Genomic DNA, 57,354 nt, shown 5'->3' with positions numbered 1-57,354 from the left:
CGGAAAGAGCACGGCGCTGCTGCAGGCCGCGTTCAACTACGAAGAGCGCGGGCACCGCGTGCTGATCGCGAAGCCGGCGAAAGACACCCGCGGCGACCGGCAGATCGTCTCGCGGCTCGGGGTGACGCGCAACGTCGACTTCCTGGTCGAGGCCGGCGAGTCGCTTCGTGAGGCCTTCGCGCGGCACAGTGCGGCTGTCGGGGGAGTCAGCTGCCTGCTCATCGACGAGGCGCAGTTTCTCACCCGGGCGCAGGTCGATGACGCGCTGCGCATCGCGTTGATCGATGGCGTTCCGGTGCTGGCGTACGGAATCCGCACAGACTTTCTCACCGAGGCCTTCCCGGGCAGCGCCCGGTTGCTCGAGGTGGCGCACAGCCTCGAAGAGCTGAAGACCATCTGCCGCTGCGGCCGAAAGGCCATCTTCAACTCGCGACAGGTCAACGGTCGGTTTGTGTTCGACGGCGCCCAAGTGGCGATCGACGGCGACTCCGTCACGTACGAGTCGCTCTGCGGCGCCTGCTACCTCGAAGAGAGCGGCGGGATGCTCGGCGCCACCACCCTCGTCGGCTGACCCGCGAGTGCGACCTAGTCGCTCCCGGGTGAGACGCGAAAGGCCACCTCGCGGTGGCCTTTCACGTTGTGTCGGGGTAACAGGATTTGAACCTGCGACCTCGTCGTCCCGAACGACGCGCGCTACCAAGCTGCGCCATACCCCGATCGATCTTCGTACTGGCGTGAACCGGCCCGAACAACTTATCTAGAATACCTGATGTTTGGGGTGCTGCGGTACGCCGTGTCTCAGTGCGCCGGTGTGAGGGTCAGCAGCGTCGCCTCGGGCAGGCACGCGAAGCGAACCGGGGCGTAGATGGAGGTTCCGAGGCCGGCCGACACGTTGAGGTAGGCCGCCCGGCGGCCACGCCGCCAGATGCTCAGCCCCTTCACCTGCTTGCGCGGAATGTCGCAGTTCGTGACGAGCGCGCCGAACCCGGGCACGCACACCTGGCCGCCGTGCGTGTGGCCCGAGAAGATGACGTCGGCGCCGTGGTTCACGAACGAGTTGAGCACTCGCTGGTAGGGCGCGTGGGCGACGCCGATGGTGACCGTGCTGCGGTCGAAGACGGTGTTGTTCTGGTTCGCGTTGTCGTCGTCGGATTCCTCTTCGCGCAGGTCGTCGAGGGCGCCCGAGATGAGCTCGAGCTTGTCGTAGTGACGGTGCGGGTCGTCGACGCCGAAGAGCTCGATGTGCGTGCCGCGGATGTCGAGTGCGGCCGCCGTGTTGTTGAGGTCTTTCCAGCCGAGCGAGGCGAAGATGGCGTGTTCGCGCTCGATGTCGAGTGCCTCGGGCTCGGGGTGAGCCTTCGACGGCCCGAGAAAGTAGCGCAGCGGGTTCTTGAAGCCGGGCGCCCAGTAGTCGTTCGAGCCGTTGACGAACGCGCCGGGGATGCCGCGCAGCGGTTCGAGCGCATACTCGAGTGCGTCGTAGCTGTCGGTGTGCCCGAGGTTGTCGCCCGTGTCGATGATGAGGTCGGGCTTGAGGTTCGCGAGCTGGCGAATCCACTGCTGCTTCTGGTGCTGCCAGGGCGCGAGGTGGAAGTCGCTCAGATGCAGCACCCTGATCGGATGCGCACCCTTCGCCAGCACCGGGGCCGAGACGCGGCGCAGCGTGAACAACCGCCGCTCGACGAGCGAGCCCCACGCGAACGCCCCCACGCCCGCGGCAGCAACGGCCCCGAGGGCTGTCGCGGCCACGGCTGCCCCCGATGCGGAGCGGGTGGATGCGGGCGCCACCTCGACGACAGCTGTTCTCGTGCCGGCGGTCGCCGGCGTGGTGCTGGCCGGGCTCACTCGCTGGTTTCTACTTCTTCGGACATATGACAAGGCTAACGCCCGTCGTGGAGGGGTTCACGAGCCCCGCCCCCGGTGTCTGGCTCACAACCGTATTGGCCTTGCAGGTCGGGTCGGGACTGACGCTGGTGCTGACCGAGAATCCCTTCAGCGCGTCGGTTGCATCTGAGATCGAGCTGCCGGTCGTGTCGGGCAGGCTCTTCAGTTTGCCGTTGCTGGTGTAGACCGTGACGTTCGAGCCCTTCGTGATGCTCGAGCCGCCCGGAGGGTCGGTGCGGGCGACCTGTCCGGCTGGCCTGTCGGAATCGACGTCGCCACCGTCGCTCGGCACGAAACCGGCGTTCTCGAGGCGGGACTGTGCGGCATCCATCGACTGGCCCGACACATCGGGCACCGTGATGGAAGTGCCGTTCGTGAGGTTGCGGTCAGGCGTGGAGAAGCTGTCACCGCCGTAGGCGTCGGCCGTGTTCTTGTAGAAGTCTCGCCACATCAGCAGCCGCGACAGGCCGCTGTAGATGTTGCCGCTGCCGGGTCCGTCGATGGCGGTGTGCCTGATCGAGACGTGGCCGGTGACGTTGCCCGTCCACGATGCCGTCACCAGCTTGGTCGTGCCGCCGACCAGCCAGATGCTCTCTTCGTTGTCGGTGGTGCCGGTCTTGCCGGCGTGCGAGGTGCCGTCGTAGGGGTTGGCCGGGGTGGCCGTTCCGCTCTGGATGACGCCCTGCATCGCGTAGGTCGCGGCGACCGCTATCTTCGGGTCGATGGCCTGCGTGCACGTCGACTTCGGAACGTCGACCGGGGCGCCGGTGGCGTCGGTGATGCTGTCGATGGCGACCGGAGTGCAGAACATGCCCTTGTTGATGACGCCGGCGTAGGCCGCGGCCATGGTCAGCGGGGCGATCTCGTTGGTGCCGAGCACCGCGGTGATGTTGGTCTGCAGGGGGGTGTTGTCGGCGCGGTGCACGCCGAGGGCTTTCGCCACGTCACGGATGTCGCAGGCATCGAGCTGCTGCGACATCGCGATGAACGCGTTGTTCACCGACTCTTCGAACTGGGTGAGAACGGATGCCCGGCCACCGGCCTCGCCTGCGTCGTTCTGCGGGGTGTAGGTTCCGCCACCCGTGCCGTCGCAGTTTCTGAAGCTCGACATGTTGAACTTCTGGCCGTTCGCGCCGTTGACGATATCGCCGAGGGAGTGCCCGGTCTGCAGCCAGTTGATCAGGGTGAAGAGCTTGTAGGTCGAGCCGACCTGGAAGCCCGTCGACCCGCCGTAGTCGACGTCGGTCGAGTAGTTGACCGACGTAGAGTCGGCCGGAGCAGCGGGGTCTTCGGAGAAGTTCTTGTTCTGCGCCATGCTTGTGACGCGGCCCGTGCCGGGTTCGACCGTGACGAGTACTGCGCCGAGATCCATCTGCGGGTCGTCGTAGGGAATGTAGTACTTCACGGTGTCGTCTGCAGACTTCTGCAGGTTCATGTCGAGCGTGGTGGTGATGTGGTACCCGCCGGTGTTGAGGGCGTGCTCACGGGCATCCGCCGTCGCACCGAACGTGGGGTCTTGCTCGATGATCTTCTTGACGTAGTCGCAGAAGAAACCGGCACCGTCGATGGCCGTCTGGCAGCCGGTCGACGGCTCGGTGATGTTCGGGGTCACCGGGGTGGCGATGGCGTCGGCGTACTGCTGCTGCGTGATCGTGTGCTCTTTGAGCATCGAGGCGAGCACGTCTTTGTCGCGCCGGGCCTGGTTGGCCGCGATGTTGTCGGGGTCGTCGATGCGCAGGCCCTCAGGCTCGTTGACCGTAGCGATGAGGCTGGCGGCCTGGGGCAGCGTGAGGTCTTTGGCGCTCACGCCGAAGTAGTACTCGGCGGCGGCCTGGATGCCGTACACCCGCCCACCGAACAGCGAGATGTTGAGGTACCCGAGCAGGATGTCGTCTTTGCTGTACTCCTTCTCGAGGCCGATGGCGAGCTTCATCTCTTTGAGCTTGCGATCGAAGGTGGTGGCCGTGGCTTCGGCGTAGGCGGCCTTCTCCTGGTCGGGGTCGGTGATCGCCTCGGCGCGCTGCACCAGGATGTTCTTCACGTACTGCTGCGAGATGGTGGAGGCGCCCGACTGGATGTCGCCGGCCACGAAGTTGCCGATCAGGGCGCGGGTGGTGCTCTGAACATCCACTCCGCCGTGCACGTAGAAACGCGGGTCTTCGGTGGACACCAGGGCGTCTTTGACGTACTGGTTGATGTCGTTCCAGCCGACGGTCTGGCGGTTCTGCTCGAAGAAGGAGGCCAGCAGCACCTCAGAGCCGTCGGGGTTCTTGCCGTACACGCTCGACGTCTGGCTGAGGGCGTCGGGCTTGATGTAGCCGGGCAGGTTCTCGAATACGCTGATGGTGCTGTTGGCACCGAGGCCAGTGACCGCGAGAGCCGGAGTGACCATGGCTGTGACGAGTACGCCGGCGATGGCGCTCATGCCCACAAGCCCGAGGATGGCTCCGACCGCGCCGCTAACCTTACGTTTGGGAGCAGACATAGAGTCGAGCCTAAGTTACAAAGCTGATAAATAGCCAAAGGAGAAGGTCTTGCCAGCAACATCTGCTAAGTGGGAGTACGTGACGACGCCGTTGATGATTCACAACACGGCCGCCATTCTCAACAACTGGGGCTCGGACGGCTGGGAGCTGGTGCAGATCATCGTCGGGCCTGAGGGCGGCATGGTGGCCTACCTGAAGCGGCCGTTGGCCGGCAGCGAGCCGGCAGCGGCCGCGGCTTCGGCGGCTGCTGCGGCGGGGTCGTGGAACGACGGGGCGGCCGGTGCTGGTGGGGGCGCGGGCGGTGCTGGCGGCGGCGCGGCCGGTGTCGGCGGGGCTGTCGCGTGAGCGCCGTGGCTGAGCGCCTGGCCGAGCTCGGCGTCGTCGTTCCGGCCGTGTCGGCGCCCGCCGGCGCCTATGTGCCGGCCATCGTCTCGGGCACGCTGGTGTTCACCGCCGGGCAGCTGCCCTTCGTCGGCGGCCTGCTCGGCCAGACCGGCAAGGTCGGCGAAGGCGTCGGCCTCGTCTCACCGTCGGAGGCGAAAGCGCTCGCCCAGATCGCCGCGCTCAACGCGCTGGCCGCCGTGCAGAGCGTGCTCGGCTCGCTCGACCGCGTGACGCAGATCGTGAAGGTCACGGGGTTCGTCGCCTCAGACCCGTCGTTCACCGGCCAGCCCGGCGTCATCAACGGCGCCTCGGAGTTTCTGGTCGACGTGTTCGGTTCGGCGGGCATCCACGCCCGCTCGGCCGTCGGTGTCGCCGTGCTGCCGCTCGACTCGCCGGTCGAGGTGGAGCTGATCGTCTCGTTCGAGTAGCGCGTACATAGACCGGGCCGTTTCGGGCCCGGTCTCGGTGGCCGCGCGCGGGGTCGAGCGCGTCAGCCGAGAGTGTCAGCCGGGCGCGTCGGCCGTGCACGTCAGTGTTGTCTGCGCGCGTCAGCCGAGAGCGATGGTCGAGCACGTCGGCGTCAGCCGGGCGCGTCAGCCGAGAGTGTCAGCCGACCGTGCCGCTGATGATCGACATGACCTGCGTGTCGGCGAGAGTGGTGGTGTCACCGATCTCTCGGCCCTCCGCCACGTCGCGCAACAGCCGGCGCATGATCTTGCCCGACCGCGTCTTCGGCAGTTCGGCGACGATGAACACCTGCCGGGGCCGGGCGATCGCGCCGATCTGCGACGCCACGTGCCCCCGCAGCTCGGCCGCCAGCGCCGACGTATCTACCGACGGGTCGTCGGCAGTGACCACGACCTCGCCGCCCTCGTCGGCACGCACGATCACGAAGGCGACCACCGCCTGGCCCGTTGTCTCGTCGCTCGCCCCGACGACCGCCGCCTCGGCCACCCGCGGGTGCGAGACGAGCGACGACTCGATCTCGGCGGTCGACAGTCGGTGCCCCGACACGTTCATCACGTCGTCGACCCGGCCGAGCAGCCACACGTCGCCGTCGCGGTCGAGTCGGGCGCCGTCGCCGGCGAAGTACTTTCCGTCGAAGGTGCTCCAGTACGTCTCGATGAAGCGATCGGGATCACCCCAGATTCCGCGCAGCATAGCTGGCCAGGGCTCGGCGACGACCAGCAGCCCACCGGAGTTCTTGCCGACGGGCTCGCCCCGATCGTCCAGAACCTCGATGTGGATGCCCGGCAGCGCCACCTGCGCAGACCCCGGCTTCAGCGTGGTGACGCCCGGAAGTGCAGAGATCATGATGCCGCCGGTCTCGGTCTGCCACCAGGTGTCGACGACAGGTGTCGTGCCGCCGCCGATCACATCGCGATACCAGACCCAGGCCTCTGGGTTGATCGGTTCGCCGACCGAGCCGAGCAGTCGCAGGCTGGTCAGGTCGAACTCGTCGGGGATGTGCCGGCCGAGCTTCATGAACGTTCGGATGGCGGTGGGTGCGGCATACAGGATGGTGACGCCGTACTTCTCGATGATCTCCCACCAGCGGCCGGTGTGCGGGCTGTCGGGGGTGCCTTCGTAGATGACCTGGGTGGCGCCGTTCGCGAGCGGGCCGTAGACGACATAGGTGTGGCCGGTGATCCAGCCGACGTCGGCCGTCGACCAGTAGACATCGGTTTCGGGGTGCAGGTCGAAGACGTTCTTGTGCGTGAACGCCGCCTGGGTGAGGTAGCCGCCACTGGTGTGCAGGATTCCCTTCGGTTTGCCGGTCGTTCCGCTGGTGTAGAGGATGAAGAGGGGTGTCTCGGCGGGAAACGGCTGGGCTTCGTGTTCGGTCTCGGCTTCGGCGATCTGGTCGTGCCACCAGAGGTCTCTGCCGTCGACCCACGCTACGTCGTTGCCGCCGCGCTTCACGACCAGAACGTGCTCGACTGTGGAGGGATTCTCCTCGCCGCCGATTGTGAGGGAGTCATCGACCGCTGGCTTCAGCGACGAGACCTTTCCTTTACGCCAGCCGCCGTCGGCGGTGATCACGAGCTTCGCCTGGGCGTCATCGATGCGGGCGCGCAGGCTCTCGGCACTGAACCCGCCGAACACCACAGAGTGGATGGCGCCGATGCGGGCCACCGCCAGCATCGAGATGACCGCCTCGGGAATCATCGGGAGGTAGATCGCGACCCGGTCGCCGCGTGAGATGCCGAGCGAGAGCAGAACAGTGGCAGCCTTCTTGACCTCGGCCGTGAGCTCGGCATAGGTGTAGGTTGCGCTGTCGCCGGGCTCGCCCTCCCAATAGAGCGCGATTCGGTCGCCGTTGCCTGCCAGAACGTGACGGTCGAGGCAGTTGTAGGCAACATTCAGTTCGCCGTCTTCGAACCACTGGGCGAACGGCGGGTTGCTCCAGTTGAGGGTGGTGGTGAACGGCGTGTGCCAGTACAGCAGCTCGCGGGACTGTTCGCCCCAGAAGGCGGGCCGGTCATCCGCCGCCCGTTCATACAGATCGGCCGTCGCGACAGCGCTCGCCTGAAAGCTCTGACTGGGCGCGAACCTTCGCGTCTCGTGAAGAAGGTTGTCGATGTTGCCGCTCATGGCGCTCCTTTGCTCCGTACTGCCATAAGCATTCTGCCGCACCGCGGTAGCGCTGCGCTGCGCCGGGTTGCAGCGAGCAGATGAACAAGGAGTTGTGCCACGTCTGCGGGGCGAATCAGACCGGCTCGACCATGAATCTTGGCAATTAGCTCGGTATTGCTGAGAATTCTCTGTTACGGTTTGCGCGCATGTTTCCTACAGGTAAACTCTTTTCTACCAAGTCGATTTTGACTTGGATGCACCGCAATCCTGATTCCCCCCAATCATGCGGTGCTACGGCGGCACCTTTTCCCCCAAATGGTGCCGCCCCCTTCATTTAACGGGTCTTTTCTCTTCTAACTCGTTTTTTCGCCTTCATCGGGTCGGTTCGTCCGTTCGACTAGCGGGTCGTTCGTGCCTTCGACGCATCTGTTCGCGGCACAGGTCTGGTTCGGGGTGGTTCGCCGTCGACCGCCCGCCGTCGACCGCCCGCCCTCCACAGGGGCGCGGGCCTGCGGTCTCTCCACAGTTGGTCGCCGTTCGTCGATCGGCTCACCGCGAACTTTCTACGCTCGCAGCATGACATCGACACTCACCGCCCCCTTCGTCGCCCGACGGATGCTCGCCCCGCCCCGTGGCGCAGTCCAGTCCCACGATCGCGCCATGGCCTCCGTGCCCGTCGAGGCGGTCGACGGGCGCCCTGGCGCGGCCCTCGACGAGCGCTTGGGCGCGCACCTTGACGAGAGGCCGGGCGCGGCCGACTTCGGGCCACTGGCGTCGTACCTGCGCGACCGATCGGTCACCGACGTGTTCATCAACGGCCCCGCAGACCTCTGGTTCGATCGCGGCGGAGGTCTCGTCCGTGACCCCACTTGGTCGTGTCCCGGCGAGGCGGAGCTGCGGCAGCTGGCTGTGCGGCTCATCGCGCTCGGCGGCCGCCACGTCGACGAAGCGAACCCGTGCGTCGACGTGCGGCTGCACGACGGGGTGCGGCTGCACGCCGTGCTCCCGCCCGCGGCGCCGCGGGGAACGGTCATCTCGATCCGCATCCCGCCCGTGACGAGGTTGCGGCTCGACGACCTCGACCAGAGCGCTTTCTTCTCCGGCAGCGTGAGCGTCGAACGAGTGCGCAGCGAGGTGGCCGCGCGGTCGAACATCCTGATCACCGGCGCCGGCGGTTCGGGCAAGACGACCCTGATGGCGGCACTGCTCTCGGAGGCGGCGGCGGACGAACGCATCGTCGCCATCGAAGACGTCTCCGAACTGCGGGTCGAGCATCCGCACTTCGTGTCTCTCGAAGCGCGGCAGGCCAACCTCGAAGGCGCCGGCGAGATCAGCCTCCAGCGGTTGTTGCGGGAGGCGTTGCGCATGCGACCTGACCGGCTCGTGCTGGGCGAGTGCCGCGGCCCGGAGGTGCGTGAGCTGCTCTCGGCGCTCAACACCGGTCATGACGGCGGTGCAGGAACGCTGCACGCGAACTCCCTGCCCGACGTCGCCGCGCGCATCGAGGCGCTGGGCGCCCTCGCTGGCCTGACGCCTGAGGCCGTCGCGCGCCAGGCGGTGAGCGCGATCCAGACAGTGTTCCACGTCGAGCAATCGGGCGGCCGGCGCCGTCTCGCCGCGGTCGGCCACCTGGCGCTGGATGCCCATGGTCGCCTCGTGGTGCAGAGTGGCCGGTCGCAGTCGCAGTCGCAGTCGCCGTCGCAGTCGCAGTCGCAGTCGCAGCCGGGGTCCGAGTCGCAGGCATCGCCGCTGTCGCCGTCGCCGCATCCGTTCGAGGCGACGGCGGTGTCGGCCGCGGAGTCGACGCCGGGCCGGTGGAGCGCGGGTTCCGGCGTGGGCGCGGCGCCCTACGACATCGGGTCGCTGCGAACCACTCGGGGGCGGCATGCGTGAGCAGACCGACGTGCGATCGCCACGATCGCCGCGGAGCCCAAGTGGGCGCACGCGGGCAGGAAGTGCGCGTCTCGACGACGTCGCCGCACAGGTACAGCGGCTCGCCGTGATGCTGGAGGCCGGCGTCTCGCCCGCTCGCGCCTGGGCCTATATCAGCGAGGGGGAGGGCAGCGAGCGCCTCGAGCCTGACGCTCCCGTCGATGGCGATGCCGGCACAGCAACCCGGGCCGGCGGAGTGCGTCGACAGGGGTACAGCGTCGCGCTCGCGGTGGCCGGCGTGGCCGAGCGCGGAGCGTCCATCGACCGGGCGATCGCCACGGCAGCCCTCGCCTGCGATCCCCGCACAAGACAGGCGTGGAACACCGTGGCAGCCGCCTGGCTGGTCGCCGCCGAGAGTGGCGCGCCACTCGCCGTCTGCCTGCGCGATCTGTCGAGGGCGCTGCTCGAGCTGGGCGATGTGCAGCGTTCCGTCGATGTGGCCCGCGCCGCACCCGCTGCGACGAGCAAGCTGATGACGCTGCTTCCGCTGGTCGGGCTCGGCTTCGGAGCTCTTCTGGGTTTCAACACTCTGGCGACCCTGTTCACCACCCCCGCCGGCCTCGTGTGCCTGGTGGCCGGACTACTTCTGCTGCTCGCCTCCGCGCGCTGGAGCGCCCTCCTCGTGCGCTCGAGCCTACCCCGAACCGCCGCAGCCGGGCTGGCCGTCGAGCTGATGGCCATCGCCATGTCGGGTGGATGCTCGGTCAGCCGTGCCCGCGAGATCAGCAGCCACGCCCTATCCACATATGGCCTCGCCACCCGCGGTGACGATCGCCGAGTGGATGCCGTGACCGAGCTGGCCCGTCGAGCAGGTGTTCCGGCTGCCGAACTCCTGCGTGCCGAAGGCGCGCAGGCCAGACGGGAGGCCCTCACTCACGCGCAGAAGCGCGCCGCCGCGCTCTCGATTCGACTCATGCTGCCGCTCGCCTTCTGTGTGCTGCCCGCCTTCATGCTTCTGGGCGTCGCTCCGCTGCTGCTCTCGGTGGTGACCTCGACCTTCTCCTCCCTCTGACGCACGACCTCAGTCCATAGACCCGAACCAGCAGCGGGAACGACCTCCCTGAAGCACCGCAACCCGAATGGCCACAACCCCCATGACCCCACACCAGAAAGAAGGAACCATGAACCTCTCGAAGACCCGATCTGCGCTCCGGCGTATCTCGGCCGCTCTGGCCGACGAAACAGGCTCGGTGACCGCCGAGTACGCCATCGCCACGATGGCCGCCGTCGGTTTCGCCGGACTCCTGGTGGTGATCCTCCGCGGAGACGAAGTGCGCGGCATGCTCACCGACATGATTCACCGCGCGCTGACGGTGGCCGGGTGACTCCGCTCCTTCTGCGCGGCACCGGCCGACGTGGTGTGCGCGGTGTGCGCGGTGCGCTACGGTCGGCACTCGCCGACGACAGCGGAACGGTGACGGCCGAGTTCGCGGTGGCCCTGCCGGCGGCGGTGGTCGTGTTCGCGCTGGCGGTCGGCGCCGTTCAGGCGTCGGCCCTGCAGGTGCGTGTCGTCGACGCGGCATCGGTGGCTGCCCGAACGCTCGGACGAGGAGCGGCGGCGGGTGAGGCCGACGCCCGCGTCGCCCAGCTCGTCGGAGCGCACACACTCTCGACCTCGGCTGACGGCGACTTCGTGTGCGTCACCGTCACGGCCCCGATCGCCTTTGCAGCGCTCGCGGCCGCCGGGGTAGACGTCTCCGCCCGGTCCTGCGCCCTGGCGGGCGGCCAATGACCGGCCCGCTGTTCGACTCCATGAGGCGGCGGTCGCCGATGGCGCTGCTGCGGGATGATCGGGGCTCCGGCTCGGTGATCGCGCTCGGCCTCATGGGGTTCGTGCTCGGTCTGTCGGGGCTGGTGCTCACCGTCGCGTGGGCTCTCGGCGTGAAGCACTCGGTGCAGACCGCGGCCGACGCGGCGGCTCTGGCCGCGGCCGATGTCGCGTCGGGGGTGGTCGCCGGCATCCCGTGCGACGCCGCCGCTCAGGCGGCCAGTCTGAACGGAGCCACGCTCGACGCCTGCACGCTCGAGGGTGGCGTCGCGACCGTTCGAGTGTCGCGAACCATCCTGACGGTCGAGGTCGCAGACACTGCGAGGGCCGGCCCGGGCCCGACTGACGGATTACAAGAAGTTGTCAAGGATATAAGAGGAGTAGCTGCCAGTGCGGGTTCGATTAGGTATTGCACGGTACAGGGTGTGTATGGTGTGCCTGATGGGCCGAAGCGTCTCATCGAGCATCCCACCTCTTCACCACCGTTTCTAGGAGCATCCGTGCCAGGCCCGAGAAAGCTCGTCATCGTCGAGTCACCCACCAAGGTGAAGTCCATCGCCCAATACCTGGGTGACGGATACGAGGTTCAGGCCTCGGTCGGCCACATTCGAGACCTCGTGGAGCCCAAGAACCTGCCTCCGGAGCTGAAGAAGGGTTCGCTCGGCAAGTTCTCTGTCGACGTCGAGAACGGCTTCGCTCCCTACTATGTGGTCTCGGCCGAGAAGAAGAAGACGGTCGCCGAGCTGAAGAAGGCGCTGGCGAACGCCGACGAGCTCTACCTCGCAACTGATGAAGACCGCGAGGGCGAGGCCATCGCGTGGCACCTGCTCGAGGTTCTGAAGCCGAAGGTGCCGGTGCGGCGCATGGTCTTCCACGAGATCACCCGTGAGGCCATCGAGCACGCCCGAGACAACACCCGCGACATCGATGAGGCTCTCGTCGACGCGCAGGAGACCCGGCGCATCCTCGATCGTCTCTACGGATACGAGGTCTCGCCCGTTCTGTGGCGCAAGGTCGGCCCCGGCCTGTCGGCCGGCCGCGTGCAGTCGGCGGCAACCCGCTTGGTGGTCGAGCGTGAGCGCGAACGACTGGCGTTCACCGCCGCCAGCTACTGGGATCTGAATGCTGTGCTCGCCGACGCCGCGACGGCGGCCGACGCCGAGACCGTGCAGTTCGGTGCGCGCCTCGTGCGACTCAACGGCGACCGCATCGCCACCGGCCGCGACTTCGACGAGAACGGAAAGCTCAAGGGCAAGGCGAACCTGCTGACCGAAGGGCAGGCCAAGGCTCTCGCCGAGGCGGTGGCCCGCCCGACCACGACGATCGAGGTCGCCAGCGTCGAATCGAAGCCGTACACCAGGCGTCCGGCGGCGCCGTTCACCACATCGACGCTGCAGCAGGAGGCGGCGCGCAAGCTGCGCTTCTCCGCTCGCCAGACGATGAGCGTGGCCCAGTCGCTGTACGAGAACGGCTACATCACCTATATGCGAACCGACTCGCCGTCGCTGTCGCAGCAGGCGCTCACCGCGGCTCGCACGCAGGCCCGCGCCCTGTATGGAGCCGAGACGGTGCCCGACAAGCCACGCCTGTACACCGGCAAGGGCAAGAACGCCCAGGAGGCCCACGAGGCGGTGCGCCCCGCGGGGGAGACCTTCCGTACGCCGTCGCAGGTGGCCAGCGTGCTGCGCGGAAACGACTTCAAACTCTACGAACTGATCTGGAAGCGCACCGTCGCGTCGCAGATGGCCGATGCCAAGGGATCGACCGCCTCCGTCACCATCACCGCGGGCCCGACGGCCGTGGCGGGTCTCTCCGATTCGACCACCGCCGAGTTCTCGGCCAGTGGAACGGTCATCACGTTCCGCGGCTTCATGCTGGCCTACGAGGAGAGCCAGGACGAAGAGCGCAACGCCCCCAGCGAGCCCACCGAATCGAAGCTGCCACCGCTGGCCGCAGGGCAGGCGCTGAAGGCCATCACGGTCGACGCGGCCGGCCACGAGACGAGCCCGCCTCCGCGCTACACCGAGGCGAGCCTGGTCAAGACGCTCGACGAGCTCGGCATCGGCCGCCCTTCCACCTACGCCTCGATCATCTCGACGATCATCGACCGTGGGTACGTCACGCCCCGTGGGCAGGCCCTCGTTCCCAACTGGATCGCGTTCTCGGTCGTGCGCCTGCTCGAGGAGTACTTCGCCGAGCTTGTGAACTACGAGTTCACGGCCGAGCTCGAGTCAGACCTCGACAAGATCGCCGGCGGTGAAGAAGACCGAGTCGACTGGCTCAACGGCTTCTACTTCGGCAACGACGACCACAAGGGTCTTCGCGACGTGATCGACAACCTCGGTGACATCGATGCCCGGGCGATCAACTCGATCGCCCTGTCAGACGGCATCACCCTGCGCATCGGCAAATACGGCCCCTACCTGGAGGTGGCCGACACAGAGGCCGCCGATCCAGCGACGGGTGAGGTGCCGACTCCGCGACGGGTGAACATTCCGCCAGACCTCGCGCCCGACGAACTCACCCTCGACAAGGCGCACGAGCTGATCGATGCCCCGATCGTCACCGACCGCGTCATCGGCGTGAACCCGGCCAACGGCAAGACGATCGTCGCCAAAGACGGCCGGTTCGGTCCGTACGTCACCGAACTCGAGCCGGAACCCGTGACCGACATGGAGGCGACGATCGCGCTCGCCGAAGCGGCCGCGGCACTCATCGCCGACCCCGCCGACTCGGTTGTGGCCGCTGCCGGCGCGGCGAAGACGACCACGAAGGCTCCGGCCAAGAAGGCGGCCGCCAAGAAGCCCGCTGCGAAGAAACCGGCCAAGGCGGCGGCCGTCAAGCCGCGCACCGCGTCGCTCTTCAAGTCGATGGATCTCGCCGAGATCGACCTCGACACCGCGCTGAAACTGCTCGACCTGCCCCGCACCGTGGGCGAAGACCCCGAGCTGAAAGAGCCGATCACGGCTCAGAACGGCAAGTTCGGTCCGTACCTGAAGCGCGGCACCGACACCCGTTCGCTCGAGAGCGAAGACCTGATCTTCGAGGTCGACCTGGCCGGTGCCCTTGAACGGTTCGCCCAGCCGAAGTACGGGGCTCGCCGGGCATCCAGTGCCCTGAAAGACTTCGACGAGCCCGACCCCGAGAGCGGTAAGGCCATCAAGATCAAAGACGGCCGGTTCGGCGCCTACGTGACCGACGGTGTGACGAACGCCACGATTCCCAAGGCAGAGAGCATCGACGACATCGACTTCGACCGTGCCGTGCAGCTGCTCGCCGACAAGCGGGCGAAGGGTCCGGCGAAGCCGCGTGCCACGGCGAAGCGTGCCACCACGACGCGCAAGGCTCCGGCCCGAAAGGCTGCTCCCAAGAAGTGAGCGGCCTGTTCGTCACACTGGAGGGCGGCGACGGCTCGGGAAAGTCGACGCAGGCCGCGCTGCTCGAGCGATGGCTGGTGGATGCCGGGCACACCGTACTGCGCACCCGTGAGCCGGGCGGCACGGCGTTCGGCGAAGAGGTGCGCGAGATCGTGTTGCACAGCCGTGGCTTCATCACCCCGCGCGCCGAGGCCCTGCTGTATGCGGCCGACCGCGCCCAGCACATCGCCACGAAGGTGCGCCCGGCCCTCGAGCGCGGTGAGGTCGTGATTCAAGACCGGTATATCGATTCGTCGGTGGCGTACCAGGGCAGTGGGCGCGTGCTCGGACCCGACGAGATTCGCGCGGTGTCGGAGTGGGCGACCGAGGGGCTCAGCCCTGACCTCACCGTGCTCATCGACCTCGACGAGACCGCGGCGCGTGCCCGGCTCGACGGTGACCAGAAACGCTTCGACCGGCTCGAGGCGGAGAAGGACGACTTCCACCGGCGCGTGCGTGCCTCGTTCCTGGCGATCGCCGAGGCCGAGCCGGCGCGTTTTCTCGTGGTCGACGGCGCCCTCCCGCCCGAGGTGATCGCCGAGTCGGTGCGTGCGCGGGTGGAGGCCCTGCTGGGATGATCGCAGCGGTGGCAGCGGTGGCAGCGGTGGCAGCGGCGTTGTCGGCGGCCCCGCTGTCGGCCCCGCCGGGTAGGTTGTCTGTATGAGCGTGTGGGACGAACTGACCGGCCAGCAGGAGGCGATCGACCTCTTTCGTGCGGCCGCGAGCGACGCCGCGCCCGCCGCCATCGCTCTCACCCCAACCACCGCTCCCGCCCCCACCCGCACCCCGCACGCCGGCGCCATGACGCACTCGTGGCTCATCACCGGCCCCCCAGGCTCGGGCCGCTCCAACCTCGCCTACGCCTTCGCCTCGGCGCTGCTCTGCCGCTTCGGCGGCTGCGGGGTCTGCGCCGACTGCCGTCAGGTGGCGGCCCGCACTCACCCCGACCTCGCCGTGCTCACCACCGACCGCGTCATCATCTCCATCGAAGAGGTGCGCTCTCTCGTCACCAGCTCGCAGTTCTCGCCCTCGGTGTCGCGTTACCGCGTGATGGTCATCGAAGACGCCGATCGCATGGTCGAGCGCACCTCGAACGTCTTGCTCAAGGCGCTCGAAGAGCCGCCCGAGCGAACGGTGTGGATTCTCTGCGCCCCCAGCGAGGCCGATCTGCTGCCGACCATCCGTTCGCGTGTGCGCTCGGTTCGCCTGCGGGTGCCGAGCGCCGGAGACGTGGCGCGGCTACTCGAACGGCGCGACGGTGTCGACCCCGAAACCGCCGAACGGGCCGCGCGCGAGGCGCAGAGCCACATCGGTATGGCGCACCGGCTCGCGACGAACGAAGACGCTCGAGCGCGGCGGGATGAGACGCTCGACATCGCCCTGGGCATCCGGAGCGTGCCCGACGCGGTGCAGGCCGCTGCCCGACTGCTCGAACTGGCCAAAGACGACGCCGACGCGATCACCGAAGAGCGCGACGCCGAAGAGCGCGAGAGCACGCTGCGTACCCTCGGCGTCGAGTCGGGGCAGGCCGTTCCGTCGGGGTTGCGTTCGCAGGTGAAGGCGCTCGAAGACGATCAGAAGCGCCGTTCGACCCGCAGCCTGCGTGACGGCATCGATCGTATTCTCGTCGACCTGCTGTCGCTCTACCGCGACGTGCTGCTGCTGCAGCTCGGTTCGCAGCTCGAACTCATCAATCTCGCCATCGAAGCGCGCCTCGTCGCCCTGGCAGACGACATGGATGCTGCACAGACGCTGGCAATCATGGATGCGATTGCTGCGGCGCGGCTGAGAATCTCACGAAATGTCACCCCCGCGCTCGCCCTGGAGGCCATGCTTATCACCGCCCAGTCACCACAGCGAAAGGCACCACTGTGACCGTCTCACCACCCCGCCGCCGGCGCGCGTTCGCCCTGGTCGCCGTCGCGGCGGCCGCCGCTCTGGTGCTCTCGGGATGCTCGACCTGGTTCGGTACGGCGAACGGGGGCACGACGGGGCAGGCGGCGGGCGCATCGACGCCCACGGGCGAGAAGGTCGACGCCGCACTGCAGCCCTTCTACGACCAGTCGCTGCAGTGGGCCACCTGCAACGACACGTTCGAGTGCGCGACGGCGACGGTTCCGCTCGACTGGTCTGATCCGTCGGGGCAGACGGTGACGCTCTCGCTGATCAAGAAGCCGGCGAGCGGCAGCGGCCAGAAGCTCGGCACCCTGTTCGTGAACCCGGGTGGCCCGGGTGTCTCGGCCATCGACTTTCTCCGCGACAGCACCGACTTCGCCGTCGATCCGGTGCTCCAGGCGCAGTACGACGTGGTCGCCTTCGACCCGCGCGGCGTGGGTGCGTCATCGCCGGTGACCTGTGTCACCCCCGCGCAGATGGACGCCTACCTCTACGACATCACCCCCGGTGAGCACGGGTCTGCCGAGTGGCAGGCCGCGGCCAAGAAGACGGCGACCCAGTTCGGCGCCGGCTGCGAAGCGAAGACGGGCGCGTTGCTCGGGCACGTCGACACCGAGAGCACCGTTCGTGACCTCGACGCGCTACGGGCATCCGTCGGCGACACCGGCTTGAACTACCTCGGCTACTCGTACGGAACCTTCATCGGCAGCGAGTACGCCGACCTGTTTCCGACCAAGGTGAACCGCCTCGTGCTCGACGGCGTGGTCGACCCCACCTCGACCGGCTTCGACTCGACCATCGGCCAGGCCACGGGCTTCGAGGGTGCGATGCGTGCGTACCTCGCCGACTGCCTGTCGGGTTCGAACTGCCCCTTCTCGGGCACAGTCGACAATGCCGCCAAACAGGTTCAGACCCTGCTGAAGGCGGTCGACGCCAGCCCGATCAAGGCCAGCGACGGTCGCGAGCTCGGCTCGTCGACGCTGCTCACAGCGATCTTCTACCCGCTCTACAGCAAAGACAGCTGGCCCTACCTCTCGCAGATGATCGCCCAGGTCAAGCAGGGGCAGGCAGACGCGGCCTTCCAGCTGGCCGATGCCTACAACGGCCGAAACTCTGACGGCACCTACCAGAACAACCAGACCGAGGCGTTCACGGCCATCAACTGCCTCGACTACCCGGCCGTCACCGACGACGCCACGATTGCGAAGCAGAACGCCGAACTGATCGCGGCCTCGCCGACCTTCGGCCCGTGGTGGACGTACGGCGACATCGGCTGCGCGTCGTGGCCTGTGCCGGCGACCCGAACCCCTGCCCCGGTGAGCGCACCGGGAGCGAACCCCATTCTGGTGATCGGCACCACCGACGACCCGGCGACCCCTTACGAAGACGCCCAGTCGGTCGCCAAGCAGCTCGAGAGCGCCCAGCTGATCACGTTCGTCGGCGAAGGGCACACCGCCTACAACTCGTCGACCTGCGTTCACGGCATCGTGAACCAGTACTTTCTCACCGGAGCCGTGCCGAGCTCCGACCCGAAGTGCACGAGTTGAGCCGACCGGCGACCCGGTGCCCGCTGAGGGTGTGCAAGTTTGCGCTGTCTGCAATGATTGAGCTGTGACAGCGACGACGAGTGACACTGCGACGGTCGAACCCGGGCTGCGGGAGCGCAAACGAAAGGCGACCAGCCGCGCCATCCAGTTCGCCGTTCTCGAACTGAGCAACGACAGAGGCCTCGAGAACGTGACCGTCGACGACGTGTCACGCCGCGCCGACATCTCGCCGCGCACCTTCTTCAACTACTTCGACTCGAAAGAGTCAGCCGTTCTCGGCGAGTCGCACCTCAGCGGCCTGCCCGACGAGCTCGTCGAACGCTTTCTCTCGGCCGGGCCCGATCAGCCGGTTCTCGACGGCCTGCTCGACATCATGCTCGTGGTCGCCGTACCCGATACCGAAGACTTCGAACTGCACCAGCTGCGCAAGAAGGTGATCCACCGCTCGCCGCACCTGCTCATTCAGCGAATTAGCAGAATGCGCGAGTTCGAGGTCGAGTTGACGGCGGTGGTCGAGCGACGCCTCGAACGGGATGCCCAATCCGATCATCCCGGCGACGAAAACCCTGATCATCCACTCATTCACCAGCGTGCACTGCTGATCACACTTGTCGCCTTGGCGGCCATGCGGCACGCCTGGGGGTGCTGGGCGGAGTCGTCTGACAGCGCCTCGATGGCCGTGCTTCTGACCAACTCGTTTCGCGAGCTTCACACTCTCATATAGGCTTGCTTGCTGTGCCGGTGGCTGACACCGGGCACGCCGCCTTAGCTCAGTCGGTAGAGCGATTCACTCGTAATGAATAGGTCATCAGTTCGATTCTGATAGGCGGCCCCCTCCACACACCCCATGCATCGGGCCGTCGCGATCATGTCCCGTGCTGGGTGCAGTTGCTAACGGCCGCGGTCGGGCCGAATCCGGGCACGAGCAACAGGCGGAAGCACCTGAGCCTCAACGATCTCGTTGGTGATGCTGCCGATGCCTTCGACCGTCATCGTCACCACGTCGCCCGCCCGCAGCGGCGACGGCGACTGCTCTCCTCGCCTGCCCCAGATTTCGGCGAGGCAGCCCGACCCGGCGGTGCCCGACCCGAGGAGATCCCCCGGCACCACGCGTGAGCTGCGTGACGCGTACGCCACCAGCTCGGCGAACGGCCAACCCATGTTCGAGAGGCGGTCACGGCCGAACTCGACGCCGTTGATCGACACCGACATGGTCAGCGGCAAGAATCCTTCGTCGTCGAATCGGCCTGCAAACTCGTCTGCCGTCACGATCCAGGGCCCGATGGTTGTGGCGAAGTCCTTACCTTTGCACGGCCCGAGGTTCACTTTCATCTCGGGGTACTGAAGGTCTCTGGCCGACCAGTCGTTCATCACGGTGAAGCCGAAGAGGTGTTCGGCCGCCTCGTCGGTCGGGATGCTGCGCCCATCGCTTCCATCGACAGCCCCGACGATCGCTGCCACCTCGAGTTCGAAGTCGAGCACCGTGCTGCCGCTGGGCGGTGCGATCGGTGCGGCTGTGGGGTACAGGGTATGCGGGTTCGCGAAGTAGAACGTCGGTGCTGCGTACCACTCCGGTGGCACGCTGGCACCCTGTCCAGCATTCTTGACCACACCCTCGACGTGCTCCTCGAATGCGACGAAGTCGCGCACCGAGGGTGAGGCGATCGGCGGAAGCAGGCGCAGCCCCGCCAGTTTCCTGGGTTCGGTACTCTCGACAGCTGCCCGACCCAGTTGCAGCGTGCGCGTCAGCCCCGCCTGGGCGAGCGAAAGCCCTGTCACACCGTCGGGGAAGGCGAAGACATCCTCCTCGACGACGACACCGCACCGGATGCCCTGGCCCTCCTGCCAGCTCACGATCTTCATGCTCGGTGCAGCCCCAGCGCGGCTGCCGTTCCACCGAGGATGGAGTCGGCCTCCGCGCCAGGCAGCCCGGCAGCGAGCACCCGTTGAACCGGGTCGGTCACTCCCATGTCGAACGGGTAGTCCGACCCCATCAGAACCCGGTCGCTTCCCGCGCTTGCCACAAGTGAGCGCAGAGCCTCTGGCGTGTGCACCAGTGAATCGAAATAGAGCTTTCGAATGTACGTCGATGGCTTCTGCAACGGTATCTTGGCTTCGCCGCGCACCTCCCACGCGTGATCGCTTCGCCCCAGAAAGGTGGGCAGGTATCCGCCGCCGTGCGCCGCGAGCAGTGTCAGCGTCGGGTGCCTGTCGAGCACTCCGGCGAAGATCAGGTGCGACAGCGCCACAGCGTTCTCCACCGGCTGGCCGACGGTGTTCGCCAGGTAGAACCGATCGAGTCGCTCGTCGAGCGAGCATCCGAAAGGGTGCAGAAAGACAATCGCACCGAGCCCGGCGGCCCGTGCCCAGAAGGGTTCGAGGCGGTCGTCTGAGAGTTCCACGGTGTGCTCGGAACCCGATCCCGGGCCGTACGACGAGATCTCGACCCCGCGCAGCCCGCACTCGAGCACCGCGTGTTCCAAGGCGCGCACGGCCTCCTCGGGATGCTGCAGCGGCGCGAGCCCGAGCCCCAGCACTCGACCGGGCGACCTCTCGACGAGTGACTTCATCGCCTCGTTCGCCAGGCGCGCGACCTCGACGGCGTGCTCGCGGGCGAGAAACGGGTAGTAGTGCGAGGGTGACGGCGAGACCAGCTGAATGTCGACCCCGGCCGCATCCATGTCGGCGAGGCGCCGAGTCGGGTCAGTCAACTGGGGAATACGGTCGCGAATCATCGGGCCGGAGTTCTTCAGCGATTCGGGGCCGTTTCGCCGGGCATCCAGCTCTTGGTGGGCCTGGAAACCGTCGGGATCGACCCTCACCACGAACTCCTGCAGCTGGGGCAGTACGACGTGGGCATGCACGTCGACGACGGGCGCGTTCATGCGGGCTCTCCCACTAGCGTCGAGATCTGTCGAAGCAGCCCGGGCACATCGGCGTGGGTGTCGCCCTTGATCAGCCAGTCGCACAGCTGAACGGATGCCGTCACCACCGCCTTCGCGCGGTCACGGCGTCGCTCGGAGTAGTCGTGCACCAGTTGTGCGGTGAACTCGTCTGCCTGGAGTACGAGCTCCGCCAGCACGGCGGCGTCTTCGAGTGCTTGGGCAGCTCCCTGCGCGAGCGTGGGCGGACACGAGTGGGCGGCGTCACCCATGATCACCACTCGGCCGTTGCCCCATTCCTGCTCGACGACGTGGCTCTCGAACACCGCGTAGTTGAGATACCGATCGTCTGTGATGAAGGGGCGCAGGTCATCCCACGGCCCGTGGTAGGCGCGGCTCAGCTCGAGCATGCGGGCGACGCCGGCCTCATGCCCCAGGTCGGCCGAGGCGGCATCGAAGGGCTCGACGATATAGGCATACAGTGTGTCTTCGCTGGTCGGGCAGTAGCCGGCTATGTAGCTCGGTCCGCCGTAGATGAGGTCGGTGTGGTCGATCGACGACGGCCGTGGGAGGAACATACGCCAGATGCCCATGCCGATCGGGTGGATTGCAGAGTCGACCCCGAGGTCGTGCCGCACGTGCGACCGAACGCCGTCGGCACCGACGAGCAGATCGGAACGAACAGTGGAGCCGTTGTCGAGCAGAGTCTCCACCCCCGACGACTGCTGGGTGAAGCCCAGATACTTGACACCGAGCTGCACGCGAACGCCCACATCGCGCGCTCGTCGCAGCAACGACGAAGCCAGGGCAGGACGTGGCATTCCTAGGGTCGCCGGCAGGTCGGGTCCGCCGGTGCGGGCGTCGGGAACCTCTGCCAGTAGCGTTCCGGCAGGGTCGGGGGCGCGGAAGCCGACCGTATTGAAGGGGTAGCCCAGCGCCAGTATCTCCTCCCACACCCCGAGTTGGCGAAGTACTCTCAGGGCGTTTCCCTGCAGGGTGATGCCCGAACCACGGCGCACAATCTCAGGGTTCTGGTCGATGAGGTCTACCTCCACCCCGGCCTGGGCGAGCAGAATGGCGGTCGCGCAGCCGGCGAAGCCGGCCCCGACGATCGTCACGGATTTCACTGCGGGCATTGCGACTCCTCTGGAGGCATCTCGTGAACGCGTCTATCGCGTCGACGCTGACGGGTCATTTGACGGCGATCGGGTTCACCGGTGAACCGACCGCCTTGGTGAACGGAATGGGCGCCGCCACGAGCATGAACTCATAGCAGCCGTCGGCGGCGCAGTCCTCGGCCAGGCTGTCGAGATCCCACATCTCCCCGATGTACAGGCCCATGTTGGGAATCACGACCTGATGCAGTGGCTGGAACGCGTCGTCGAACTCGTTGGGGCGAACCTCGAACCCCCACGTATCGGTTGCGATGGCCGCAATCTCGTGGGAGTGCAGCCACCCGAGGCTGTGAAACGACAATCCTGCGGCAGCCCCCCCGGCGTAATCCTGCCAGCCCTCTCTTCGTGCTCGCGTCAGCCGCCCGGTTCGCACCAGCAGAATATCGCCGCGTCCGACCGCTGCCGACGATCCCTGCCTCTGGATGGTCTGCTCGAGGTGCTCTGCGGTGATCGCGAAACCGTCGGGCAGCTGGCCATCGACTCCCAGGGCAGCCCCGACGTCGAGCAGAACCCCACGGGTCATGAACTCGGCTGCGGCAGTCTGGATGCCCGTGAACTGGTCGCCGTCATTGGTGACGACCTGGGCGGCATCCCGGCCGTTCCAGGCCTTCGTGCGATCGAAGATGTGCCCGAGGCCGTCCCACTGGGTCGAGGCCTGCAGCGGCATGAAGACGGCGTCGTCTGCGCCGCCGATGCCGTGCGGAAACCCCTGAATTCCGGCGGCCGCAGCCAGGCCGGTGTCGGTCATCAGGTGAATCGGATTCACCCGGCCCCGCCATCCGTTCTGCGGCCCGTCGCTGTCGAACGGTTGCGACAGAGAGAACGTCGTGCCGCGCCGCACCAGCGACGCTGCCTCGAGTCGCTTGGCTGCGTCGATGAAGTTCAGTGTTCCGAGAACGTCGTCGGCGCCCCACCGACCCCAATTGCGAAACCGGGTCGCGGCAGCGTCGATCGCGCCGAGCGGGTCAGAGCGGTCGAGTGGTTCCGCGGGGTGGAGTGGTTCTGGCGCGTCAGTCGGTTCTGGTGTCTCGAGTGGCTCGCTCATCGGCCGGCCTCCGCTATCACGCGGGTGGTCTGCCGACCGAGGCCGGAGATGGTGCTCTGCATGACGTCACCGTCGCGCAGCAGACGGCCCCAGGCCGCTCCGTTGCCGGCAGGGCTGCCGGTGAGCACGAGGTCGCCGGGCAGGAGGGTCGTCGTCTGCGAGGCAGCTGCGACTATCTCGGCGACGGAGAACAGCATGTCGGCGGTCGACTCGTCTTGCATGGTTTGGCCATTCAGTGTCAGTGTCAGCGTCAGGTCTTGCGGGTCGGGCACGAATTCGGCCGGAACCAGCGACGGGCCGAGAGGCAGAAACCCGGGTGCGTTCTTTGCGCGGAACCAGTCGGCGCCCAGCTCGGGCATGTCTCTGCGAAACACGAGATCGCGCGTGGTCAGGTCATTGACGATCGTGTAGGCGGCCACGTGAGCGAGGGCATCGTCTGCTGAGACGCGGTAGGCGGGTATGCCGATGACGGCGGCCAGTTCGAGTTCCCAGTCGTGCTTCTCGGAGTAGGCGGGAAGAGTGACCGTCTGGGTCGGCCCCGTCACGGCCGACGGTAGCCCGATGAAGATGAAGGGGCTGCCGCCTTGCTTGCGCTTGTCCATGGTGGCCGCGGCGTCGGCCCGCACCTGATCGATGGTGCGATCGCCCGACAACTCGGTGTGGGCCACGGCGAGGTCCACCACGTGCTTGCGGTAGTTCGCCCCCGCCTGAAAGATCTGTCGCGGGCTCAGTGGAGCAAGCAGTTCGACGTCGTCGACGTCGAGCCAGGTTCCTGCGTCGGTGTCTGCGGCGAGTGCCGCCATCAGGGGCTGAACCGAAGTCCAGCGCTCCAGCAGGCCGACGGTGGCTGCGGGGGAGCTGAGGTCGGCCGCACCGAGTGTGTCTGCCTCGGGGCGGAGGTCGCGCATCCGGTCGCCCACGATCACCCCGACGAACGCGTCGCCACCCATCGCCGCTCGACCGATCGACCATGGTGTGTTCTCTGGATGCATCGCGCGGGCCCCTTTGCCGACTCGTGGCACGCCTCTGCGCCACGGAATCCAGTCTGCGTCTCGATCGGCTATCGAAGAACGCGATATTGCTAATAGGTCATATCTCAATTGCCGATACATTTGGCGCATGCATTATCGAAGCGTGGATTTCAATCTCGTCATGCCACTCCGAGCACTGCTCGAAGAGAAAAGCGTCAGTCGCGCCGCCGAACGGCTGCGCGTGTCTCAGCCCTCCCTCTCTGCCGCGCTCGCCAAGCTACGCCTGCACTTCGACGACCCGCTGCTCGATCGTCGAGGCCGGCGCTACGAACTGACTCCGCTTGCCGCGCAGCTACTCGAGCATTCGTACTCGGCAGAGTTGAGCCTCGAACGTCTCTTCGGCGCTCTGTCGAATTTCGATCCGGCGTCGACCGAGCGGGAATTCTCGCTCTTCGTCACCGACTACGGGGCGGCCGTGCTGGCGCCGGTCTTGATCCGCGAGCTCGCGGCCCAAGCACCCAAAGCACGTCTGCGGCTGAACAACATGCTGTCTGACACCGTCGTACGGGCGCCCGACTCGATTCGCGACTACGACGGTCTCGTCATGCCCCACGGCTTCTTTCACTCCAGCAATCTCGACCTCTTCCGCGATCGCTGGTTGTGCATGGTGTCGATCGACAACACCGAGGTGGCCTCCGAACTGACGCTGGACCAGCTGTCGACGCTGGCATGGGTCTTCACGTACGACTCACCGACGGAATACACCCTCGCCGCCAAGCATCTGGGGTTGCTGGGCATCGAACCGCGGGTCGAAGTCGTGGCGCCCAGCTTTCTCGCGCTGCCCTTCCTGCTCGCCGGAACCAATCGAGTCGCACTCGTTCAGCAATCTCTGGGTCTGAAGCTGGCGACGACCGGACTGGTCCGGTTGCTCGAGAGCCCTATCCCGCTGGTCGAGATTCAGGAGGCGATGTGGTGGCATCAGGTGCACGACCTCAATCCCGAGCACATGTGGTTCCGGTCGGTCGTGGGCGCCGCTGCCCAGCGGCTCATCGAGAGCGGAGACGTGAAACCGATATAGGCAATCTCTATTCGAGGTATCACGAAATAGTCATTCCAAATATTGAAGCCGGGTCACATAGTTGTGCTTGTCCGCCCCGAGCACACGAGGTCAATGATGATCAAGCTTCTCAACCAACTCATCCAGGTGCGCATCAGCGCCCTCGACATCGACACGTCGGTCGACTTCTACGTGAATCAGGTCGGGATGCGCGTGGTGCGCCGCGACGATTCTGGGGTGTACCTCCGCAGTTGGGGCGACTACTACGAGTCGAGCGTCGTGCTCGTCGACGGCCCCGAGCCCGCCCTGCACACCATGACGTGGCGTACGGAGAGCGATGAGGCTCTGGAGGAGGCCGCGCGGCGCGTCGCGGCGGCGGGCATCGTGGGGGAGTGGAGGCCCCGCGCCGCCGGTTTCGGGCGTTCGTTCGTCTTCACCGGTCCCTGGGGACACACTGTGCAGCTCGTCTGGGATGTCGACAGGTTTCACGGCGAGGAGGGGGACGCGTCGATCTACCCCGACCGGCCCGAACGTCGCAGCAGCCACGGCGTCGCCCCCCGCCAGCTCGACCACGTCACAGTAGCGGCGAGCGACGTCAAGGCCTTCACCGCGTGGCACAGCGAGGTGCTCGGATTCCGCACCATGGCGCACACCACACTGGAGCAGGGCGGGTTCAGTGTCTTCAGCGTTCTCACCACGAACGAGAAGTCTCACGACCTCGGAGTGGTTCTCGATGGGTCGAGCAAGGCGGGTCGAGCGAACCATTTCGCCTACTGGGTCGACACGCGCGAAGACCTGCTTCGTGCGGCAGACATTCTCATGGAGAACGGCATTCCGATGGAGTACGGGCCGAGCATCCATGGCATCGGTGAACAGAACTTTCTCTACTTTCGCGACCCTTCCGGTTTCAGAATCGAGGTCAACACGGGGGGCTATCGCAACTATGTTCCCGACTGGCAGCCCTACGAATGGCACCCGGCGCAGGGGTCGAACAATTTCTACCGCAACGGCCAGATGCCGCACTCGATGACCGAATCGTTTCCGCCCGCCGACGGCCCGAGTGCGACCGAGGAAGGAGTGCTGCCGGGAACTGAGCAGCAGCTTCTCAACCCCTATGCCGAGCACGGCCTGGGCTGACTGCCGTGGCTGGAAGCGACACTCCGCGGCTGAGCGTACGCAACGCGACCAAGACATTCGGGGCGGCGACGGTGCTCGACCGAGTGAGCATCGACGTGCAACCGGGGGAGATCCATGGGTTGATCGGCCAGAACGGCTCCGGCAAGTCGACGCTCATCAAGCTCCTGTCAGGCTTTCACTCGTCTGATGCCGGCACCGAGTTCGCCGTCGACGGGCGTGTGCTCGCCCTGCCCATTCGTCCTCACCACCTTCAAGAACTCGGCGTCTCGTTCGTTCACCAAGACCTCGGGCTCGACGAGCGGGCGACCGTGCTCGAAAACGTGCGCGTCGGGCGCTATCGGCCCTCGCCGTTGACGAGGAACATCGATTTCAGAGCCGAGGCCGCACGCGTGAGCGACACTCTCGCCAGGCTCGGATCTTCGATCACCCCCGGGCGACTGGTGGGCGGCCTCAGCATGACCGATCGCACGATCGTCGCGATAGCACGGGCATTGCAAGACCGAGTCGCCGGCACGGGATGCATCGTCTTCGACGAAGCAACCCAGTCGTTGCCGCGCAACGCTCTGAGCGAGGTCTACAGCATCATTCGGCGCCTGGCCGAGGAGGGCACCGCGATCGTGATCGTGAGCCATCGGCTCGATGAGGTACTGGCGCTCACCGACAGGGTGTCGGTGCTGCGGGATGGCAGGCTCATCGCAACTGTCGACACGGCGGCCAGCAGCGAACTGGAGCTGACGGGTCTGCTACTCGACCGCGAGCAGGCATCGACCTCGCTGCACGAAGAGCTTCCGGCTGTGCTGGGGGAAACGAGGTTCGAGGTGCGCGGTCTTGCCACCGCGTCGACCACGGGCATCCGCTTCTCAGCTCGACGCGGAGAGACGATCGGCATCATCGGCGGGCCCGAGTCGGGGTACTCCGAGATTCTGCCCGCGCTTGCGGGCGTCACCCGCGCGTCGGCGGGCACCTTCGTTCTCGACGGGACTGAAAAGTCGCTGTCGAACTTCACGATCGGCCGAGCCCTGGCGGCGGGCATCGCGTATGTTCCTGAAGACCGGGCCCACGAGGGGCTGGCGCTGCCGTTGACGCAGCTCGAGAACCTGACATTGCCCAGACTCCGGGCACGATCGAGTGCATGGCGCGTCACGACGAAGTGGCAGCGCGCGGAGTTCGACCGGATGAGCGCGGCGCTCGGCATTCGGCCGTATGCGCCGATCGCGCCCGCGTCTACGCTGTCGGGCGGCAACCAGCAGAAGCTCCTGCTTGCCAAGTGGCTTGGGGGAGAGCCGTCGGTTCTGCTCGCCCACGAGCCCACACAGGCCGTCGATGTCGGAGCCCGAAGAGACATTCTGCGTTCGCTCCGCCAGGCTGCGCGCACTGGGGCCGTCGTGGTGATCGCCTCGGTCGAAGCCGACGACCTCGCCACCGTCTGCGACACGATTCTCGTCGTGACCGACGGGGTCGTCTCGCAGACCCTCACCGCACCCTTCACTGCGCACTCCATCCTCGCAAGCGTGTACGCGCCGGTGCCGGCCTGAACTGAGAGTAGTCATGACGTCAAACCATCTCATCGAGACGCAGCCGAATCGTCACACGCTGCCCTCGCTGGCGCGAGCCGCCGTTCAGCGGTACTCGATCGTCGGCATCTGGATTCTCATGGCCGCGATCTTCGCCATCGCGATCCCGCACCTGTTTCTGCGCGGATCGACGATGCAGACGATCTTCGGCTCTGAGCAACCCCTGATCTTCCTGGCGATGGCCCTGGTTCTCATCTTCTTCGTCGGCGAATTCGACATCTCGCTGCCTTCGATTCTCGGGTTGTCCGCGACCCTTGTTCCCGTGCTGAACGTCAACGCCCACGTACCCATCGGGCTGTCGATCGTCATCGCACTGCTGGCCACCATCGCGGTCGGAGCGGTCAACGCGTTCGTGATTGTGATCGTGGGGGCCGACCCCTTTGCGGTGACCCTCGGTATGGGAACGCTGCTGATCGGTCTCTGCCTGTGGTTCACCGGCTCGACAACCGCGGGAGGTCTCGACATCAGTCTTTCGCCCATTGTCGATACGCAGGTTCTCGGCCTTCCCATCTCGTTCTACTACAGCATTCTGCTCGCGCTGATTCTGACCTACGTTCTGTGGCGCACGCCGTTGGGTCGGCACATGTCGTTCATCGGGGCCAACCGTGAGGTTGCCCGGCTGGCGGGCGTTCGCGTCAACCAGATCAGGTTCGGTGCCTACGTCTTCGCGGCCCTGATTGCGGGAGTAGGTGGCGTGCTGCTGGTACTCGGCGTCGGGGGATTCGACCCGAGCTCGTCCGTGAGCTACCTGCTGCCCGCGTTCGCGGCAGCGATCCTCAGTACTGCCATCATCACCCCCGGCCGGTTCAACCCGATCGGGGCTCTCATCGCCATCTTCTTCCTGGAGACCGGAATCATCGGCCTTCAGCTCTTGGGTCTGGCCGGCTGGGTGACGCAGTTCTTCTTCGGAGCAGCAGTCGTCGTCGCCGTAACCGTCTCGACAATCGTCCGGCGTCGCGTCGGACGCTCGTAACCCCACAGCCTCGCACCTTCTTCACCCGCAGGTACGTACATCAAAGGAGATAGTACAAATGTCAGCACAACACAGGCGCCTCGGCGCCACAGCCATCGCTACAGCGGTGGTGTCAGTCGCCCTACTCGCGGGCTGCAGCTCGTCGCCGGGCGGCACGGCTGCCAGTGCCTCGGGAGGCGCCGGCGGTGGCACGAGTCAGGTGACGACGGCGATGATCGACGCGCTGCGCCAGGGAACTCCGGGCACGTCGACCATCCCTGATCTCCCTGGAGCGAGTACCCTCGCGGGCAAGACGATCATGTACATTCCCATCGTGCAGGCGTCGCCGTCGTTCACCCCGACCATCGCCGGGCTGAAAGACGCGGCAGCCAAGCTCGGGGTAAACCTCGTCATCTGCGACGGCGGCGCGAACCCGTCGCAGATCTCGTCGTGCCTCACGCAGGCGAGCCAGCAGAAGCTCGCTGCCGTGATCACCGATTCCATCTCGCCGGTCTTGGCTGGACAGGGTTTCGCCGCGCTGCAGGCGGCGGGGGTTCCGCTCGTTCTCGGCGATGAAGACAACATCGAACCGACCGCGACCCAGGCGTCCGTCGGTGGCGCATTCGCGATCGAATTCACCAAACAGGCCGCCCAATACGCTATCTGGGACTCCAACGGCGCCGCAGACGCGCTGCTGGTGCAGGTCACCGACGATCCAGTGACCACGTCGTCGTTCGAGAAAGGAACGTTGGCCACCTTCACGTCGCAGTGCCCTGGATGCACGACCACCGTGATCCAGACGACCACGGGCCAGCTCGCTCAGCTTCCCGCCGCCGTCTCCTCGGCGATGATCAAAGACCCCGACATCAACTACGTGATCGGCGAATTCGACTCCGACGTGCCGGGGATCATCCAGGCGCTGTCGACATCGAACAGCCGCTCGGTGAAAGTAATCGGAGCTGTCGGTGTACTGCAGAGCCTGCAGGCGATCAAAGCAAACCAGTTCGTCGTCGCCGACGCCGGTGTCTCCGGCTACGAGGAGGGCTGGCAGATGGTCGACCAGGCTGCCCGGCTCGCCTTGGGCGTCGCCGCAATTCCCGACTACCAGCCGAGCTCACGCCTCTTCGACGCAACGAACGTCGGCGACCTGAACCTCACCGCCGAGGGGGCCAGCGACGGATCCTGGTTCGGCGACGACTCGTTCAAGACGCGCATCGTGAAGGCGTGGGGCATGCAGTAGCCCGTGTGATGCAGGTCGTCGCGATCTCACCAGAGGTTGTCGACGGCCGCATCAGGGGCCCGATGCACCAGGGCGCCGCGTTCCGTCAGGCCGGGCCCAGCAGACCCCGCGTGAGTTCGGTCGGCACGGGGGCGGTGGCATTCCAGCGCAGGTCGGTCGCGTGCTCGGTGCAGACGGCGTACACGAGTAGCAGGCCGTTGGTGTTCACCGTGAGCCGGTCATCCGGGTCGCTCCTGCAGCCCTCGATCATGCACTCCACCATGGGCCCAAGCTACCGAGAGTGTGTGGCCCCGTCTAGGCCGGGCGAGAACGATTGACAAGTGACGCCGGGCGGGATCAGCGCTCAGGGTCGGGTGGTAAATTGACCGGATGCCCGAGCACGCCCCCTCGCACCGACGCCCGCGCCGGGGCTGGCTGGTCGCGGCGGCCTGGGCGGGTTTCGGCGTTCTGGCGCTGGCCTCTGTGGCGGGCGGAGCGGCGGTCGCGTCGGCGCAACCGACCTCTGCCGTGTCGACCGAGTCGGCCGCACCCACCATGGGCCCGATCTCGACGCTTCCCGTGCCCACGCGGCGCCCCCAGCCGACGTCGGCCGCCGGTGCCAGCATCGTGCGCACCTGTTCGGTCGACGCATTGGCGAACGCGGCGGGCATGGCCACCTTCCAGGGCACCGTACGCAAGGCCGACACCGGCGAGATTCTCTTCGATCGCAACGGTGACGTGTACTCGCGCACAGCGAGCGTCATGAAGGTGCTGACGTCGTCGGCCGCCCTCGCCGTGCTCGGGCCCGACTACCGCGTGTCGACCACGGTCGTCGAAGGGTCGGCGCCGGGCACGGTGGTGCTGGTCGGTGGGGGAGACATCACGCTCTCGAGCGGGTCGTCGAACATCTACAACGACAGCGCGACGATGGGCTCGCTCGCCGATCAGGTGAAGGCTGCGTGGGCGGCCGATCCGGCCAATGCGGGGGTGGGCATCTCCACCATCGTGCTCGACAGCTCGTTGTTCAGCGGAGACAGCTGGCAGAGCTCGTGGGACAGGGTGGAGCAGACCGAGGGCTCGACAGCCGAGGTGACGGCGCTGATGGTCGACGGAGACCGGGCGAACCCCACCGCCGACACGTCTCCGCGCAGCTCAGACCCGGTGAGCCGTGCCGGGCAGGCGTTTCAGAGCGCGCTGGGCTCAGTCGCGTCGGGGGCCCAGCTCGTGGCGGGCACGGCGACCGCCGGCGCCACGACACTCGGAACTGTGCAGTCTGCCCCCGTCTCGACGATGGTGCAGGAGGCGATTCTTCGCTCCGACAACACCGAGGCCGAGATGCTGGCCCGCCTGACGGCGATCAAGCTCGGCGACGGCAGCTCGTTCTCGTCGCTGCAGAAGGCCATCACTTCGGCCCTGCACGACAACTACGGGCTCGACGTGACGAACCTGGTGATCCTCGACGGGTCGGGGCTCAGCAACGACGACGCGGTGTCGGCCCTGTTTCTCACGACCCTGTTCGACAAGATCAACGCGCGCATCGGCAACCTCGGGGTGATTCTCGACGGGCTGCCGGTCGCCGACCAGACCGGAACGCTGTCGTACCGGTTCACCGGGGCGAACTCCGTCGTCAACGGCAAGGTGATCGCGAAGACGGGCTCCATCGACACGGCCAACACGCTCGCCGGCGTCGTTCATGCGGCCGACGGCACGACGCTGACCTTCGCCTTCTTCTCGCTCGACAGCACGCTCGACGCTGGGCGGGCAGCGCTCGATGCGCTCACCGTGGGCATCTACAACTGCGGCAACGCCCTGTCGAACAACTAGAATCGAACACAGAGACGCGCTGTCTGCGCGTGAGTACGAGGAGTGGTCTCCTGTGAGAAAAGCACTGTTCATCATCGATGTGCAGAACGATTTCACCGAAGGCGGGGCGCTCGGTGTCGAAGGCGGAGCCGCCGTGGCGGCGGGCATCTCGCGACTGTTGGCCGAGCATCCGCATGGCTACGACCTGGTCATTGCGTCGCGTGACTGGCACGACCCCGACAATGACAACGGCGGGCACTTCGCCACGACGGATGCGCCCGACTTCGTCACGACCTGGCCCGAGCACTGCGTGGCCGGCACGCCGGGAGCCGAATACCACGACGACCTGACCGCTGCCGCGATCGACTTCCACGTGCAGAAGGGCCAGGGTCAGCCGGCCTACTCGATCTACGAGGGAACCACCGACGAAGGCGGAACGGTGCACCAGTTGCTCGACGAGCACGCGGTGACCGAGATCGACATCGTGGGGCTCGCAACCGACTACTGCGTTCGCGCCTCGGCTCTCGACGCCATCGAGCACGGTCGAAGGGTGCGCATCCTCACCGATCTCGTCGCGGGAGTCGACGAAGCGTCGAGCGCTGCCGCGCTGGCAGAGCTGGCGCACGCGGGCGCCGAGCTGATCGCGTCGGGTGACGTCGAAGACGACCCGGCGGCCGGAGAGCACGACTACCACGAAGACCGAACCGAAGGAGCACCTGAATGAGCGCACAGACCGAGGCCGACCTTCTCGCGACGGTTCCCTCGGGGCTGTTCATCGGGGGCGAGTGGCGCGAGGCTTCGACGGGCGCGACGTTCGACGTGATCGACCCGGCGACGGGCGAGGTCATCAAACGCATCGCCGATGCGTCTGCCGCCGACGGCATGGCCGCCCTCGACGCCGCGGTCGCCGCCGGCCCCGGGTGGGCCGCGACCGCTCCGCGCGAACGGGCCGAGATTCTGCGGCGCACCTTCGATCTGCTGCAGCAGCGCATCGACGAGGTCGCTCTGGTCATGACGCTCGAGATGGGCAAGCCGCTCGCCGAGGCCAGAGGCGAGATCGCGTACGGCGGCGAGTTCCTGCGCTGGTTCGGCGAGGAGGCCGTGCGCATCGCGGGTCGTTATGGTTCGAACCCCGAGGGCACGGGCCGCATGATCGTGTCGCAGCGACCTGTGGGGCCGTGCTACCTGATCACGCCGTGGAACTTTCCGCTCGCCATGGCGACACGAAAGATCGCGCCCGCGCTGGCCGCCGGATGCACCGTCGTGATCAAGCCCGCCGAACTGACGCCGCTCACCACCCTCTTTCTCGTCAGCCTGTTCGTCGAGGCCGGGCTGCCCGCGGGGGTCATCAACGTGATCACGACCACCTCGTCGGGCACGGTGTCTGAGCCCATCATCGCCGACCCGAGGCTGCGCAAGCTGAGCTTCACCGGCTCGACGCCGGTGGGGCGCCGGCTGCTCAAGCAGGCCGCAGACAACGTGCTGCGCACCTCGATGGAGCTGGGCGGCAACGCCCCTTTCGTCGTGTTCGGCGACGCCGACCTCGGCAAGGCGGTCGATGGGGCGATGCTCGCGAAGTTCCGCAACATCGGCCAGGCCTGCACGGCCGCCAACCGGTTCATCGTGCATCGCTCGGTGGCCGACGAGTTCGCCGCGCGGGTCACCGCCCGAACGCGCGAACTGCGTGTGGGGCGCGGAACCGACGACGACGTGACCATCGGCCCCCTCATCAACGAGGCCGCCATCGACAAGGCGCAGTCGCTCGTCTCCGACGCCGTCGCGCGGGGCGCGAACCTGCTCATCGGCGGTTCGGCCGTCGACGGGCCGGGCACCTTCTACGAACCGACGGTGCTGAGCGGGGTGCAGGCCGGCAGCGAGATTCTGCGCGAAGAGATCTTTGGGCCGGTGCTCAGCATCGTGCCGTTCGACAGCGAAGACGACGCCGTGCGACTCGCCAACGACACCGAGTACGGCCTGGTCAGCTACGTGTTCACGGCAGACCTCGCACGCGGCCAGCGGATGATCGACCGGCTCGAGACCGGCATGATGGGCCTGAACGTGGGGGTCGTCTCGAACGCCGCGGCACCGTTCGGTGGGGTGAAGCAGTCGGGCGTGGGGCGCGAAGGCGGACTCGAGGGTATTCACGAGTACCTCGAGACCAAGTACACGCTCACACCCGACCCGTTCGCGTGACGGCGAGCTCGCCCGACACCTCGAAGGGGGTCGTGACGGCAACCTCGCCCGAGCTTTCGAACGTGTTCGAGGTCACCGACCTCAGCGACCCCCGGCTCGCCGACTATTCGCACCAGACCGACGTGGCGCTGCGCAAGGCGCAGGGCACCGAGCACGGGCTCTACCTCGCCGAGTCTGCGCTGGTGCTGGAGCGTGCCGTGCGGGCCGGTCACGTGCCGCGATCGGTGCTCTCGCTGGGCGGCTCGGTGGCCGACGCGCGAGCGGCCCTGGGCCCGTGGGCTGACTCTGCGCCCATCTTCGTCGGGGCGGGGGAACTGCTCGCCGAGCTCACCGGCTACATTCTGCACCGCGGAATCATCGCGTCGATGAACCGCCCCGCCCTGCCTGCGGTGGGCGACCTGCTGACAGACGCACGCATCGTGGTCGTGCTCGAGAACGTGGCCGACCCGACGAACGTCGGCGCGATCTTCCGGTCTGTGGGCGCGATCGGCGCCGATGCGGTGCTCGTCACGCCGCGGTGCTCCGACCCGTTCTACCGCCGCGCGATCAGGGTGAGCATGGGCACGGTGCTGCAGGTACCGTGGGGTCGAACCGGCGCGTGGAACGAACTCGGCCCACAGCTGCACGAGGCGGGCTTGCATATCGCCGCGCTCGCCCTGACGCCCGACGCCGTCTCGCTGCGGGAGTTCGTTGCGGGCGGCGATCGCCCGCAACGGCTGGCGCTCGTACTGGGTGCGGAAGGCGACGGGCTCACGCCGGAGGCACTCGCTGCGGCAGACACGGTGCTGAGCATCCCGATGGCCTACGGCATCGACTCGCTCAACGTCGCCGCTGCCAGCGCTGTCGCCCTGTGGGCCGTGGCGGGCTGACCGGCAGAACCGGCTAGCGTAGTACTCAGTGACCTGGCGAAAAGGAGAATGCCTTCGATGGTGCCCGAACCGGCCGTGACGCCCGACCAAGCCTCGTCGGCAGACATCGGGCGCCTGACCATCCAGTGCGCAGACCAGCCGGGCATTGTGGCCGCTGTCGCCGGATTCCTGGCGGGGCAGCGGGCGAACATCGTCGAGCTGGGGCAGTTCTCGACCGATGCCGAGGGCGGCGAGTTCTTTCAGCGAACCGTGTTTCACCTCGACGGCCTGGCCGGCTCGCTGCAGCGCCTGGAGCGCGAGTTCGGCGAACAGGTGGGCGATCGCTTCGGCATGACGTACCGCTTCACGAACGCGGCGACCCCGAAGCGGGTCGCGATCATGGTGTCGAAGTACGACCACTGCCTTCTCGAGCTGTTGTGGCGCAGCACGCGCGGCGACCTCGACATGACGATCGACCTGGTCATCTCGAACCACCCCGACCTCGAGGCGGAGGTGGCCGGGTTCGGCATTCCGTTCGTTCATATCCCCGTCTCCACAGCGACCAAGGGCGAGGCAGAGGCCCAGCAGCTGGCCTTGTTGCAGGGCAGGGTCGACCTCGTGGTGATGGCGCGATACATGCAGATACTCTCGGCCGAATTTCTCGGCGAGGTCGGCTGCCCGGTGATCAACATCCATCACTCCTTTCTGCCGGCATTCGCAGGAGCCGGCCCCTATCTGAAGGCGAAACAGCGGGGGGTCAAACTGATCGGCGCGACGGCGCACTACGCCACGGCGAACCTCGACGAGGGGCCGATCATCGAACAGGATGTGGTGCGGGTCTCGCACCGGGAGAGCGCGGCGGAGCTGGAGCGCCGGGGCGCAGACGTGGAGCGCAGCGTGCTGGCGCGGGCTGTGGGATGGCACTGCGAAGATCGGGTGATGACATCGGGCAATTCGACCACCATCCTCTAGCGGGAACGGCCGGTCGGGCCGCATCTGTGTATAACTGGTGCGGGTAGATGAATGTGAGGGAGAAGACATGAGTGCAGGCATCATCGACGGCAAGGCGGTGGCGGCGAGCGTGCGGGCCGCGCTGAAAGACGAGGTCGCGGCGTTCACGGCCGAGACGGGCATCCAGCCCGGGCTCGCGACAGTTCTGGTGGGGGGCGATCCTGCCTCTGAGGTCTACGTCGCGAACAAGCGGCGGTCATCGGTTGTGGCGGGAATGGCCGATCTGCACCAGCATCTGCCCGAGGATGCGAGCCAGGCAGACGTCGAGAGTCTGCTTCGGGCGCTCGCTGCAGATCCGGCCGTGTCGGGCATCCTGTTGCAGTTGCCGGTGCCAGCGCAGCTCGACGCGGTGTCGCTGATCGAGCTGATTCCATTCGAGAAGGACGTCGACGGACTCACCACCATGAGCGTGGGGCTGCTCGCGCAGAACAAGGCCGGGCTGCGGCCGTGCACGCCGTCGGGGGTCATCGAGCTGCTCGATGCGTCGGGGGTGACGATCGAGGGCGCGAACGTCGTGGTGATCGGGCGGTCGGAGCTCGTGGGGCGCCCGGTGGCACAGCTGCTGGTGAACCGCAACGCGACCGTGACGATCGCGCACTCGCGCACGCGAGACCTGCCGGCGGTGTGCCGTGAGGCCGACATCATCGTGGCGGCGGCTGGTGTGAAGGGGCTGGTCACGGCCGACTACATCAAGCAGGGTGCGACCGTGATCGACGTGGGCATCCACCGCGGCGAAGAGGGGCTGAGCGGCGATGTCGCCTACGCCGAGGTGGCCGAAGTGGCAGGGCTGATCACGCCTGTGCCGGGCGGGGTGGGGCCGATGACCATCGCGATGCTGCTGCAGAACACGCTGCGTGCCGCGCAGCTGCAGTACGAGTTGGGCGGCTCGGCGGCCTCCTGATGGCGCTCACGGGCGGTTCAGCGAGCACCTGATGGCGAGCTGCGCGGGGCGGCCTCCGGATGAGGCTGCCGGGGCGACGAGACGGCCGGGCGCCCTGCATGGCTGCCGCGGGGGTGATGAGCTGGCCGGGCGCCCTGCATGGCTGCCGCGGGAGCGATGAGCTGGTCTACGTCAACCTGCGGCTGCCGGCGGGTAGGAGCTGGCCCCGCGCCCGCGGCCGCCCCTCAGACCAGCAGCTGCCTCTTCGCCAGCTCGCGGTAGAGCGGCGTCGACTCGACGAGCTCGGAGTGGGTGCCCACCCCGACCACGCGGCCGTGGTCGAGCACGACGATGAGGTCGGAATCGACGACGGTCGAGAGCCGGTGCGCGATGACGATCAGGGTGCGGTTCTCGGCGACCGCGTCGATGGCTTCGCGCAGCATCTGCTCGTTGAGTCCGTCGAGGCTCGACGTCGACTCGTCGAGCAGCAGAATGGGCGGCGCAACCAGCAGGGCCCTGGCGATTGCCAGCCGCTGGCGCTCGCCGCCCGACAACATCACGCCCTCTTCGCCCACCGGGGCATCCAGTCCGAGCGCAGACCGCTCGAGCACCTCGAGCAGGTTCACTGCGCGCAGCACGTCGACGCACTGGTCGTCGGTGGCCTGCGGCGAGGCGAGCAGCAGATTCGACCGGATGCTGCCGGCCAGCACGGGCGCGTCTTGCTCGACATAGCCGATCTGCGAGCGCAGTGCGCGGCGGTCGAGCTGCCTGATGTCGGTGCCGCCCACGAGAATCTCGCCCGCGGTGGGGTCGTAGAACCGTTCGATGAGGGCAAGAATGGTGCTCTTGCCGGCTCCCGAGGGCCCCACGAGCGCCACGCGCTTGCCGAGCGGAACGCTGAAACTCACACCCCGCAGCACCGTGGTGCTCAGGATGCCCGGCTCACCGGCCTCGTACCCGCGGTCGCCCAGCAGAGCGGCCGCGTCGTCGAGCGAGCTCGTGCCGAGCGCGTCGTCGGCCGCATCGCCGCCGATCATGCTGCCGTCGGAGCGCGCCGCGATCAGCGGCGTGCCCGGGCCGGCAGTGCGGCCCAATGAGTCGGGTGAGCCGTCGCCGGCTGCGGCAGGTTCGGCGTACGAGAACTCGACCCCCCGAAACTCGACGGCGACGGGTGACGCACCGATCGTCGGTGGCAGGGACGTCATCGCGGCGCTCTCGCCGCGAGCCGCCTCGTCGAACTGCCCCTCGCTCGGCAGCGCGATGATCTCCTCGATGCGCCCCAGCGCCCCGAGCGCGGAGTTCACCGACGTGAACGCCCCGAACGCCTGCCCGAGCGGCATGATCATCATGAACAAAAACAGGATGAACGACACCAGCGACGCAATCGTGATCGCCCCGCTCGCCACCCGGAACCCGCCCACGCCGATCACGGTCAGAAACGCGACCTGCAGCGCGATGCCGGCGACCGGCACCACCAGCGCCGAGATCTTCGCCACCTTGATGCCCATCAGGTAGGCGCCGTAGGCGTCTTGCTCGACCGCTTCGATCTCACGATCGGTGGCATTGGCGGCCCGCACCGTGCGCACGGCGCTGATGGCCCGCTCGACGCTCGCGGCCAGGTCACCGACCTTCTCCTGCGCCTGCCGGCTGGCCGTGCGGATGCGCCCCGACAGCAGCACGACGACCACGACCGACAGGCCGACGACCAGCACGGTCAGCCCCAGCAGTACAGGGTCGATGATCAGCATCGCGATGAGCGCGCCGACGAACACGAAGGCGCCGCCGATGGCGTCGACGAGGCCCTGGGTCAGCACGGCTCGCAGCAGGGTCGTGTCGCTGCCGACCCGCGACACGAGGTCGCCGGTGCGGCGGGCGTCGAATTCGCGAATGGGCAGGTTGAGCATCCGTCGCACCAGCCGCCGGCGCGACGACAGCACCACGCCCTCGCCGGTGCGCTGCAGCAGGTAGTGCTGAAACCCGCTGATCAGGCCCGATACGACCACCAGAATCACGAGCATCCAGACGAGTCCGTTCAGCGACGACCCCTGCCCGACGAGCGTGATGACCTGGCTCACCAGCAGCGGCTGGGCGAGGCTCGTGGCCGCACCCACCAGGCTCAGCGCGATGACCAGCGCCAGCACCTTCTTGTGTTCGGTGAGGTAGGGCAGCAGGTCGGTGAAACGGGCGCGGGGGCCATCGTCGTCGCCCCGCCTCCGGCCTCGCCCGCGGCGACCGCCGCTCGCCGACCGTGCAGAGGTCTGTGCTGTGGTCATGAGTGCTTTCTCTCGTGTGCGGTCTGCGGCGGGGTGGATGCCCGGCTGCTCACCGCTTGCCGAATTTCTTGTGCACGGCCTGCTTGCTCACGCCCAGCGCCTGGGCGATCAGCTGCCACGAGGCACCGGCGTTGCGCGAGCGCCGCACTGCCACCGATTCGAGGCGGTCGACCTCGCGGCGCAGGTCGGCGATGGCATTCAGCGCACGAATCGGGTCGTCGTCGCCCGCACCTGCGGCGAGAGCGGTCACGGTGATGTTCTGCATGCCGTCAACGTTAGTTGACCGTGGCGCAGATTCGTCAACCATGATTGACGCCGTGAGCGAACACCTAGGTGAGGTTCGTCTGGTAGTCGACGTCTGCCGTGTCGCGGCTGATGAGCAGCGCGACGAGCGTGATGACGGCCATCGCGCTGAGGTAGATGCCGACGAGGATCGTGCTGCCGCCGGTCGCCGTCCAGAGGGCGACGGCGATGAACGGCGCCACGGCCGCACCGAGGATGGAGGCGAAGTTGTAGCTGATCGCCGAGCCGGTGTAGCGCACGTTGGCCGGAAAGAGCTCGGGAAGCACGGCGCCCATCGGGCCGAACGTCAGGCCCATCAGGGTGAAGCCGATGATGAGCAGGGCCATGGTTCCGACGAAGCCGCCGCCGAAGAGCGGCACGAACAGCAGACCGAAGACGATGATGCCGATGGTGGTGATGATGAGCGTGCGGCGACGGCCGAAGCGCTCGGCCAGCGGGCCCGAGACCAGGGTGAAGATGCCGAAGAACACCACGCCGACGATCAGCATGATCAAGAAGTCGTTGCGGTTGTAGCCGAGGCCCGGAACGAAGCCTGTGGCATTGAACGTCGTGCCGGCCTTCGTGGCCGCCGCCTGGCCCTGGGCGACCGACGAAGCGGTGGTGCCGTAGGTGAGCGTGAATGTCGTCATCAGGTAGAACAGCGTGTAGGTGGCGAGCATGATGAACGTGCCGAGGATGAGCGGCCGCCAGCTGGTCTTGAACACCCGGGCGAGCGGCACCTTGACCACGTCGCCGGCCTCGACAACGCGCTGGAACGCCGGCGTCTCGACGAGCCGCACCCGAACGTAGAGCCCGACGACCACCAGGATGGCGCTGGCGATGAACGGCACACGCCAGCCCCACGCCGCGAAGTCGGTGGCGGAGAGAGCAAGGTTCAGCCACAGGAAGACGCCGTTGGCGATGATGAAGCCGATCGGGGCGCCCAGCTGGGGGAACGTTCCCCAGATCGCCCGCTTGCCGGCCGGGGCGTTCTCGGTGGCGAGCAACGCCGCGCCGCTCCACTCGCCGCCGAGGCCGAGGCCCTGGGCGAACCGCAGCACGGTCAGCAGAATCGGCGCCCACAGTCCGATCGAGGCGTACACCGGCAGGCAGCCGATCAGCACGGTCGCGATGCCCATCACGAGCAGCGAGGCAACGAGGGTCTTCTTGCGGCCGATGCGGTCGCCGAAGTGGCCGAAGATGATCGAGCCGATCGGCCGCGCAACGAACGCCACACCGAACACCGCGAACGACGTCAGCAGCCCGACGCTCGGGTCGGTGGTCGGAAAGAACAGTTTCGGAAACACCAGCACCGCGGCGGTGGCGTACACGTAGAAGTCGTAGAACTCGATCGACGTGCCGATCAGGCTGGCGAGAACGACCCGTGACCGGGTGTTCACGGCAGCGGGTGCAGAGGGGGAGAGCGTTGGCGAAGACATGACGGCTTTCGAACGAAGACTCGTGAAGAGTGTGTGACGGAGCACAGGTGCGTCGGCTGCGTCGATCGGGCGCAGAGTCGACCACGATGTGACGAGAGGCGGGGGCTGGTTGGCCCGACCCCCGACTTTACTCCTGAATTCGCGCCCCGCGCGCCTGCGTCAGGGGGCTTGCGCTCGCCGATCGGCGTGCCGTGCCTCTCGCATTGGGGGTACTGGTGCGAAGTGCCGCACTCGTAGAGTTGTCGTCTATGACCGTGCGTGAACAAGCCTCGGCTCAGCCACGACTGAGATCACGCGCGGCACCGATCCTGCTCATCGTGGTCTTCGCCGTCATCATCGCCGGGTCGTTGTTCACCAACCGCAACTTCTGGTTCGACGAGGCGATGGCCTACCAGGCGATCGCGAACGAGGCGTTCCTCGCGCCCGGGCAGCCGATGCTCCTCTTCGAGCAGACGATGCCCTACGGCGTCTACGTGATCTTCAAGGTGCTGGTCGACGCCGTCGGTCTCAATGAGACGGTTCTGCGCATACCCGAGTTTCTCGCCTACATCGTCGGACTGGTCGCCCTCTACCGCGCGAGCCGGGTCGTACCGGGCACGTTCGGCCGACTCGCCACCATGGCGGCCGGCGGCCTCGCCATGTGGGTCGTCTCCGAGTCGGCGATGTTCAAGCACTACATCTTCGAGTACGCGGCAGGTGCGCTCATCCTCGCCGCCGGCTACACGCTGCTGGCGTCGAAGCTGCGCACCCGCTCGGTCGTCGCGTTCCTGGTGATCTCGGTGGTGTCTGTGCTGTTCTCGAACACTGCCCCGCTCGCCACCGGAGCCGTCGCGATCAGCGTGCTCATCATCGCCTTCATCAGCGATCGGGTGGCCCTCAGGGCGGCCCGATGGAAGCTGATCGTCGCCGGGGTCGTCTACCTCGTGTGCTTCGCGATCGTCTACCTCACGGTGATCAAACCGGCGGCTCTCTACCAGCTGAGCCTGCCGTTCTACCAGGGTGCCGGGCTCAGATCGCTCGCGACGGCCCTGGCCGGAATCTGGGCGCCGACCGGCAAACCCCTGTTCCTGCTGTTCGGCGTCGCCATCGGTGTCGTCATCGTGATCGGCATGGTGCTGTCGAGACGCCGCGGCGTCGTGCAGTGGTTCCCGTACCTGGCCCTCCTCTTCACTGTCGTGGCGATGGTCGGCGGCACCCTCGTCGGCCTGACGCCCTTCAGCAATCCGCGGCACGTCTTATTCGCGACACCGGTGATCGGGCTGGCCTTCGGGGCCGCGGCTCAGGCCATCTGGGTCGCTCTCGCCCCGCTGCGGCGACGTTCCGTCGTTCTGCGGGTCGCGGCCGGCACAGCCGCTGCGGTGGTCGGTGTCGGCTTTCTGGGCATTGCGGTCTACGGTTCGGTGAACAGACACGAGGAGGTCGGGCGGCTGCTGGCCGCCGGCGACTCGGTCTGCGATGCGACCTACGTCGACTACAGCTTCCAGCCGGCCGCCGAGATCTACATCGCGCGCGATCACCTCGGCATCGACCTGCAGGGCGAGGTGGCGACCGTTTCGGGTCTCGGTGCCGACTCCTGGTTGCAGAAGGTGCGCGACAACATGCCGGCCTATCAGGCGGCCGCCGTCTCCTACTTCGAGTCGAACGGCCCGGGTTGCCTGCTCACCACGCCCACGCCGGCGACGGATGACCTGCTGAAGCCGCTCGCAGCAGCGGGTATCACCTGCACTCCGGTCGACAAGCTCGCCGGGGTCGGCCTGTATCGATGTGGCGCATGACCGCCCGCGAGACGGTCGCCGACGAGGTACCCGCCGGCGGACGCTTCGGCCCCCTGGCCCGCCAGTTTCTGAAGTACTTCGGCGTCGCCGCCATCGGCCTCGTCGTCGACTTCGGCCTGCTCGTGCTGCTGACCAGCGGTTTCGGATTGAACCCGGTGCTCGGCGCGACCGTGGGATTCATCGGGGGGCTGACCGTGACGTACTTCCTCAGCGAACGTTATGTGTTCAGCTCACCGAAGATCACCCATGCCGGTCTGCGCTTTCTGATCTTCGCGGCGATCGGCCTGGTGGGGCTCGGCCTCGTCGACGGCATCGTCTGGTTGCTCACCGAGCAGCTCGGCGTGTTCTACGTGTTCTCGAAGATCGTCGCGACAGCGGTGGTCTACGTGTGGAACTTCTTCGCCCGCCGCACGATGTACCACTCCTGACGGCGTCGCAGCACGACGCCCGCCGCAGACGCCCGCCGCTACAGAACGTCGGCGTAGTGACGCCGTGCGACCCCGACCGCGCGCCGAACGCGATCGGCGGCCTCGCCGGGTGCACCGGGTCGCATCTCGATCGAGACGACGTTGCGGTAGTCGATCGCCGCGAGGGCTCGGGCGGCCCTGTCGTGGTCGACCTCGGTCTCTTCGATCTCGCCGAGCTGCGGAGCGCTGACGTGGAAGTGACTGATGTGCGGGTTGCCGGTGATCGCCGTGTAGGAGTCGTCACCGGCGAGGGTCATCCCCGCGACATCCAGGTGCAGTCCGAAGCCCTGGTTGGCCACCCGGGCCACCAGGGCTGATCCCTGCTGGGCCGTGTACACATAGTTGCAGTCGTACGCCGTCGGGTTCGGCTCGAGCAGGAGCTGCGTGCCGCTGGCTGCGGCGATCTCGCCCAGCAGGCCGAAGAAGTCGGCGGCGATGTCGTCGGCTTCTGCGTCGCTCATGCCGGGTGGCACCCGCCTGTTCTTCGGGGACCCGAAGACGAGCACCGAGGCGCCCATGCGTGCGGCGAGGTCGATGAATCCGGCCAGATGATTCTGGGTCGCTCGGCGAACATCCGAGTCATCGAACACCGTGAGCTCGGGCCGGCCGAACAGCATCGACTGGAAGGCGACGACAGAGACGCCGTGGTCGGCCCAGAACGACAGGTAGTCGGCCACCTGCTCGTCTGAGGCCGCGAGCGGGTCGGCGAACACCTTGGTCGGGGCGATCTCGACCGCCGACACCGACAGGTCGGCCAGCGCCTGCGCGACAGCAGCTTCTTCGTCTGCGGGCCACGCGATGTTCGATACGGCCAGCGTCATACGGTCGCCCGCTGCGACGAGACGAACGAACGCAGCTCGGCCAGAACCTCGTCGGCGCTGTACAGGTAGCCGTTCTGCCCGCCGAACTCGTCGGCGTACAGACTGCGAAAATCGTAGCTGCCCGCAACAGAACCGGGCGGCTCGTTGTCGAACTCGAAACCGAAGGCTTCGCGCGCCACCACTCCGGTCGACACCGGTTCGGTGGCGAAGTTCACCAGCCGCAGCCCGGCCGCCCGCGCCGTCTCGATGTCGGCCCAGAGGCGGCCGAGGTTGTAGTACTGAAAGGTGCCCCGATGGTCGATCTTGTCGGTGTTGTTGTCATGCAGCAGGTCGAAGATGACATTCTTCTTGATTCCGGCTCCGAACAGGGCCGGCAGGCGAACGACCAGAACGCTCTCGAAGTGGTCTGCGGCAAACCGTTCGAGCTCGGCACGGTGCAGCCCGTACGCGTGCAGGCCGGGCGCCGGTACCGGGGTCGACTCGTCGACACCGACGGGCGATGCGTACACGTCGACCGTCGAGATCAACACGAGCTGGTTGGCCCTGAACGAACGCAGGGTGTTCTTCAGGCTCTCGATGTGCACGCGATCGGTCTGCGGGTCTTGGTTGATGCGCCACTTCTCTGCTCGCGCGGCCGAGAACACGACCGTGTCGAACTCCCTGCCCTCGATCTTCGCCACGTTCGCCGAGTTGAACAGGCCGGCGAAGGGATGCTGCGCCGCGAGGTTCGAGCCGACGAATCCGGTGTGGCCCACCAGCGCATCACCATGGCTCGATCGTGCGGTGTTCACTTCTGCGTCTCCTGCTGGTATCGATATCTGCCGGTCACCGCGTTGAACAACACCTTCAGCACGTGCGCGTTGCCTTTCAGGGGGCTGATCTTCGTCGGCACCTTGCCGTGCGCCGGATAGGTGCGACTCACCGGTGTCTCGATCGTGCGAAAGCGCTCGAGGCGTGAACTCTCGAGGGCGAGGTGGTAGTGCAGCTCGTACGTGACGAAGACGTCTCGAAACACGGCAACCTCGTCGTCGGCGAGCAGCCGGCGACTGTACGCGCGAAACCCGTTCGTCGTGTCGGTGTGCCGGGTGCGGGCCGCCACGCTGATGGCCGGAGCGTGCAGCAGGCGAACCGAGACCAGCCGTACGAGGGGGGTGTTCACGGCCTTGCCACCCGCGATGAACCGGGAGCCCTGGATGTGGTCGTACCCGGCGTCGAGCAGCGCGATGAAGTCGGGAATGGCGTCGACTCCGTCTTTGCCGTTTCCGTCGATGACGACGACGCCCTCGTAGCCCTCGTCGAGCGCCCACGCGAATGCGACGCGCATCTGGGCGCTGAGCTTGCCGGCGCCCGTCTTGGTGAGCAGCGCGCGCACGCGATTCTCGCGGAGGTAGGCGAGGTCGAGGCTGCCGTCGGTGCTGCCGCCGTCGGCGATCACGATGTCGATCTGGTCGGCGAGGGGCGCCATCCGGGCGAGCTGGGCCCGCACCTTCTCGCCCTCGTTGATGACGAACACGACGACGCAGTACTTCGTGCGCTTCGGCGCCAGCACGTCGGTGCGCGAGGCCGGTACGTCGTGCGGTGTTGCTGTTGTGATGGTCACTCGGGGCTCTCAGCTGCTCAAGTTGCGTCGGTCGAGGTCGGCGATGAGGGTGTCGCTCTCCATCTCCTCCATGATGAAGTACACCGGTTCGCGCCGGGTCTCAGCGAGCACGCGGCCGATGTACTCCGCCTGCACGGCGAGGATGATCGAGAAGATGAAGAACGTGGCCGACAGCTGCAGCGAGGTCGTCGTCCACCCTGCGACCACATCAGTGCTCACGAGTCTCAGAATCACCACGTAGAACGCGTACAGCAGGTTGGCCACACCGGTGAGAACGCCGATCAGGGTCACGAACCGGAGCGGATGCGCCGAGTAACTGGTGATCATCTCCAGGCCCTTGATGACGTCGTTGCGCAGCGATCTCACGCGATGCGACGAGTCGAGGGGAATGTATTCGTAGTCGGTGAGGCGGTATCCGATGTGGCGGATGAGGTGCCGCAGGTAGCGCAGGCTCCGCGACGCATTGGCGAGAGAGTTCATGGCCCGGCGTGTCAGACAGGCGAGGTAGGTGGCCTGGGGCGCGATGTCGACGTGCAGGTAACGGCGGTTGTAACCGTAGAACGCGCGTCGGCCGAGCTTTCGAACGCCCGATCCGCCGATGGGGGTCAGGCTGATGCCCTGGATGACGTCGTTGCCCTTCATGGCCAGGTCGACGAGGTCGGGAACGACGCCCACCGGGTCGAGCTCGGGCGTCAGATTGACCACGTAGTCGCCGATCGCCGACTCGAGCCCCGCGAAGATCGCCGTATCGACCGAGAATTTGCGCGAGAGCCGCAGCACCCGCACGCACGGCAGCACGCGCAGAAGGTCGCGGATGTCGGGAATCTGATCGGGGCTGATGCCGTTGATCACCGCGACCAACTCGTAGTTCGTGTAGTTGTCGCTGAGCACCTGGTGCATATCGGTGATGAACTCGGTGGCCCGCGAGACGTTCTCGTCGAGCACGGCGACGACCGACACGAAGGCGTCGACCTTGCCGGTGGTGGGCTTAACGATGGGCACGGGTGAGCTCCAATTCGGCCAGCACATCGTAGATGTTGTCGAGTTTGCCGCCCATGATGCACGTGTAGTTCTCGATGCCGTGGTCGGGTCGGTACAGGATGGGCCGCGAGTCGTCGATGTCGCTCTTCGCCAGCACGGTCTTCACCTCGCGAATGGAACCGACCTGTTTCATGGCAGTGAGCGATGGCACGTAGCGCAAGACGTCTGCGCGCATTCCGGCATAGCCCGAGCGGCCGTCGCCGACGCTCATGACGCTCTGCGGATCGAACTCGTTCTGCCCTTCGCCCTCTCTCCAGCGGTAGCGCGGCGTGAAACGCACGTGCGAGAGCGTGTGCACCTTGCGGCTCGGAAACGGCATGAGCGAGAAGAACGGTCCGTCCATGACGGTCAGGCCGATGCCCTGCAGCTCAGACGGCAGTTCGACCAAGGCCATCTCGCTGATCTCGTGCTGCAGCGAGACCTGGTCGAGGTGGGATGACCGGTGCAGCACGTTGATGCGCGAATAGGTCGCACTCACCACCCGATCTGCCGCGTAGTCTCCGCTCGAGGCAGACACGCCGACCCGGCCGCCGGGAAGACCGGTGACGGTGTCGACCTCGTCGCCGAGGCCCACCTCGATACCACCCACCCGCTCGACCCTCTGCATGACGATCTCCCGCAGAATGCGCGCATCGAACGCCGGTTCGCGCACGACGTAGCTGCGTTCGATGCGGCCCGAATGGAACAGCTCGGCCACTTCTTTGGGCGCCGGGCCCCAGTAGGCGCCGACCCGATCGCAGAACAGCTCGAACTGTCGGGCATTCACCTTCGACAGAATGCGCGCGATGGCGTAGTAGTGGTCGAAGTTGTCGACGATGGCGTCGCTGTACTCGGCGACGAACGACGGAAAGTTCACGCGCGAGCGATAGGCCGTGAGGATGCTGCGGGGGTAGTGATACCCGTTGTGAACGCGGGCCTGGTTGACGAAGCTCGCTCGGTTCATCACCTCGGGCTCCCTCTCGAAGACGCGCACGTGCTTCACGCCGAGACTCTCGCGCAGAAAGAGCGCGACGCGCAGGCCATAGAAGCCGCCGCCGATCACGGCGGCGCCGATGTCTGTTCTACCGCCGACGGCGGGCGCTATCGGCATCACGCGTTCACGGTAACACGGGCCTCACGCTGTGTTCTCGCCCCACTACTAGGGGCAGTCGAGGGCGCCCGCGGCCGGCTCGGTGCCCCCGTTCATCGGCACCCCACTTCGGGGATGCCCCGTACTGGGTGATGCATTCCGCGACAGATCGACGTTACTTTTAGTACGCAACCTGAACTGCGGAGCTGTTCCGGTCACCTACGTTCCTAGCCACGGTGAACCGGAGCAGCCGCTCAGAAGACGTGCCCCCGGTGGCCGGGCGTGAGACGTTCGACCCCTGTTTAAGGGTAGGGCCTTTTCGATGAATCGCGGTTAGCGTGAGGGCGTCGGATTGGAATCCCTGTGCAGAAAATCAAGCTGAAATACGAAGGCATCCAGGCCTTACGCTTCGGCGCCGCCATTCTGGTGGTGATCACGCACTCGACGCTCTACGCGCAGGATCGACTCGATCCGTCGATCGATGTCTGGCACTTCGGCGAGGTCGGGGTCGACCTCTTCTTCATCATCAGCGGTTTCGTGATGATGATCTCGACGCGCTCCATCGACGGCAGCCCAGACGGGTGGAAGTACTTCGGTATGCGTCGTCTCGTGCGCATCGTGCCGATGTACTGGATCGCGACGACGGTGAAACTCCTGACGCTGGTCGCGATACCAGGGCTGGTGCTGCACGCGGTGCTGAATCCGGCCAACGCGGTGCTCTCCTACTTCTTCCTGCCCAGTCGCAACATCGACGGGTCGGTCGAACCGTTGCTCGGGGTCGGCTGGACACTCGTCTTCGAGATGGCCTTCTACGCGGTGTTCACGCTCGCACTGCTGTTCCGAGCCAACGTGCTGTACTTCTGCGGCATCGTTCTCGGCGCTCTCGCGATCGCCAGCATCTGGCGCCCCGACGGGGAGTGGCCGGTACCGACCTTCTATCTCAACCCGATCGTGCTCTACTTCCTCGTCGGCATGATCATCGGCAAGTGGACGGGTGACAGGAAGCACCGCGAGGCCATCACCTGGCTTCTCGGTGTGATCGCGCTCTGGGCCGCCATCAGCGTCGGCTCGAGTCTCGTCGACGGAACCGCGTGGCAGCCGGCCAGCCTGATCAGGAACGCCAGCTGCACGGCCGTCGTCGTCGCCATCGTGTTGATCGAACCGTTGACCGGCCGGTTCATTCCACGCCCCGTGACCTACATGGGCGACGCCTCGTACTCGCTCTACCTCTTCCACCCCCTGCTGGCGCCGATCGTACCGGCCGTTCTGGCGGGCATCGGCCTGCGCAGTGTGGGCCTGTCGATCGCGCTGAGCATCGTGGGAACGATCATCGCGGCGGCACTGATCTACCGCTTCGTCGAGAGCCCGCTCACGGCCTGGCTGCAGAGACGACTGCCGTACATCAAGAGAAAACCGGCGGCCACCGTCGAGGTGCCGGCCACCAGCGCGCAGCTCAGCTGAGCTGGGGCGACGCTCGAACGACGCCGCCCGCGTCAGCCGGCGAGCGGATGCCCGGTGCGAATCGATCGCAGGGTGAGTGCGGTGGCGACCGCCGCCTCAGCGGCCTCGGCACCCTTGTCTTCGCGCGAGCCGGGGAGTCCGGCGCGGTCGAGGCCCTGCGCCTCATCGTCGAGGGTCAGAACGCCGAACCCGACCGGTTTGCCGGTCAGAACGCTGACCTGGGTCAGGCCGCTGGTTGCGGCATCCGACACGTATTCGAAGTGCGGGGTGCCACCACGGATGATCACGCCGAGGGCGACCACGGCATCCGCCCCGGCCTCGAGGGCCGCGCGGCTGACGACGGGCAGCTCGAAGCTGCCGGGCACGCGGAGCTCGGTGACGTCGACGTGGGCCGCCGCGAGCGTGCGATGGGCGCCGGCGAGCAGGCCGTTCGTGATCTCGTCGTGCCAGCGACCGGCGACGATCGTGACCTTCAGGCCGGTGCCGTCGAGGGGGGTGGTGGAGGTGGGGGTTCCGGCGCCGCTCATGGGGTGGGGGCCTTTCTTCGGGTGGTCGGGATGATCGGGGTGATGGGGCTGGCGTCAGACGCGGGGATCGGGCCGGGTCAGCTCACCCGAGCCGGAAAGAAGTGCCCCATGCGGTCGCGTTTCGCGTCGAGGTACGAGGTGTTGGCCTCGCCCTCGCCGACGATGAGCGGCTCACGGGTCGAAACCTCGATGCCGTGCTCTTCGAGCTGCCGCACCTTGTCGGGGTTGTTGGTCAGCAGCCGCACCGAGGCGACGTCGAGGTCGTGCAGAATCGCGGCCGCGGCGCCGTAGTCGCGCGAGTCGACGGCGAACCCGAGGGCGACGTTGGCGTCGAGGGTGTCGAGCCCGTCTTCCTGCAGACGGTAGGCGCGCAGCTTGTTGATGAGACCGATGCCGCGCCCCTCCTGGCCGCGCAGGTAGATCACCACTCCGCCGCGTTCGGCGATGAGGTCGAGCGAGGCGTCGAGCTGTGGGCCGCACTCGCACTTCAGCGAACCGAAGGCCTCGCCCGTCAGGCACTCCGAGTGCACCCGCACCAGGGCGTTCTCGTGGCTGGGCTCGCCGGCGATGATGGCGAGGTGGTCGGCCCCGGTGATGAGGTCGTGGTAGGCCCTGAACCGGAACGGGCCGTGGATGGTCGGCACTTCGGTCTCGACTTCGAACCGCACCCGGTCGAGGTCGGTCGTGGCTGCGGACGCCGGGGGGGTGTGCGAATCCCGTGCGGTCGAGGTGGCGTCGCGGGTGGCGGTCGTCGACGAACCCGAACCGGCGCTCGAACCGGCGCCCGAACCGGAGCCCGAGCCAGAACCTGAACCGGAGCCCGAGCCAGAACCGTCAGCGTCAGCCGCCGCGGCGTCGTGCGCATCGAGCCACTCGACCAGGGCCGCGATCGTGGTGACCGGCAGACCCTCCCTCTCGCCGAGGGTGATGAGGCCGGGCATCCGCGCCATCGACCCGTCGTCGGCCACGATCTCGCCGATGACGCCCACGGGGGTGAGCCCCGCCAGCTTCAACAGGTCGACGGTGGCCTCGGTGTGGCCGGCACGCTGCCGAACGCCGCCGTCGACGGCCACGACGGGCAGCACGTGCCCGGGCCGGATGAAGCTCGCCGGTGTCGAGGCCGGGTCGGCCAGGGCGCGCAGGGTGACCGCGCGATCGGCGGCGCTGATGCCGGTGGTGACGCCCGACGAGGCATCGACGGTGATCGTGTAGGCGGTGCGCAGGCTGTCTTCGTTGCGCACGACCATGGGCGGCAGCTCGAGGGCGGCCGCCCGCGCCGGGGTCATCGGGGCGCAGAGAAACCCGGAGGTGTGGCGCACCATCCAGGCGATCCATTCTGGGCCGGCCAGCTCGGCCGCCAGAATGGCGTCGCCCTCGTTCTCGCGGTGCTCGTCGTCGGCGACGATGACCGGCTTGCCGGCGCGCAGGGCGGCCAGAACCTCGGGGATGCTCGACAATGCCATCAGTTGCTCCTCTGGCCGGATGCCCGAGCCGGATCGCCGGCGGGGGCGTCGGCGCCGGTCGCGCCGGTGAACGACAGCAGGCGCTGCACGTGCCGCGCCAGAATGTCGGTCTCGATGTTGACGACGTCACCCACGGCGAGGGTGCCGAGGGTGGTGGCTGCCAGGGTCTCGGGGATGAGCGACACCTCGAACCAGTGTCCGCCGCGCGCGCCGGTGAGGCTCACAGCAGCCCCGTCGCCGACTGCCTCCGTCTCGGGATGCCCGTGACCGCCGTCGACGTCAGAGACCGTCAGCGAGACCCCCGCCACCGCAATCGACCCCTGGTCGACCACGAGGGGGGCGAGTTCGTCGCTGAGGCTGAACCGCAGCACGCTCCACGCCTCACCCGGAGTCACCGAGAGCACCTCGCTGGTGCCGTCGACGTGCCCCTGCACGATGTGCCCGCCGATACGGTCGCCCACCAGGGCCGCCCGTTCGAGGTTGACCCGGTCGCCCGGCCGCAGCGCTCCGATGGTGCTCATGTCGAGGGTCTGCTGCATCACGTCGGCCGTGAACCCGGCCGTCGACTGCCCGACGACGGTGAGGCACACGCCGCTCACCGAGACGGAGTCGCCGTGCTTCGTGCCGTCGACCGCGAGCGGCGCATTCAGCGTCAGCCTGATCACGTCGGCGCTCTGTTCGAGGGCGACGACCTCGCCGATCTCTTCAATGATTCCGGTGAACAACAGGTTCTCCTTCGCTGGTCGGGAACGTGACGGTGGGGGCATGCGGCCGCAGCACGAGGCGCAGGTCGGTGCCGAGCAGGTCTGCCGAGACGAGGTCGAGCCGCCGGGCATCCGTCATCGAGGTGACGCCGAGGTCACCGATGGCGAGGCGGGGGCCGCCCAACAGCACCGGAGCCACGTACGCGACGATCTCGTCGGCCAGGCCCCGGGCGAGCAGGGCCCTCGCGAGCGTGGGGCCGCCCTCGACGAAGACCGAGCGCATGCCGCGGTCGAACAGGTCGGCGAGCACGAACTCGACGTCGCGCGTGCGGTACTCGAGGGCGGTCTGCGGATGCCCGGCGAGCCGTGACCCGGGGGCGATGCCCCGCTCGCCCACGACCACGGGTACCGGCTGGTGCCCGTACAGGCTCTGGTCGCCGGCCCGCGCCGTGAGACTCGGATCATCGGCCAGCACCGTACCGGTGGCGACCATGATCGCGTCGTTGAGGCTGCGCCGCAGGTGCACGTCGGCGCGGGCGGCGTCGCCCGTGATCCACTGGCTCGTGCCGTCGGCCGCGGCGGTGCGGCCGTCGAGGCTCGCCGCCCACTTCACCGTCACGTAGGGGCGCCGGGTGCGCATCGAGGTCAGCCACGGTCGGATGCTCTGCTCGACCTCGTACCGGAGCAGGCCCCTCTGCACGCCGACCCCGGCGGCCGCGAGCCGTGCGCCGCCGCCCGCCGAACGAGCTCCGGGGTCGTCGACGGCGAAGACGACCTCGGCCACTCCGGCCGCGATCAGCGCCTCGGAACAGGGGCCGGTCAGCCCGGTGTGGTTGCAGGGTTCGAGGGTGACGACGGCTGTGGCGCCTTGCGCGGCGCCGGCATTCTGCACCTTCGAGAGAGCGTCGACCTCGGCGTGGGCGGTGCCGGCGCCGCGATGCCAGCCCTCGGCGAGCACGCGGCCATCGGGCGCGAGCAGCACGCAGCCGACCTGGGGGTTGACGCCCCACGCCGGTCCACGCTGCGAGAGTTCGATCGCCCGGCGCATGGCGGCCCCGACCGGGCGCGCGGCAGCACCGTCAGAGCCGAGCATGTCGCTCGGGCTCGTGCCAGGTGCGGCGGTCATCCGGAATCCTCGTCGTCGACGAACTCCGGGAATGCGCGATGCGCTCGAATCGGGTTGCCAGAACGAACCCGAAACGTGTGCACCTCTCATCCGGACTACTGGCGGCGTCGAAACGCCGTCATGACCGTCGGTTCTGGAGTTTCACCAGATCAACCTCAGAGCCACCCACGGTGTGGGCCGCCCATCAGTTCGCGGACTATAACCGCCGGTTCGGATTCTCACCGACCCCGGAGCACGGTGCTAGTTTAGTACGCCGCCGCCCCTGCGGCGCGTCGCGCGTCATGATTCGCAACCTGGGGTGCTTGGCCGCCTTCGACGCTGCCCGCGCGCCAGTCGCTGGTCGAGTAGTCGCGCAGCGACGTATCGAGGCCGAGGTGGGGTCGGCCGGTGCCGACGGGTGGGTTGACCGGCGGTTTCGATACACCCTGCTACGCAGGGCTACTCAACCTGCGCCGCCACCGGCCACGTGACCGCGCGGGCGGCGGCGGGGTGCGGCCCGGCGGGCGGGCTACTTGACGGCGAGGGGCTGCGACTTGGGGATGCGGCCCAGGCGGGCGGCGATGCCCCAGGTGGTGACCTTCGAGAGGGCCTCGACGACGATGCCGGTGGTCATCTTGGAGTGGCCCTCGAGGCGCTCGACGAACGTGATCGGAAACTCGCGCACGACCCCGCCCGAGCGCTCGACGAGCCACGCCAGCTCGATCTGAAAGCAGTACCCGGCAGAGTCGAGCTTCGACAGGTCGAGCGCCCGCAGGGTGTCGGCGCTGAACCCGCGGTAGCCCGAGGTGATGTCGTGCAGCTTCGAGTTGAGCATGATGCGGGCGTAGGTCGTGCCCGAGCGGGAGATGAGCTTGCGGTACCAGGGCCAGTTCTCGGTCTTGCCGCCCGGAATCCAGCGCGCCCCGATACCCAGGTTCGCGCCGCCGTCGAGCAGCTTCAGCAGCCGGCCGAGCTCTTCGGGCTGGTGCGAGCCGTCGGCATCCATCTCGATGATGTAGTCGTAGCCGTTGTCGAGCGCCCAGCCGAAACCGGCCACGTAGGCGGTGCCGAGCCCGTTCTTCTCGGTGCGGTGCATGACTTGAACCCGGGAGTCTGCTGAGGCGATGCCGTCAGCTATGCGGCCCGTACCGTCGGGGGAGTTGTCGTCGACCACAAGAATGTGTACCCCGGAGTCGGAGACCAGAATGCGGTCGATGATCGCCGCCAGGGTCTCTTTCTCATTGTACGTGGGGATGACAATGACAGCTCCAGGCAATGGGCTACCTTTCTTTGGGACTGACCCAATATACGGTATGGGCTTCTAGTGTTGGTGTGTGAACGCCACCAACTGGTTCAAGGGTCGACGCATGAACGTGGCCGCCCTGTCACCCGACCGCTACGCCAAGCTGATTCTGTCGAGCTCGCGCATTCCGTTCCTGCAGGTCGTGAAGACCAGTGTCGCCGCGATTCTCGCCTGGGTGGTCTGCGTGCTGCTGCTTCAGGGGCTGACTCCGCTGTTCGCGGTGATCGCCGCCATTCTGGTGGTGCAGCCCAGCGTGACGCAATCGGTGGGCAAGGCGCTCGAGCGGTGCGTCGGCGTCATCATCGGCGTGATTCTGGCGTACTTCATCGGAATCACCGTGGGTCAGTCGTCGTGGGCCATTCTGCTCGCGGTGGTCGTCGCCCTGCTGCTGGGCTGGGCCCTGCGGCTCGGGGTGACCTCGTCGATCCAGATTCCGATCAGTGCGATGCTCGTGCTGGCCCTCGGTTCGACCACGCCGGGGTACGCCATCGACCGCATCATCGAGACCGTCATCGGCGCCCTCATCGGCGTTGCTGTGAACCTGCTGATCGTTCCCCCTGTGGCTCTTCAGCCGGTGCACGAAGCGGTCGCCGATCTCGGCAACGAGGTGGCGAACATGCTCGACACGATGTCGCGGATGCTCAGCAAGCCGTCGAGCTCGAACGACCGCACCGCCATGCTCGTCGAGGCGCGGCTGCTGACCCCGATGCGCGCAAAGGCTGCAGCGGCCCTCGCGAACGGCGAGGAGAGCCTGAAGTACAACCCGCGGCGATCGGGCCACCGCGACCTGCTCGAGCGCGACGGTCAGCTGCTGGCGATGCTCACGATCCTGGTGACGCGGGTCACCGGAATGGCGCGCGGCGTCGTCGACCACTACGACGGCGACCTGCTCGACGAGCCGATCGTGGCAGAGATCGCGTCGGAGATGGCCCGCGCTGCGCACGACCTGAGACTGGTCATCCTGAACGCCGACCTGCCGGGCACCGAGCCCGAACCGGTGACCGACGAACTGCCGGCGCTGACCGCCCCTCTCGCGGTCGCCGTGCCACGGTCGCAGCACTGGGTGCTGCTCGGCTTTCTGCTCGAAGACCTGCGGCGCATCCACGAAGAGCTCGTCACGGCCACCGAGGGGTCGCGCGCGATGTGACGTCGCTCAGTCGGTGCGGTTGCCGAACGCCTTCAGGTGCGCCTTCGTCAGCTCTTCCATCTGCTCGTCGGTCAGTTCGTCGATCTGCTTCGCCTCGGTGCGGTCGTGCTTCGACCACCGGATGAACAGCAGAATCAGAATCGGAATGTCGGCGATCTCGGCGATGAACCACAGCAGGTCGCCCGACAGCTGCTGGTCGCGCAGCGGGCTCGGAAACCACAGGGGTACCGCCGTGGTGATCGGCCCGGCGTGGTCGAGGATCGAGTCGTTCAACCGCAACAGGATGCCCGGAATGGCGTCGATCACCAGCTCGACGAACGCGAGCATGAACTCGGCCGCGATGAACAGGCTGGTGCGCACCACCACGAGCTCGGTGAGGGGCAGCACCATGAAGAGTCCGACGGCGGGGATGATGAGCCCGATGGCGTCTTGCGCCACGGGCGACTCGCGCAGCGTGCCGGCGATCGGTGTCAGAAAGACCGAGAACGCGACGAGTGCGAAGACGGGCCCGAACACCGCGTTGCCCATGATGCCGACCAGTTTCGAGTCGAGAAACCAGTTCAGCGCACTCAGCGGTCGCCCGGTCAGCGCGGCCCGTGCCAGCTCGACCGGCTTGCCCGTGGCGAGCAGGGCCGGCACGGCGAAGAGCAGCAGCGCGATGCGGGTGGTGAAAGCGAACCGCAGCTCTTCGCTGTAGGTGCCGAGAAAGCCGAACTCGATGAACGCGTACGAGCCCAGGCCGAGCACGTAGAAACCGAGGGTGGGCTTGATGCGCCACTGGCCGCCGTGCCGCCTGACGGCGAGGATGCCCGCGAGGTACAGCACCGCCGCGATGACGATGGCGACGACCCCCACCGCGTCGGGCTGCCACGTGGTCAGGAACGTGAGAATGTCAGGCGTGGGGGTCGCTCCTCGGTGGGGTGCGGGTGTATCTCGTCACTCCATTATGCGCTGCCTCGCTGGTTGCGTAGCCGCGCGTAGCGAGGCGTATCGAAACCGGCACCCTGAGGCGGGCGGTTTCGATACGCGCTTCGCGCTACTCAACCAGCGGCGGCTGGGCCTGCAGAATCAGACGAGGTGCACACGGCGGCGGGGGAGGAAGCCGACGCGGTCGTAGACCGTGGCGAGGGTGCCGTCGGCGACCTCGTTGGCGCGGTCGGCCGCGGTGCCGAGAATGCGGTCGAGCTCGGCCGGATCGCCGAGCAGCTCGAGTGCCCGCGTGCGGATCGGCGCGACGGTGTCGATGACCACCGTTGCCAGCGCCTTCTTGAAGTCGCCGTAGCCGCGGCCCGCGAACTCCGCCTCGAGTGACACGATCGACTGTCCCGACAGCACCGAGAAGATGGTCAGCAGGTTCGAGATGCCGGGTTTCGTGGCGGGGTCGAACACCACGCCGCCGTCGGCGTCGGTCACTGCGCGCATGATCTTCTTCTGCGTGACAGCCGGCTCGTCGAGCATCCAGATCACGCCGGCGTGCGACTCGGCCGACTTCGACATCTTCGACGACGGGTTCTGCAGGTCGAAGATCTTCGCGGTGGCCTTCAGGATGTACGGCTCGGGCACCACGAACGTGTCGCCGAAGCGGCTGTTGAACCGGGTGGCGAGGTCACGGGTCAGCTCGACGTGCTGGCGCTGGTCTTCACCCACCGGAACCTCTTCGGCCTGGTACAGCAGAATGTCGCCGGCCTGCAGGATGGGATAGGTGAAGAGGCCCACCGACGCGGCATCCGACCCCTGCTTGGCGGCCTTGTCTTTGAACTGCGTCATGCGGCTCGCCTCGCCGAAGCCGGTGATGCAGTTCAGCACCCAGGCGAGCTGGGCGTGTGCGGGCACCTGCGACTGCACGAAGAGTGTCGACTCGGCCGGGTCGATGCCCGCGGCGATGTACTGCGCAACGGTGCGGCGGGTATTGTCGCGCAGCTCGGCGGGGTCTTGCGGAACCGTGATGGCGTGCAGGTCGGCGAGCATGTAGAACGCCTCGTGGCTCGACTGCAGCTGCTTCCAGCTGAGCAGGGCGCCCACGTAGTTGCCGAGGTGCAGCGATTCGGCCGACGGCTGCATGCCCGAGAGCAGGCGGGGTTTGCTTGTCATGATCGAGATCCTAGGGTTTTTCGTTCGCCGGTCGAGTAGCTGCGAAGCATCGTATCGAAACCGAGGTGCGGGAGGTGGGTGGGTAGGGGTGCCGGTCTCGATACGCGCTTCGCGCTACTCGACCAGCGTGGGTCTCGATACGCGCTTCG

Annotated in this window: 51 protein-coding genes, 2 tRNA genes and 1 riboswitch (1 of these 54 only partly in view); of the genes, 28 read left to right on the top strand and 25 right to left on the bottom strand. The window is 67.1% G+C overall.

The annotated features are described in order from the left end of the window. Positions 1-571, top strand: the 3' portion of a protein-coding gene (locus V3W46_RS16085) for a thymidine kinase (RefSeq protein WP_331784149.1). It extends 38 nt beyond the left edge of the window; only the last 571 of its 609 coding nucleotides appear in the window; its start codon lies off the left edge, out of view; it ends in the stop codon at positions 569-571. A gap of 71 nt (positions 572-642) precedes the next feature. Here V3W46_RS16085 and V3W46_RS16080 read toward each other — a convergent pair. The 3 genes from V3W46_RS16080 to V3W46_RS16070 form a co-directional block, all read right to left on the bottom strand. Further along, positions 643-716: transfer RNA gene (locus V3W46_RS16080), tRNA-Pro, on the bottom strand. 82 nt (positions 717-798) lie between these two features. Then, on the bottom strand, positions 799-1,749 hold the full coding sequence (locus V3W46_RS16075) for a metallophosphoesterase (protein WP_331784171.1): 951 nt from the start codon (positions 1,747-1,749) through the stop codon (positions 799-801). A 106-nt stretch (positions 1,750-1,855) separates the two neighbouring features. Further along, on the bottom strand, positions 1,856-4,369 hold the full coding sequence (locus V3W46_RS16070; protein ID WP_331784148.1) for a transglycosylase domain-containing protein: 2,514 nt from the start codon (positions 4,367-4,369) through the stop codon (positions 1,856-1,858). Positions 4,370-4,418: 49 nt separating this feature from the next. Between V3W46_RS16070 and V3W46_RS19675 the strand changes: the two genes are divergently transcribed. Together V3W46_RS19675 and V3W46_RS16060 are read left to right on the top strand one after the other, a co-directional pair. Then, the gene (locus V3W46_RS19675; protein WP_443069994.1) at positions 4,419-4,715 is read left to right on the top strand and encodes a hypothetical protein; all 297 of its coding nucleotides are present in this window, start codon (positions 4,419-4,421) and stop codon (positions 4,713-4,715) included. After that, entirely contained in the window at positions 4,712-5,182 is a 471-nt protein-coding gene (locus V3W46_RS16060; RefSeq protein WP_331784147.1) for a RidA family protein, read from the top strand. Before V3W46_RS19675 ends, V3W46_RS16060 begins: the two co-directional genes overlap by 4 nt. A 178-nt stretch (positions 5,183-5,360) precedes the next feature. On the opposite strand, the gene acs is transcribed toward V3W46_RS16060, so the two are convergent. Next, positions 5,361-7,349: an acetate--CoA ligase gene (acs, locus tag V3W46_RS16055; RefSeq protein ID WP_331784146.1), complete on the bottom strand. Its 1,989-nt coding sequence runs from the start codon at positions 7,347-7,349 to the stop codon at positions 5,361-5,363. 558 nt (positions 7,350-7,907) lie between these two features. On the opposite strand from acs, the gene V3W46_RS16050 reads away from it, so the two are divergent. From V3W46_RS16050 to V3W46_RS16005, 10 genes are all read left to right on the top strand, one after another. Continuing rightward, positions 7,908-9,224 carry a TadA family conjugal transfer-associated ATPase gene (locus tag V3W46_RS16050; protein ID WP_331784145.1) on the top strand — a complete coding sequence of 439 codons (1,317 nt, stop codon included), beginning with the start codon at positions 7,908-7,910 and terminating at the stop codon, positions 9,222-9,224. A gap of 109 nt (positions 9,225-9,333) precedes the next feature. Further along, positions 9,334-10,275 (top strand): hypothetical protein, encoded by a 942-nt coding sequence (locus V3W46_RS16045; protein ID WP_331784170.1) that lies wholly within the window; start codon positions 9,334-9,336, stop codon positions 10,273-10,275. Positions 10,276-10,384: 109 nt separating this feature from the next. Next, entirely contained in the window at positions 10,385-10,588 is a 204-nt protein-coding gene (locus tag V3W46_RS16040) for a DUF4244 domain-containing protein (protein WP_331784144.1), read from the top strand. Continuing rightward, the gene (locus tag V3W46_RS16035) at positions 10,585-10,995 is read left to right on the top strand and encodes a TadE family type IV pilus minor pilin (RefSeq protein ID WP_331784143.1); all 411 of its coding nucleotides are present in this window, start codon (positions 10,585-10,587) and stop codon (positions 10,993-10,995) included. Before V3W46_RS16040 ends, V3W46_RS16035 begins: the two co-directional genes overlap by 4 nt. Further along, entirely contained in the window at positions 10,992-14,408 is a 3,417-nt protein-coding gene (gene topA, locus V3W46_RS16030) for a type I DNA topoisomerase (RefSeq protein ID WP_331784142.1), read from the top strand. The genes V3W46_RS16035 and topA overlap by 4 nt, the downstream gene beginning before the upstream one ends. Further along, a complete protein-coding gene (tmk, locus tag V3W46_RS16025; protein WP_331784141.1) occupies positions 14,405-15,025 on the top strand; it encodes a dTMP kinase in 621 nt (206 codons plus the stop codon). Before topA ends, tmk begins: the two co-directional genes overlap by 4 nt. 82 nt (positions 15,026-15,107) lie before the next feature. Continuing rightward, positions 15,108-16,322 carry a DNA polymerase III subunit delta' gene (locus V3W46_RS16020; RefSeq protein WP_331784140.1) on the top strand — a complete coding sequence of 405 codons (1,215 nt, stop codon included), beginning with the start codon at positions 15,108-15,110 and terminating at the stop codon, positions 16,320-16,322. After that, positions 16,319-17,890, top strand: coding sequence for an alpha/beta hydrolase (locus V3W46_RS16015; RefSeq protein WP_331784139.1), 1,572 nt, complete (start codon positions 16,319-16,321; stop codon positions 17,888-17,890). The genes V3W46_RS16020 and V3W46_RS16015 overlap by 4 nt, the downstream gene beginning before the upstream one ends. A 64-nt stretch (positions 17,891-17,954) precedes the next feature. Next, entirely contained in the window at positions 17,955-18,614 is a 660-nt protein-coding gene (locus V3W46_RS16010) for a TetR/AcrR family transcriptional regulator (protein ID WP_331784138.1), read from the top strand. A 35-nt stretch (positions 18,615-18,649) separates the two neighbouring features. Continuing rightward, positions 18,650-18,722: transfer RNA gene (locus tag V3W46_RS16005), tRNA-Thr, on the top strand. A 59-nt stretch (positions 18,723-18,781) separates the two neighbouring features. Here the strand turns inward: V3W46_RS16005 and V3W46_RS16000 are convergent. From V3W46_RS16000 to V3W46_RS15980, 5 genes are read right to left on the bottom strand one after another with little or no spacing between them, the layout of a single operon-like run. Beyond that, the gene (locus V3W46_RS16000) at positions 18,782-19,753 is read right to left on the bottom strand and encodes a fumarylacetoacetate hydrolase family protein (protein WP_331784137.1); all 972 of its coding nucleotides are present in this window, start codon (positions 19,751-19,753) and stop codon (positions 18,782-18,784) included. Then, positions 19,750-20,775: an amidohydrolase family protein gene (locus V3W46_RS15995; RefSeq protein WP_331784136.1), complete on the bottom strand. Its 1,026-nt coding sequence runs from the start codon at positions 20,773-20,775 to the stop codon at positions 19,750-19,752. Before V3W46_RS15995 ends, V3W46_RS16000 begins: the two co-directional genes overlap by 4 nt. After that, positions 20,772-21,908 carry an FAD-dependent monooxygenase gene (locus tag V3W46_RS15990; protein WP_331784135.1) on the bottom strand — a complete coding sequence of 379 codons (1,137 nt, stop codon included), beginning with the start codon at positions 21,906-21,908 and terminating at the stop codon, positions 20,772-20,774. Before V3W46_RS15990 ends, V3W46_RS15995 begins: the two co-directional genes overlap by 4 nt. A gap of 55 nt (positions 21,909-21,963) precedes the next feature. Then, the gene (locus V3W46_RS15985) at positions 21,964-22,992 is read right to left on the bottom strand and encodes a cyclase family protein (RefSeq protein ID WP_331784134.1); all 1,029 of its coding nucleotides are present in this window, start codon (positions 22,990-22,992) and stop codon (positions 21,964-21,966) included. Beyond that, positions 22,989-23,984, bottom strand: coding sequence for a fumarylacetoacetate hydrolase family protein (locus V3W46_RS15980; protein ID WP_331784133.1), 996 nt, complete (start codon positions 23,982-23,984; stop codon positions 22,989-22,991). The genes V3W46_RS15985 and V3W46_RS15980 overlap by 4 nt, the downstream gene beginning before the upstream one ends. Before the next feature lie 160 nt (positions 23,985-24,144). Between V3W46_RS15980 and V3W46_RS15975 the strand changes: the two genes are divergently transcribed. From V3W46_RS15975 to V3W46_RS15955, 5 genes are all read left to right on the top strand, one after another. Beyond that, positions 24,145-25,041, top strand: a complete 897-nt coding sequence (locus V3W46_RS15975; protein ID WP_331784132.1) for a LysR family transcriptional regulator — start codon at positions 24,145-24,147, stop codon at positions 25,039-25,041. Positions 25,042-25,137: 96 nt separating this feature from the next. Then, positions 25,138-26,157 carry a VOC family protein gene (locus V3W46_RS15970; RefSeq protein WP_331784169.1) on the top strand — a complete coding sequence of 340 codons (1,020 nt, stop codon included), beginning with the start codon at positions 25,138-25,140 and terminating at the stop codon, positions 26,155-26,157. 5 nt (positions 26,158-26,162) lie between these two features. After that, the gene (locus V3W46_RS15965; RefSeq protein WP_331784131.1) at positions 26,163-27,692 is read left to right on the top strand and encodes a sugar ABC transporter ATP-binding protein; all 1,530 of its coding nucleotides are present in this window, start codon (positions 26,163-26,165) and stop codon (positions 27,690-27,692) included. Between the two features lie 13 nt (positions 27,693-27,705). Continuing rightward, positions 27,706-28,704, top strand: coding sequence for an ABC transporter permease (locus V3W46_RS15960; protein ID WP_331784130.1), 999 nt, complete (start codon positions 27,706-27,708; stop codon positions 28,702-28,704). Between the two features lie 58 nt (positions 28,705-28,762). After that, positions 28,763-29,923, top strand: coding sequence for a sugar ABC transporter substrate-binding protein (locus V3W46_RS15955; RefSeq protein WP_331784129.1), 1,161 nt, complete (start codon positions 28,763-28,765; stop codon positions 29,921-29,923). Between the two features lie 85 nt (positions 29,924-30,008). On the opposite strand, the gene V3W46_RS15950 is transcribed toward V3W46_RS15955, so the two are convergent. Then, positions 30,009-30,185: a hypothetical protein gene (locus V3W46_RS15950; RefSeq protein WP_331784128.1), complete on the bottom strand. Its 177-nt coding sequence runs from the start codon at positions 30,183-30,185 to the stop codon at positions 30,009-30,011. 107 nt (positions 30,186-30,292) lie between these two features. Between V3W46_RS15950 and dacB the strand changes: the two genes are divergently transcribed. The 6 genes from dacB (at position 30,293) to folD (ending at position 36,658) form a co-directional block, all read left to right on the top strand. Further along, positions 30,293-31,726, top strand: coding sequence for a D-alanyl-D-alanine carboxypeptidase/D-alanyl-D-alanine endopeptidase (gene dacB, locus V3W46_RS15945; protein WP_331784127.1), 1,434 nt, complete (start codon positions 30,293-30,295; stop codon positions 31,724-31,726). Between the two features lie 52 nt (positions 31,727-31,778). Continuing rightward, complete coding sequence (locus tag V3W46_RS15940) at positions 31,779-32,429, top strand: isochorismatase family protein (RefSeq protein WP_331784126.1); 651 nt, start codon at positions 31,779-31,781, stop codon at positions 32,427-32,429. Then, positions 32,426-33,898, top strand: coding sequence for an NAD-dependent succinate-semialdehyde dehydrogenase (locus V3W46_RS15935; protein ID WP_331784125.1), 1,473 nt, complete (start codon positions 32,426-32,428; stop codon positions 33,896-33,898). The genes V3W46_RS15940 and V3W46_RS15935 overlap by 4 nt, the downstream gene beginning before the upstream one ends. Before the next feature lie 32 nt (positions 33,899-33,930). After that, positions 33,931-34,767 (top strand): TrmH family RNA methyltransferase, encoded by an 837-nt coding sequence (locus V3W46_RS15930; RefSeq protein ID WP_331784124.1) that lies wholly within the window; start codon positions 33,931-33,933, stop codon positions 34,765-34,767. 57 nt (positions 34,768-34,824) lie between these two features. Next, positions 34,825-35,718 carry a formyltetrahydrofolate deformylase gene (gene purU, locus V3W46_RS15925; protein WP_331784123.1) on the top strand — a complete coding sequence of 298 codons (894 nt, stop codon included), beginning with the start codon at positions 34,825-34,827 and terminating at the stop codon, positions 35,716-35,718. A gap of 67 nt (positions 35,719-35,785) precedes the next feature. Further along, the gene (folD, locus tag V3W46_RS15920; RefSeq protein WP_331784122.1) at positions 35,786-36,658 is read left to right on the top strand and encodes a bifunctional methylenetetrahydrofolate dehydrogenase/methenyltetrahydrofolate cyclohydrolase FolD; all 873 of its coding nucleotides are present in this window, start codon (positions 35,786-35,788) and stop codon (positions 36,656-36,658) included. A gap of 224 nt (positions 36,659-36,882) precedes the next feature. Here the strand turns inward: folD and V3W46_RS15915 are convergent, their stop codons facing one another. From V3W46_RS15915 to V3W46_RS15905, 3 genes are all read right to left on the bottom strand, one after another. Then, positions 36,883-38,910, bottom strand: coding sequence for an ABC transporter ATP-binding protein (locus V3W46_RS15915; protein ID WP_331784121.1), 2,028 nt, complete (start codon positions 38,908-38,910; stop codon positions 36,883-36,885). 49 nt (positions 38,911-38,959) lie between these two features. Next, positions 38,960-39,175: a hypothetical protein gene (locus V3W46_RS15910; protein WP_331784120.1), complete on the bottom strand. Its 216-nt coding sequence runs from the start codon at positions 39,173-39,175 to the stop codon at positions 38,960-38,962. Positions 39,176-39,239: 64 nt separating this feature from the next. Then, the gene (locus tag V3W46_RS15905; RefSeq protein ID WP_331784119.1) at positions 39,240-40,631 is read right to left on the bottom strand and encodes an MFS transporter; all 1,392 of its coding nucleotides are present in this window, start codon (positions 40,629-40,631) and stop codon (positions 39,240-39,242) included. A 248-nt stretch (positions 40,632-40,879) separates the two neighbouring features. On the opposite strand from V3W46_RS15905, the gene V3W46_RS15900 reads away from it, so the two are divergent. After that, positions 40,880-42,406, top strand: a complete 1,527-nt coding sequence (locus V3W46_RS15900) for a hypothetical protein (RefSeq protein WP_331784118.1) — start codon at positions 40,880-40,882, stop codon at positions 42,404-42,406. Beyond that, the gene (locus V3W46_RS15895; RefSeq protein WP_331784117.1) at positions 42,403-42,834 is read left to right on the top strand and encodes a GtrA family protein; all 432 of its coding nucleotides are present in this window, start codon (positions 42,403-42,405) and stop codon (positions 42,832-42,834) included. The genes V3W46_RS15900 and V3W46_RS15895 overlap by 4 nt, the downstream gene beginning before the upstream one ends. Before the next feature lie 38 nt (positions 42,835-42,872). On the opposite strand, the gene V3W46_RS15890 is transcribed toward V3W46_RS15895, so the two are convergent. From V3W46_RS15890 to V3W46_RS15870, 5 genes are read right to left on the bottom strand one after another with little or no spacing between them, the layout of a single operon-like run. After that, positions 42,873-43,694: a sugar phosphate isomerase/epimerase family protein gene (locus V3W46_RS15890; RefSeq protein WP_331784116.1), complete on the bottom strand. Its 822-nt coding sequence runs from the start codon at positions 43,692-43,694 to the stop codon at positions 42,873-42,875. Next, entirely contained in the window at positions 43,691-44,485 is a 795-nt protein-coding gene (locus V3W46_RS15885) for an NAD-dependent epimerase/dehydratase family protein (protein ID WP_331784115.1), read from the bottom strand. Before V3W46_RS15885 ends, V3W46_RS15890 begins: the two co-directional genes overlap by 4 nt. Then, positions 44,482-45,294, bottom strand: a complete 813-nt coding sequence (locus tag V3W46_RS15880) for a glycosyltransferase family 2 protein (RefSeq protein WP_331784114.1) — start codon at positions 45,292-45,294, stop codon at positions 44,482-44,484. The genes V3W46_RS15885 and V3W46_RS15880 overlap by 4 nt, the downstream gene beginning before the upstream one ends. 9 nt (positions 45,295-45,303) lie before the next feature. Then, positions 45,304-46,296 carry a hypothetical protein gene (locus V3W46_RS15875; RefSeq protein WP_331784113.1) on the bottom strand — a complete coding sequence of 331 codons (993 nt, stop codon included), beginning with the start codon at positions 46,294-46,296 and terminating at the stop codon, positions 45,304-45,306. After that, complete coding sequence (locus V3W46_RS15870) at positions 46,283-47,425, bottom strand: FAD-dependent oxidoreductase (protein WP_331784168.1); 1,143 nt, start codon at positions 47,423-47,425, stop codon at positions 46,283-46,285. The genes V3W46_RS15875 and V3W46_RS15870 overlap by 14 nt, the downstream gene beginning before the upstream one ends. 342 nt (positions 47,426-47,767) lie before the next feature. On the opposite strand from V3W46_RS15870, the gene V3W46_RS15865 reads away from it, so the two are divergent. Next, positions 47,768-48,865, top strand: a complete 1,098-nt coding sequence (locus V3W46_RS15865; protein ID WP_331784112.1) for an acyltransferase family protein — start codon at positions 47,768-47,770, stop codon at positions 48,863-48,865. 32 nt (positions 48,866-48,897) lie between these two features. On the opposite strand, the gene ribH is transcribed toward V3W46_RS15865, so the two are convergent. The 5 genes from ribH to V3W46_RS15840 all read right to left on the bottom strand — a co-directional run bounded on the left by ribH (position 48,898) and on the right by V3W46_RS15840 (position 53,940). After that, positions 48,898-49,392 (bottom strand): 6,7-dimethyl-8-ribityllumazine synthase, encoded by a 495-nt coding sequence (gene ribH / locus V3W46_RS15860; protein ID WP_331784111.1) that lies wholly within the window; start codon positions 49,390-49,392, stop codon positions 48,898-48,900. Between the two features lie 77 nt (positions 49,393-49,469). Next, positions 49,470-50,855 (bottom strand): GTP cyclohydrolase II, encoded by a 1,386-nt coding sequence (gene ribA, locus V3W46_RS15855; RefSeq protein WP_331784110.1) that lies wholly within the window; start codon positions 50,853-50,855, stop codon positions 49,470-49,472. Next, positions 50,855-51,580, bottom strand: a complete 726-nt coding sequence (locus tag V3W46_RS15850) for a riboflavin synthase (RefSeq protein WP_331784109.1) — start codon at positions 51,578-51,580, stop codon at positions 50,855-50,857. The genes ribA and V3W46_RS15850 overlap by 1 nt, the downstream gene beginning before the upstream one ends. Further along, complete coding sequence (gene ribD / locus V3W46_RS15845) at positions 51,561-52,652, bottom strand: bifunctional diaminohydroxyphosphoribosylaminopyrimidine deaminase/5-amino-6-(5-phosphoribosylamino)uracil reductase RibD (protein ID WP_331784167.1); 1,092 nt, start codon at positions 52,650-52,652, stop codon at positions 51,561-51,563. The genes V3W46_RS15850 and ribD overlap by 20 nt, the downstream gene beginning before the upstream one ends. 107 nt (positions 52,653-52,759) lie before the next feature. Next, positions 52,760-52,924, bottom strand: a riboswitch (FMN riboswitch). A gap of 269 nt (positions 52,925-53,193) precedes the next feature. Beyond that, on the bottom strand, positions 53,194-53,940 hold the full coding sequence (locus V3W46_RS15840; RefSeq protein ID WP_331784108.1) for a polyprenol monophosphomannose synthase: 747 nt from the start codon (positions 53,938-53,940) through the stop codon (positions 53,194-53,196). Positions 53,941-53,998: 58 nt separating this feature from the next. Here V3W46_RS15840 and V3W46_RS15835 point away from each other — a divergent pair, with 58 nt between their 5' ends. Next, on the top strand, positions 53,999-55,114 hold the full coding sequence (locus tag V3W46_RS15835) for an FUSC family protein (RefSeq protein ID WP_331784107.1): 1,116 nt from the start codon (positions 53,999-54,001) through the stop codon (positions 55,112-55,114). 6 nt (positions 55,115-55,120) lie between these two features. On the opposite strand, the gene V3W46_RS15830 is transcribed toward V3W46_RS15835, so the two are convergent. Continuing rightward, the gene (locus V3W46_RS15830) at positions 55,121-55,969 is read right to left on the bottom strand and encodes a cytochrome c oxidase assembly protein (protein WP_331784106.1); all 849 of its coding nucleotides are present in this window, start codon (positions 55,967-55,969) and stop codon (positions 55,121-55,123) included. 213 nt (positions 55,970-56,182) lie between these two features. Next, positions 56,183-57,205, bottom strand: a complete 1,023-nt coding sequence (gene trpS / locus V3W46_RS15825; protein ID WP_331784105.1) for a tryptophan--tRNA ligase — start codon at positions 57,203-57,205, stop codon at positions 56,183-56,185. Positions 57,206-57,354 lie beyond the last annotated feature (149 nt).

Origin of the sequence: Subtercola sp. YIM 133946 (assembly GCF_036553535.1) — a bacterium.
In the GTDB taxonomy this organism is placed as follows: Bacteria; Actinomycetota; Actinomycetes; order Actinomycetales; family Microbacteriaceae; genus Subtercola.
Note: the sequence above shows the minus strand (reverse complement) of the source record. Positions and strands in the feature narration are given on the sequence as shown.

What these genes read in the sequence shown, in the direction of transcription:
- dacB (WP_331784127.1), top strand. Translation starts at nt 30,293, where the DNA reads ATGCCCGAGCACGCCCCCTCGCACCGACGCCCGCGCCGGGGCTGGCTG.
- V3W46_RS15995 (WP_331784136.1), bottom strand. Translation starts at nt 20,775, where the DNA reads ATGAACGCGCCCGTCGTCGACGTGCATGCCCACGTCGTACTGCCCCAG.
- folD (WP_331784122.1), top strand. Translation starts at nt 35,786, where the DNA reads ATGAGTGCAGGCATCATCGACGGCAAGGCGGTGGCGGCGAGCGTGCGG.
- V3W46_RS15950 (WP_331784128.1), bottom strand. Translation starts at nt 30,185, where the DNA reads ATGGTGGAGTGCATGATCGAGGGCTGCAGGAGCGACCCGGATGACCGG.
- ribA (WP_331784110.1), bottom strand. Translation starts at nt 50,855, where the DNA reads ATGGCATTGTCGAGCATCCCCGAGGTTCTGGCCGCCCTGCGCGCCGGC.
- V3W46_RS15905 (WP_331784119.1), bottom strand. Translation starts at nt 40,631, where the DNA reads ATGTCTTCGCCAACGCTCTCCCCCTCTGCACCCGCTGCCGTGAACACC.
- V3W46_RS15895 (WP_331784117.1), top strand. Translation starts at nt 42,403, where the DNA reads ATGACCGCCCGCGAGACGGTCGCCGACGAGGTACCCGCCGGCGGACGC.
- V3W46_RS15935 (WP_331784125.1), top strand. Translation starts at nt 32,426, where the DNA reads ATGAGCGCACAGACCGAGGCCGACCTTCTCGCGACGGTTCCCTCGGGG.
- V3W46_RS16045 (WP_331784170.1), top strand. Translation starts at nt 9,334, where the DNA reads ATGCTGGAGGCCGGCGTCTCGCCCGCTCGCGCCTGGGCCTATATCAGC.
- purU (WP_331784123.1), top strand. Translation starts at nt 34,825, where the DNA reads ATGGTGCCCGAACCGGCCGTGACGCCCGACCAAGCCTCGTCGGCAGAC.
- acs (WP_331784146.1), bottom strand. Translation starts at nt 7,349, where the DNA reads ATGAGCGGCAACATCGACAACCTTCTTCACGAGACGCGAAGGTTCGCG.
- V3W46_RS15915 (WP_331784121.1), bottom strand. Translation starts at nt 38,910, where the DNA reads ATGACCACAGCACAGACCTCTGCACGGTCGGCGAGCGGCGGTCGCCGC.
- topA (WP_331784142.1), top strand. Translation starts at nt 10,992, where the DNA reads ATGACCGGCCCGCTGTTCGACTCCATGAGGCGGCGGTCGCCGATGGCG.
- V3W46_RS15975 (WP_331784132.1), top strand. Translation starts at nt 24,145, where the DNA reads ATGCCACTCCGAGCACTGCTCGAAGAGAAAAGCGTCAGTCGCGCCGCC.
- trpS (WP_331784105.1), bottom strand. Translation starts at nt 57,205, where the DNA reads ATGACAAGCAAACCCCGCCTGCTCTCGGGCATGCAGCCGTCGGCCGAA.
- V3W46_RS16070 (WP_331784148.1), bottom strand. Translation starts at nt 4,369, where the DNA reads ATGTCTGCTCCCAAACGTAAGGTTAGCGGCGCGGTCGGAGCCATCCTC.
- V3W46_RS15985 (WP_331784134.1), bottom strand. Translation starts at nt 22,992, where the DNA reads ATGAGCGAGCCACTCGAGACACCAGAACCGACTGACGCGCCAGAACCA.
- V3W46_RS16020 (WP_331784140.1), top strand. Translation starts at nt 15,108, where the DNA reads ATGAGCGTGTGGGACGAACTGACCGGCCAGCAGGAGGCGATCGACCTC.
- V3W46_RS15870 (WP_331784168.1), bottom strand. Translation starts at nt 47,425, where the DNA reads ATGCCGATAGCGCCCGCCGTCGGCGGTAGAACAGACATCGGCGCCGCC.
- V3W46_RS16040 (WP_331784144.1), top strand. Translation starts at nt 10,385, where the DNA reads ATGAACCTCTCGAAGACCCGATCTGCGCTCCGGCGTATCTCGGCCGCT.
- ribD (WP_331784167.1), bottom strand. Translation starts at nt 52,652, where the DNA reads ATGCTCGGCTCTGACGGTGCTGCCGCGCGCCCGGTCGGGGCCGCCATG.
- V3W46_RS15990 (WP_331784135.1), bottom strand. Translation starts at nt 21,908, where the DNA reads ATGCCCGCAGTGAAATCCGTGACGATCGTCGGGGCCGGCTTCGCCGGC.
- V3W46_RS15970 (WP_331784169.1), top strand. Translation starts at nt 25,138, where the DNA reads ATGATCAAGCTTCTCAACCAACTCATCCAGGTGCGCATCAGCGCCCTC.
- V3W46_RS15960 (WP_331784130.1), top strand. Translation starts at nt 27,706, where the DNA reads ATGACGTCAAACCATCTCATCGAGACGCAGCCGAATCGTCACACGCTG.
- V3W46_RS15955 (WP_331784129.1), top strand. Translation starts at nt 28,763, where the DNA reads ATGTCAGCACAACACAGGCGCCTCGGCGCCACAGCCATCGCTACAGCG.
- V3W46_RS15890 (WP_331784116.1), bottom strand. Translation starts at nt 43,694, where the DNA reads ATGACGCTGGCCGTATCGAACATCGCGTGGCCCGCAGACGAAGAAGCT.
- V3W46_RS16000 (WP_331784137.1), bottom strand. Translation starts at nt 19,753, where the DNA reads ATGAAGATCGTGAGCTGGCAGGAGGGCCAGGGCATCCGGTGCGGTGTC.
- V3W46_RS15980 (WP_331784133.1), bottom strand. Translation starts at nt 23,984, where the DNA reads ATGCATCCAGAGAACACACCATGGTCGATCGGTCGAGCGGCGATGGGT.
- V3W46_RS15910 (WP_331784120.1), bottom strand. Translation starts at nt 39,175, where the DNA reads ATGCAGAACATCACCGTGACCGCTCTCGCCGCAGGTGCGGGCGACGAC.
- V3W46_RS16050 (WP_331784145.1), top strand. Translation starts at nt 7,908, where the DNA reads ATGACATCGACACTCACCGCCCCCTTCGTCGCCCGACGGATGCTCGCC.
- ribH (WP_331784111.1), bottom strand. Translation starts at nt 49,392, where the DNA reads ATGAGCGGCGCCGGAACCCCCACCTCCACCACCCCCCTCGACGGCACC.
- V3W46_RS15900 (WP_331784118.1), top strand. Translation starts at nt 40,880, where the DNA reads ATGACCGTGCGTGAACAAGCCTCGGCTCAGCCACGACTGAGATCACGC.